Origin of the sequence: Streptomyces sp. (assembly GCF_035645055.1) — a bacterium.
Classification (GTDB): domain Bacteria; phylum Actinomycetota; class Actinomycetes; order Streptomycetales; family Streptomycetaceae; genus Streptomyces.
The window spans coordinates 168471-213648 of record NZ_DASQNH010000064.1 but is presented as its reverse complement, the minus strand read 5'-3'; the positions used below and the strand labels follow the sequence as shown (position 1 = coordinate 213648).

Below are 45178 nucleotides of genomic sequence, written 5' to 3'. Positions count from 1 at the left end.
ACGCGACGATCGGCGAGGCCGACGCTGTCTGCGGCCGCTACCGCATCAGCGGCGTCCCGGTCACCGACGAGGACGGCCGCTTGCTCGGCATCGTCACCAAACGCGACATGCGGTTCGCGACCGACGCCCGGCGGCTGGTGCGCGAGGTCATGACGCCGATGCCGCTGGTCACCGGCCATGTGGGCATCCGCCGCGACGAGGCCCTCCACCTGCTGCGCACCCACAAGATCGAGAAGTTGCCGCTGGTCGACGGGGCCGGTGTGCTGCGTGGCCTCATCACGGTCAAGGACTTCGTCAAGACGGAGCAGTTCCCGGACGCGACCAAGGACGCGGACGGCCGCCTCGTCGTCGGCGCAGCGGTCGGCGTGGGCGAGGACGTCGACTCCGGCGTCGACACCGCGCACGGCCACTCGCGCGCGGTGCTGGAGATGGTCGCCAAGCTCAAGGCCGAGACCTCGATCGACGTCATCGGGGGCAACGTCGCCACCCGCGCGGGCGCCCAGGCCCTCGTCGACGCGGGTGCCGACGCCGTCAAGGTCGGGGTGGGACCGGGATCGATCTGTACGACCCGGGTCGTCGCCGGCGTCGGCGTCCCGCAGGTCACCGCGATCTACGAGGCGGCGCAGGCGGCCCGCGCGGCCGGTGTCCCGGTCATCGGCGACGGCGGCCTGCAGTACTCCGGCGACATCGCCAAGGCCCTGGTCGCGGGCGCCGACACGGTGATGCTCGGCTCGCTGCTCGCGGGCTGCGAGGAGTCGCCGGGCGAGCTGATGTTCATCAACGGCAAGCAGTTCAAGTCGTACCGCGGCATGGGCTCGCTGGGCGCCATGCAGACCCGCGGCGACCGCAGGTCCTTCTCCAAGGACCGCTACTTCCAGGAGGGCGTCGCCTCCGACGAGCAGCTGATCCCCGAGGGCATCGAGGGCCAGGTGCCCTACCGCGGCCCGCTGTCCTCCGTCGTCCACCAGCTGGTGGGCGGTCTGCGCCAGTCGATGTTCTACGTCGGCGGCAGGACCGTGCCGGAGCTGCAGGAGAACGGCCGGTTCGTCCGGATCACCTCGGCGGGCCTCAAGGAGAGCCACCCGCACGACATCCAGATGACGGTCGAGGCGCCGAACTACAGCCGCAAGTAGTCACCAGGCTCGGTCGGGGCGGCTTCCGGGAACTCCGGGGCCGCCCTTGTCGTACCCGTCGGGGATACTGGAAGGCGCTGAAACGCATCAGGGAAAGGCCACACACGTGACTGAGATCGAGATCGGGCGCGGCAAGCGCGGCCGCCGGGCGTACGCCTTCGACGACATCGCCGTCGTCCCCAGCCGCCGTACGCGGGACCCGAAGGAGGTCTCGATCGCCTGGCAGATCGACGCCTACCGCTTCGAGCTGCCGTTCCTGGCGGCCCCCATGGACTCGGTCGTCTCGCCGGCCACGGCGATCCGGATCGGCGAGCTGGGCGGCCTCGGCGTGCTCAACCTCGAAGGCCTGTGGACGCGGTACGAGGACCCGCAGCCGCTGCTGGACGAGATCGTCGGCCTGGACGCCGAGACGGCCACCCGCCGACTCCAGGAGATCTACGCGGCTCCCATCAAGGAGGAGCTGATCGGGCAGCGCATCAAGGAGGTGCGCGACTCGGGCGTGGTCACCGCGGCCGCGCTCTCCCCGCAGCGCACGGCGCAGTTCTCCAAGGCCGTGGTGGACGCGGGCGTGGACATCTTCGTCATCCGCGGTACGACGGTGTCGGCGGAGCACGTGTCGTCCTCGCACGAGCCGCTGAACCTGAAGCAGTTCATCTACGAGCTGGACGTCCCGGTGATCGTGGGCGGCTGCGCCACGTACACCGCCGCCCTGCACCTGATGCGCACCGGCGCGGCGGGTGTGCTGGTCGGCTTCGGCGGCGGCGCCGCGCACACCACGCGCAACGTGCTGGGCATCCAGGTGCCGATGGCGACCGCGGTCGCGGACGTGGCGGCGGCCCGCCGTGACTACATGGACGAGTCCGGCGGCCGGTATGTGCACGTCATCGCGGACGGCGGCGTGGGCTGGTCCGGCGACCTGCCCAAGGCGATCGCCTGCGGTGCCGACGCGGTCATGATGGGCTCCCCGCTGGCCCGCGCGACCGACGCGCCCGGCCAGGGGCACCACTGGGGCATGGAGGCGGTGAACGAGGAGCTGCCGCGCGGCAAGAAGGTCGGCCTCGGCACGGTCGGCACCATCGAGGAGATCCTCGCCGGCCCGTCCCACACCCCGGACGGCTCCATGAACTTCTTCGGCGCCCTGCGCCGCGCCATGGCCACCACCGGCTACAGCGAGCTGAAGGAGTTCCAGCGGGTCGAGGTCACGGTCGCGGACTCCCAGCACAGCCGGTAAGCAGCCGTACGCCGACGAAGGGCCCGTCCACTTCCGGTGGACGGGCCCTTCGCGCGGATCGCTTCCCCCCCGGACGGGCTAGCGGGCCGCCTTCTTCGCGCCCGAGAACGCCACGACGCCGCCGATGGCGAGGAACAGGAAGGTCATGGCGTCGGCCGTCTCCTTCCAGGCCTCGGTGAGCAGGCTGAAGTTCTCGGTGAACATCTCGGTGGCGGAGACGCCCAGCAGGTCCGCGCTGAGCACGGCGATGCCGATGAGCTGGCCGAGGTAGACCGCGCCGAGCGAGAGGACCGCGCTGATCACCGGCAGCACGGGGTTCGAGCCGCCGATCTTGCCGGTCGCGAAGCCGACGAGGAAGCCCACACCGACCGCGGCGTAGCCGATCTCGTACTCGGTGGCGCCGACGACGGCGCCGTACACGCCGGCGGTGACCAGGGCCACGACGACGGCCGTGACCACGCCGAGGGCCACGTTGCCGCCGCGGGCCGGGGCGACCGGAGCCGGGGGAACGGCGCCCGGCTGCTGGGCGAACGGGTTGCCGTCGGTCGGCTGCGGCGGAAGTGACTGGGTCATGACAGGAATCCCCCCACGGGACGGTGTTACGAGCGGAGTCCGCGCACGGCTGTGCGACGAGGACGCCGAAGATTAACAGGCGCACCGGATCCGGCCACCAGCGAATTCCCGCGCGGGCACTCCCTCAGAGCCGGTGCGCGGCGCCCGTGGGGGTCGCGCCCCTGGTGTCCAGCAGCAGCTGCGCCTTCACGGACAGGCCCTGGAGGTCGTACGTGCGGTGCTGCTGGAGCAGGATGGTCAGGTCGGCGTCGGCGGCGGCCTCGTAGAGGGAGTCCGCGCGGGGCACCGGGCGGTCAAGGACGCTCCAGGACGGCACATAGGGGTCGTGGTAGCTGATGGACGCGCCCAGCTCCATCAGCCGTACGGCGATCTCGTGCGCGGGGGTCTCCTGCTGGTCGCCGAGGTCGGGCTTGTAGGCGACGCCGAGCAGCAGTACGCGGGCGCCGCGCGCCGACTTGCCGTGCTCGTTGAGCAGCGCGGCGGCGCGCTGGACGACGTACCGGGGCATCTGGTCGTTGACCTGCCGGGCCAGCTCCACCATGCGCAGCCCGCGTCCCGCCCGGCCGATCAGGTCCTGCGGGACGGCGTGGCCGCCGACGCCGGGGCCGGGGCGGAAGGCCTGGAAGCCGAACGGCTTGGTCTCCGCGCAGCGGATCACGTCCCACAGGTCGACGCCCAGCTCGTGGCAGAGCACGGCCATCTCGTTGACCAGGGCGATGTTGACGTGCCGGAAGTTGGTCTCCAGCAGCTGCACGGCCTCCGCCTCGCGGGTCCCGCGCGCGCGGACCACCTTGTCGGTGAGCCGGCCGTAGAAGGCGGCGGCCGACTCGGTGCAGGCGGGGGTGAGGCCGCCGATCACCTTGGGGGTGTTGGCGGGGGTGAAGGCGCGGTTGCCGGGGTCGACCCGGCTGGGGGAGTAGGCGAGGTGGAAGTCGCGTCCCGCGCGCAGCCCCGAGCCCTCCTCCAGCAGCGGGCGCAGGAACTCCTCCGTGGCGCCCGGGAGCACCGGCGACTCCAGGATGACCGTGGTGTGCGGGCGCAGCCGCGGGGCCAGGGTGCGCGCGGCCGTCTCCACCTGGCCGAGGTCGAGCCCGCCGTCCGCGGCGCGCGGGGTGGGCGCGCAGATGACCGCGGTGCGCACCCGGCCCAGCTCGGCGGGGCCGACGGCGTGCCGGAAGCCCCCCGAGAGCATCCGGCGCAGTTCGGCGGGGCTGAGGGAGCCGGGCTCCGGGCCGGTCTTGTAGCCGACGGTGGGGATGCCGGCGGCGACGGCGGCCTGAGCCAGCGGCAGGCCGAGCGGGCCGAGTCCGATGACGGCGAGATCTGCGGGCATGGCGTGGGCCCGTCCTTCCCAGTAACCGAAGCGGGACAGGTGCGCAAGCCGTGTGGACAGAACGAGCGAGCGCAATGTCAGACTAGGAGTAAATATGACCGATTTGTGGGATTGGGGGCCCGAGTTTCGGTGAGTGTTTCTGTGAGTGTTGTCCACAGGCTGGGGGCGAGTGGTGGCTGGAGTCGGGCATCGCGGTCAGAATTTGGGCAGAGGCATACGCAGAGGCATACCGAACCGGGCTCGCCCCACGGGTGCGGCCGACGCGACGCGATGAGCGGGAGGCAGCGGTGAGGACAGGGACTCTGGGGCCGGCGCAGCGCGCCGAGTCACTGGCATCGATGGCCGAGCGCGAGCTGGACCTGCTGGTCGTGGGCGCCGGCGTGGTCGGCGCGGGCACCGCGCTGGACGCCGTCACCCGCGGACTGTCCACCGGCCTGGTCGAGGCCCGTGACTGGGCGTCGGGCACGTCGAGCCGGTCCAGCAAGCTGATCCACGGCGGCCTGCGCTATCTGGAGATGCTCGACTTCGCACTCGTCCGCGAGGCGTTGAAGGAGCGCGGACTGCTGCTGGAGCGACTGGCCCCGCACCTGGTCAAACCGGTGCCCTTCCTCTATCCCCTCCAGCACAAGGGCTGGGAGCGGCTCTACGCCGGCTCCGGCGTCGCGCTCTACGACGCCATGTCGATGGCCCGCGGCCACGGCCGGGGCCTGCCGCTGCACCGGCATCTGAGCCGCCGTCACGCCCTGCGCGTGGCGCCCTGTCTGAAGAAGGACGCCCTGGTCGGCGCGTTGCAGTACTACGACGCCCAGATGGACGACGCCCGCTTCGTGGCCACCCTGGTGCGCACCGCCGTGGCGTACGGCGCGAAGGCCGCCAACCGCGCGCGGGTGACCGGCTTCCTGCGCGAGGGCGAACGGGTCGTCGGCGCGCGCGTGCAGGACGTCGAGGGCGGCGGGGAGTACGAGATCCGCGCCAAGCAGATCGTCAACGCCACCGGTGTGTGGACCGACGACACCCAGGCGATGGTGGGGGAGCGCGGCCAGTTCCACGTCCGCTCCTCCAAGGGCATCCACCTCGTCGTGCCCAAGGACCGCATCCACTCCACCACCGGGCTGATCCTGCGCACCGAGAAGTCCGTGCTCTTCGTCATCCCCTGGGGGCGGCACTGGATCGTCGGCACCACCGACACCGACTGGGACCTCGACAAGGCCCATCCCGCCGCCTCCAGCGCCGACATCGACTATCTGCTGGAGCACGTCAACTCGGTGCTCGCGGTGCCCCTCACCCGCGACGACGTGGAGGGGGTCTACGCGGGCCTGCGCCCGCTGCTGGCCGGCGAGTCCGACGCCACCAGCAAGCTCTCGCGCGAGCACACCGTCGCCCACCCGGTGCCCGGGCTGGTCGTGGTGGCGGGCGGCAAGTACACGACGTACCGGGTCATGGCCAAGGACGCGGTCGACGAGGCGGTGCACGGGCTGGACCTGAGGGTCGCCGAGTGCGTCACCGAGGACATCCCGCTGCTCGGGGCCGAGGGCTATCGCGCGCTGTGGAACGCGCGGGCGCGCATCGCCCAGCGCACCGGGCTTCATGTGGTGCGGGTGGAGCACCTGTTGAACCGTTACGGCTCCTTGGCCGAGGAGGTGTTCGACCTCATCGCCGCCGACTCCTCGCTGGGCGATCCGCTGCCGGGCGCCGAGGACTATCTCCGGGCCGAGATCGTCTACGCCGCCTCGCACGAGGGCGCCCGGCACCTGGACGACGTGCTGACCCGGCGCACCCGTATCTCCATCGAGACCTTCGACCGGGGCACCCGCTGCGCCCGCGAGGCCGCCGAACTGATGGCCCCGGTGCTGGGCTGGGACGACGACCAGACCGAACGCGAGGTCATGCACTACGAGAAGCGGGTCGAGGCCGAACGTGAGTCCCAGCGCCAGCCCGACGACCTCACGGCGGACGCGGCGCGGCTGGGCGCGCCGGACATCGTGCCGCTGTAGGCGCCGGGCTCCGCCGCCCGCTCCGGGAGTCCTTCGAATCCGCGCTGAGAACCCCTCAAATCCGTGTACTCCGGCTGTTTCCCCGGCGTGCATCGTCTGTTTCACTCGAACGAGTGCCGCAAATCGGGATCTCTGTTCGGAACCGGCTCGTTCTACGGGTGCGGGGACAGAACCCGCGGCGCGCGGGGCGGGAAGCCACCCTGGGCGTCGGGCACTTGTCGGGTGAGGGACAATGGAGGCTCTGTCAGGGCGGGTTGCATGAGGGGACGCATGTCGGAGGCGGAGCGGGCGGGAACATCTCGTCAGGAGACTCGTCAGGACAACAGCGAGCGTCTCCTCGCCGGGCGGTACCGGCTGGGAGACGTGCTCGGCCGCGGGGGCATGGGCACGGTCTGGCGGGCCGTGGACGAGACCCTGGGCCGGACGGTCGCCGTCAAGGAGCTGCGGTTCCCGTCGAACATCGACGAGGAGGAGAAGCGCCGGCTGATCACGCGCACCCTGCGCGAGGCCAAGGCCATCGCGCGGATCCGCAACACCAGCGCGGTGACGGTCTACGACGTGGTCGACGAGGACGACCGCCCGTGGATCGTGATGGAACTGGTCGAGGGCAAGTCGCTCGCCGAGGTCATCCGCGAGGACGGCCTGCTGGAGCCCCGCCGCGCCGCCGAGGTCGGCCTCGCCATCCTCGACGTGCTGCGCTCCGCCCACCGCGAGGGCATCCTGCACCGCGACGTGAAGCCGTCCAACGTGCTCATCGCCGACGACGGCCGGGTCGTGCTCACCGACTTCGGCATCGCCCAGGTCGAGGGCGACCCGTCCATCACCTCCACCGGCATGCTCGTCGGCGCCCCCTCCTACATCTCCCCGGAGCGCGCCCGCGGCCACAAGCCCGGCCCCGCGGCCGACCTGTGGTCCCTCGGCGGCCTGCTCTACGCGGCGGTGGAAGGCACCCCGCCGTACGACAAGGGGTCCGCGATCGCCACGCTCACCGCGGTGATGACGGAGCCCCTGGAGGAGCCGAAGAACGCGGGACCCCTCCGGGACGTCATCTACGGCCTGCTCTCCAAGGACCCCGCCCAGCGGCTCGACGACGCGGGCGCGCGGGCGATGCTCAAGGCCGTGATCAACGCCCCCCACCGCAAGCCGTCCGAGCCGGAGGCCCCCGACGCCACCAGGGTCGTGCCGCTGCCCGCGCAGCCGGACGCCCCGGCCACCGGCGGGAGCAGGCGCGGCGAGGAGGCGGCCGAGCGACTGCGCGGCGCGCTGCGCTCCGCGCGCAAGGCGGCCGTCGCGGCGGGCACGGCGGCGGCGACCCGCGGCGGCTCCGGCACCGGCGCGGCGACCGGTTCCGCGGCGGGCACCTCCTCCGGCAGCCCGGCCACCGCGGTCTCCGCCTCGGCGGGGAACACGCCGGGCTCCCGTGGCACGGCGAGCGGCGCGGTGAACAGCGGTGCCGCCGGCCGCGGTTCCGGCTGGCCCGTGATGACCCCGCCGGACCTGCCGCCGCGGCCCGTGCCGCGGGCGCCGCTCACCGACGTGGTGCCCCGGCGGACCCTGATCGTCATCGCGGTCGCCGTGGTCGTCGCCGTGCTCGGCGTGGTGCTGGCCCTCACCCTCGGCGGCGACGAGGGCTCCGATCAGTCCCGCACGGGTGGCGACAAGGCGGCCGCGGGCGCGAGCGCGGACGCCGGCACCAAGGAGGACCCGAGCGGCGGCGTGCACACGGACGGCGCGGCGACCGGGTCGGCCGACGCGACACCGGACGGCACGCCCAGCGCCCCGACGACCGACGGCGCGACCGGCTCCGACGCCTCCCCCGGCCAGGACCCGGGGAAGGAGTCGGGCAAGGGCTCCGGCAAGGACGACGACATCGCCGCCGACTCCACCCACCAGGGCGAGCAGGGCTACTCGATCGGCCTGCCCAAGGGCTGGAAGTACCAGTCGTCCGACGCGGCCGGTGACCGCTTCACGGGCCCCGACGGCCAGAAGCTGCTCATCGGCTGGACCACCACGCCCAAGAGCGACCCGGTCGCGGACTGGAAGAACCAGGAGCGCTACATGGTGCGCTCGCAGTACGACCGGATCCGCATCGAGAAGGTGGGCTACCGCGGCTGGAACGCGGCCGACTGGGAGTTCACCTACGTGGACGGCGGCACGAAGTACCGGTCCGTCGACCGCGGTTTCGTCGTCGACGACGACCAGGGGTACGCGCTGATGTACACGGCCAAGGCCGCCAAGTGGGGCAGCGAGTCGCGCAGGATCACCTGGCAGACACTGACGAAGACCTTCGAACCCAAGGCGTGACCGGCATCGCCGTCGGTTCGCGGGCGTGATATCTCCCATCCCCTCCGTACGGGTTGCCTCCGGCACGTATCGTGAGTGCTTGCGAACCGTGCGCATCCGGAACCGACGTGTCCGGATCGATCGGAACGGGACGCCGGGCGAACGGAACTGACAGCAGGGCGGCCGGGGGAGGCAACGTGGACGACTATGCGGGACGGGTCCTCGCCGACCGCTACCGCCTGCCACTGCCGCCGGCCGACGAGTACGAACTCGCCGAGACCCGCGCCTTCGACACCTACAGCGGGCAGGAAGTCCTGGTCCGCCAGGTGCCGTTGCCGGAGGTCGTCGAAGCGGAGGTGCTGGACGCCGAAGGGCTGCCCGAGGGCTTCACGGCACGCGACCGCGGCACCCGGCGGCCGGCCCCGGGACGCACCGGCGCGGGCGCTGTGCGGCGGCCGGCGGACCCCGCGGTGCGGCGCGCCGTGGAGGCGGCGCAGGCCGCGGCCCGCATCCCCGACCATCCGCGGCTCGACCAGGTCTTCGACGTCTTCGCCCAGGGCGGTTCGCTGTGGATAGTCAGCGAACTGGTGCCCGCCCGGCCGCTGTCGGCGCTGCTCGCCGAGCAGCCCCTGACGCCGTACCGGGCGGCCGAGGTCGCCTCCGACGTCCTCATGGCCCTGCGGGTGCTGCACGCCCACGGCTGGGTGCACCGCAACATCACCGCCCGCACGGTGCTCGTCTGCGACGACGGCCGGGTCATGCTGACCGGTCTCGCCGTCGGCGCGGCCGAGGAGGCGTTGTGCGGGTACGACCCGGTGCCGCCCGAGGAGACCCCGGAGGGCGACGGCCCGGCGGACGGGCCCTGGAGCGGTGAGCACGGGCGGACCGGCGGCCCCGCGATCCCGGCGCCGGGCGGCGGCCAGGCCGGGCGCGGTGCGCTCCCCGGCCCGGCCGGCGGCTCACCCGCCCCCGGCCCCGACCCCGAGGCCGCGCGCCGGGCCGCGATCGAGGCCCGAACGGCCGGCGGACTGCCGGGCGCGGACCCGGCCAACCGCACCGGCACGCCCGGCGGATCGGCGCTGCCGGCCCGCAGGGCACCGGAGAGCGGCGAGGACGTCAGGGCCGCGCGGGCCGGGGCGATCGCCGCCTACCGCGCGGGGGCCCGCGCCGCCGCCCGGGTCCAGGAGGCCCAGCAGAGCGACCGCGCGGCCCTGCCCGGCGCCCGCCGCGCCTCCGGCCCCGGAACCCCGGCCCAGGGGACCGGTGTCCCGGGCGCTCCCCGCACACCCGGTGACGCCACCACCCCGCCGGGCCAGATCGCCGACCCCTACGGCGTCCGTCCGGCCCCGTGGCACGGCGCGTCCCCCCGCCCGGACCGGCCCCAGGGTCACGCCCACGGGCCCGGCATCCACCAGACATCCCCTCCGTACGGCCGTACGGGCCTTCCGCCGGGCGGCGAAGACGGGCCGGCCGGCGGCCGTTGGGACGAGCCGGTGGCCGCCGAGCCCCCGCGTCGCGGTCCGGACACCGCGCTCGCCGCCGAGCGGGCCCGGCAGGCGCGGATGGCCGTGGTGGGGCCGGTCACGGAGCGCTGGGCGCCCGAGCAGGCCGGGCCGGTGCACGAGAACTGGCAGCTGGCGCCGCCCATCGGCCCCGCCACCGATCTGTGGGCCCTGGGCGCGCTGCTCTTCCGCGCGGTCCAGGGGCACGCCCCGTATCCCGAGGAGTCGACGGCCGAGCTGGTGCAGCTGGTGTGCTCCGAGCCGCCCGCCTTCGCCGAGGAGTGCGGTCCGCTGCGCCCGGTGGTCGAGTCGCTGCTGCGGCAGGACCCCACCGAGCGGCTGGACTTCGAGGAGCTGCGCGGCTGGCTGCGCTCCCTGGTGCGCTCGGCGCCCGAGCCGGAGGCCGGGGTGCACGTCGTCGCCGCACCGCCCGTCGGCACCGGCCGGCTGCCGGTCGTACGCCGCCGGGGCGAGCTGGTGCGCAGGCGGCGTGCCGGGCTTCCCGTGCACCACGGGCGGCACAAGCGGGGCAGGGACAAGGGGCGTTCGCCGCGCAGTCTCGGCCGTGCCCTCCTTCTGCTGGTGCTGCTCGGCCTGGGCGCGGCGATCGCGTACGCGATGCTGTTCATGCCGAAGGCCGAGGAGAGCGGCGGGGCGGACGGGGCCGAGCGCACCGGTGCGGCCGGGCAGGTGAGCGAGGCGCCCGGTCGGACGGCCGACGCGAGCGGCGGGGCCGGCTCCGGCCAGGGCGCTCCCGCCGCCGGGGATCCGTCCGCCGGCGAGCCGGCCGGCAACGCCCCGTCCGGATCCGCCGGTTCGACCCACACCCAGACCACCGGCCCGGAGGTCGCGGACGGCTTCACCCTGCGCACCGACCAGGAGGGCTTCCGGGTCGCCGTCGCCGAGGGCTGGCAGCGCAGCCCGAAGAACGGCAGCGGCCAGGTCCTGTACACCAAGGGAGACTTCGAGCTGATCGTCGTCCCCGGGCGGGACGCCGCCGACGAGTACGGCGACGACCCGATGGCGTACCAGCGCGAGCGCGAGCCGGAGTTGCGGCCGTACCGGGAGTCGACGTGGGCCAGCGCCACCGGCCTGAAGTCGATCCAGGTCGGCGGACGGACCATGGCCGAGGGGCAGTACACCTGGACCGGTGAGGACGGCGAGGAACTGTTCGTGCGCAACCTCGCCATTCTGGTCGGCGGCCGTTATCACGTGCTGCAACTGCGCGGCCCGGAAGCGGAGCGCGACGAGGTGTCCCGGCTGTACGAACAGGCGGCGGCGACCTACCAGGTCACCGGCTGAACACCCAGTCGAGGGGCGGCGTTGGCCCTGGTGTCACCGGGATCGGCCGAACGGTTCCCGTCCGTCACCGAAAGCGACAACCGTCACAGTGCGGTCTCCGTGGCGCCCCCGTGGTTCCCCGGAGGGTGGCCGCTCCTTACGCTGACCCTGTCAAGAGCATTGCGGGGAAACGTGAATCAGATGCAGGGCCTGCTCCTCGGGGGCCGCTACCGGCTCGACGGCGCCATCGGCAGCGGCGGCATGGGCCGGGTGTGGCGCGCCCATGACGAGGTGCTGCACCGGTCCGTCGCCATCAAGGAGCTGACCGCGGCGCTCTACGTCTCCGAGAGCGACCGGACCGTCCTGCTGGCCCGCACCCGCGCCGAGGCGCGCGCGGCGGCCCGGATCAACCACTCAGCGGTCGTCACCGTGCACGACGTGCTCGAACACGACGGCCGCCCGTGGATCGTGATGGAACTGGTCGAGGGCCGCTCGCTCGCCGACGCCGTCAAGGCGGACGGCCGGGTCGAACCCGCCGAGGCCGCCCGGATCGGCCTGTGGGTGCTGCGCGCCCTGCGCGCCGCCCACACCGCCGGGGTGCTGCACCGCGATGTCAAACCGGGCAACGTCCTGCTCGCCCACGACCGCCGGGTGCTGCTCACCGACTTCGGCATCGCGCAGATCGAGGGCGACACCACCATCACCCGCACCGGCGAGGTCGTCGGCTCGGTCGACTACCTCGCCCCCGAGCGCATCCGCGGCCACGACCCCGGCCCCGCCTCCGACCTCTGGGCGCTCGGCGCGACCCTGTACACGGCGGTCGAGGGCACCTCGCCGTTCCGCCGCACCTCCCCGCTGTCCACCATGCAGGCCATCGTCGAGGAGGAACTCGCCGAGGCCCGGCAGGCCGGTCCGCTCACGCCCGTCATCGCCGCGCTGCTGCGCAAGGACCCCGCCGCCCGGCCCGACTCGACGCAGGCCGAACGGCTGCTCGCCGAGGCCGCCGAGGGGCGTCGCCCGCAGGTGGCGGCGTACGAGGTGACCCGCCCGGTGGGGCCCCGTCCGACGGTGGCCGACACGCGCGCCCACACCCGGCCGGACGCCACCGCGCCCGCGGTGCCCGGGACCCGGCGCCGCCGGCTGCGGACGCTGGCGCTCGTCGTCGCCTTCGCCGCGATCGTCGGCGGCGGCACCGCGGCGGCGTGGCAGACCTGGGGCGGCGGCACCCGGGCCGGCACCTCCGCCTCGCCGCACCCCACCCCCACCGGCAGCGGCTCCACGGCGGCCCTGCCCGACGGCTGGGTCCGGGTCGACGACCCGGTGGGTTTCGGCCTCTCCCTGCCGGGCGAGGACTGGGAGCGCAGTGTGTACGGCGACGACGGCCAGCTGACCCAGGTCGACTACTCGCCCGACGGCGGAGTGCATCTGCTGCGTGTCGCGGTCGACCTCTCGCCGGACTTCGACAACGCGTACGACCATCAGGTGGACCTGGAGCAGCAGGTCCGGCGGCTCGCCGGATACCGGCGGGTCGGGCTGGCGGACAAGCTCTACCGGGACCGTGAGGGCTCCCTGTGGGAGTACACCTGGACCGCGCTGGAGAAGGACCCCGGGACATACGTCGGCCCGCGCCGCGCCGTCGACCTGATGTACCTCAGCCGCGACGGCGTCGAGTACGCGATCTACATGTCCGGACCGGCGACCGACTGGGACACCACCCGGCAGCAGTTCGACACGGTGCTGCGCGGCTGGCGGCCCGGCCACAGCTGACCGGGCGGCCGTGCCCCGGCCCCCATGGCCGAACGTCGCTGACGGACCGTCGGTTGTCGGCCAACCTGCGTCTTTCGCCCCGGAGGCGGCGCCTCCGGCTGGGGCATCATGGGCGCATGAGCACCGAGCGGACGGACGGCCGGGTGATCGCGGGGCGATACCGGCTGGAGGCGTTGCTCGGACGCGGCGGCATGGGCCTCGTCTGGCGGGCCACGGATCAGCTGCTCCGGCGCCGGGTGGCGGTCAAGGAGATCGCCCAGGACGCGTCCCTCTCCCCCGAGGAGGCGCGGCGCCAGTGCGACCGCATCCTGCGGGAGGCCCGCGCGGTGGCCCGGCTGAGCCATCCGCACGTCATCGTCGTGCACGACGTCGTGGTGCACGACGAACGCCCCTACATCGTCATGGAATTGATCAGCGGCGGTTCCCTCGCCGACCGCATCGTCACCCAGGGACCCGTCGACGCGTACGAGGCGGCGCGGATCGGGGTCCATCTCCTCGGCGCGCTGCGCACCGCACACGCGGCCGGGGTGCTGCACCGCGATCTCAAGCCGGCCAACGTGCTGATCGAGTCCGGCACCGGCCGGGTCGTCCTCACCGACTTCGGGGTCGCCCACGTCCCGGGCGCCACCACGCTCACCGAGTCCGGCTCCTTCGTCGGCTCGCCCGAGTACACCGCGCCGGAGCGGATGTCCGGGGCCGGCGCCGGACCGGCCTCCGACCTGTGGTCGCTGGGCGTCCTGCTGTGCACGGCGCTCAGCGGCCGGTCGCCGTTCCACCGGGACACCCTGGGCGGCATCCTGCACGCGGTGGTGGACGACGAGATCCGGCCACCTGAGCAGGCGGCGCCGCTCCTGCCCGTCGTGGCGGGGCTGTTGGAGCGCGACCCGGAGCGGCGGCTGGACGCGGCACAGGCCGAGCGGATGCTGCGGGCGTTCCGCGAGACGGGGCGGATGCCCCCGCCGGGCGGGGCGAGCGGGCGCACCCCGCGCGACCGGCTGGTGACCGCGCTGCTGGTCGCCGCGATGGCGGCGGCGGGGGTGTCGGCCGCGGCGCTGCTGATGACCGGCGGGGGCGGCAGAGGCGGTGACCCGCCGGCGAGTCCGACGCCGAGTGTGACGCCGGGTGTGACGGTGACGGAGACCGTCACGTCGTCGGTCTCCGCCGGCATCCGGGTAAACGGGAGATAAGCCGCACCGCGGGTCACGGCTCTGTGACCGCCCGCCCTCCCCGGTGGATGCGTAAGCGCTTGGCGCGATATGCATGAACTCATGAGCAACAACGGGGGAGCCCGCCAGGGGGCCGACGAGCCGACCAGTTTCGGGCTGCAACCGCCGCATCCGCATCCGCACCCGCAGCAGCCGCCCGTCGGCGTGCCGCACTCGGCCGTGCCGCAGCCTGCCGTGCCGCACCCCGGCAACCCGTACGCCGCGCCGGTTCAGGCCGCCCCGCAGCAGCCCCGGAAGCCTGCCCGGCAGGCCGACGCCGACCCCGACCCCGGTACCGGGCGTCTGATCGCCGGCCGCTACCGGCTGCTGGCCAAGCTGGGGCACGGCGGCATGGGCACGGTCTGGCGGGCCAAGGACGAGACGGTGGACCGCGAGGTCGCCGTGAAGGAGCCGCGCGTCCCGGACCACCTTCCCGAGCGGGAACGCGCCAACGCCTTCGAGCGGATGCGCCGCGAGGCGCGCGCCGCGGCCCGGCTGGACCACCCGGCGGTGGTGAACGTGCACGACGTGGCCGTGGTCGACGGCCGGCCGTGGATCGTGATGGAGCTGGTGCAGGGACGTTCCCTCGGTGATGTCCTGCGGGAGGGCACCCTGGGCGCGCGCGAGGCGGCCAGGATCGGCCTGGAGGTGCTCGGCGCGCTGGAGGCCGCGCACGCCGCCGGGATCCTGCACCGCGACGTCAAGCCGGACAACGTGCTGCTCGGCCGGCACGACCGGGTCGTGCTCACCGACTTCGGCATCGCCCAGATCGAGGGCGAGACCAACCTGACCGACACCGGCGGCTTCGTCGGCTCGCCCGAGTACATCGCCCCGGAGCGGGTGCTCGGCCAGCGCCCCGGCCCGGCGGCGGACCTCTGGTCGCTCGGTGTCGTGCTGTACGCGGCGACCGAGGGCGTCTCCCCGTTCCGCCGCAGCAACACCCCGGCCACCCTCCAGTCCGTCCTCAACGCCACCCCCGCGCCGCCCGCCTCCGCGCAGGGCCCGCTCGCCGAGGTCATCAACGGCCTGCTCCGGAAGGATCCGGCACACCGGCCGGGCGCCGCCCAGGTCCGTGCCCTGCTGGAGGCGGCGGCGAACCCGCCCGCGCCCGCGCCGACGCAGGTCGTGACCGTCACCGGCGACTCCGGCTCCCGGGGCGGCGTCCGGCTCGGCCGCAAGACGCTGATCGGACTGGGCGCGGCGGTCGTCGCGGCGGCGGTGGCGGCGTATCTGGTGATCGCCGAGCCGTTCGCCGGGCCGCTGCCGGACGGCTGGAAGACGCGGCAGGTGAAGTCGCTGGGCGCCACGCTGGCGGTGCCGGAGGCCTATCTCCCCGCCACGCCGGAGGAGACCGACGAAGGCCACTGGGTGACGTACTGGGACCCGAGCGACAGCATCTGGATCCACCTCAGCCTCGACAAGAAGTCGGAGGACAGGACCGGCGAGATCGCGGGCTCCGCCGAGGCCGAGATGTACGAGGACGAGGCCACCTTCGAGGAGAGCGGCGACTACGAGGTCGACATGCCGAAGGGTCCCAGGACCGCGCCGGTCGACGACGCCACGTTCAAGGGCCGCCCCGCGGCCGAGAACACGGTCGTCTACGACACCGACGACACGGAGAACCCCCTTCCCCGCGAGATGCGGATCTTCTACTACAAGACCAGGGCCGGCGACATGTACAAGCTCACCATCAGTTACCCGGGCAAGGGCGACTTCACGGAGCGGGGACGCGAGGTGGCCAGGACGGCCATCGCGAACCTGGAGATCGACAACCTCTGAGCCGCGTCGGCGACAGGGCGGTGTACGAGGGCGGGCACGAGGCATGGGTGACGGTGGCGGCGACGGGGGCGGACAGCGGCGTGACGGGCGGGTGGTCGGCGGGCGCTACCGGCTGATCCAGCGGATCGGCTCCGGCGGGATGGGCACCGTCTGGCGGGCCCACGACGAACTGGTGAGCCGCGAGGTCGCCGTCAAACAGCCCCGCCTGCCCGGCGATCCCGAGGACGAGGCGTACCGCCGGGCAGCCCACCGCCTCTATCGCGAGGCTCGCGCCGCCGCCCGCGTCGACCACCCGTCCGCCGTCGCCGTCCACGACGTCGTCGAGGAGGACGGTCTGCCGTGGATCGTCATGGAGCTGGTGCGCGGTGAGTCCCTGTACGAGACGCTCCGGCGCGGGCCGCTGGAGCCCGCCGAGGCCGCCCGCATCGGCCTCGCGGTCCTCGGCGCGCTGCGCGCCGCGCACGTCGTCGGGATCGTCCACCGCGATGTGAAGCCCGCCAACGTGCTGCTCGGCCGGCACGGCCGGGTCGTCCTCACCGACTTCGGCATCGCCCACGTCCAGGGCGAGGACTCCCTCACCGCCAGCGGGGAGTTCGTGGGCTCGCTGGAGTTCGTCGCACCCGAGCGGATGTCCGGTCGCGGCGCGGGTCCCTCCTCCGACCTGTGGTCCCTCGGCGTCCTGCTGTACGCCGCCGTGGAGGGCTGGTCCCCGTTCCGCCGTACGGCGCCGGCGTCGACGCTCGCCGCGATCCTGACCGCGGACCTGCCCGAGCCGAAGCGGGCCGGACCCCTCGGTCCGCTCCTGGTCCGGCTGCTGGAGAAGGACCCCGCTCTGCGTCCGGACGCGGAGGAGATCGCGGCGGCCCTGGAGGCGGCGGCGGGCGAGGCGGAACCGGGGGAACCGCCGGGGGAGCGGACGGAGGGCCAGCCGGAGGAACGGCCACCGGGGTGGCCGACGCCGTCGCGGGGCCCCGCTCTCCAGGACGCCTCCGCGCTGGCGGAGTTCGGGGACGACATCAGGACGATCCCACTGGGGGCAGCTCCCGGACCGGTAGCCGTCACAGGACCCGAGCCCGTCCGGCGCCCTACCGTCCGGCCTCCCCTCGTCCGGCGCCCTACCGTCCGGCGTCCCCTCGTCCGGCGCCTCCTCCGCCGTCGCGCCGTCCTCGTCGTCCTCCTCGGCGGTCTCCTGGCCGGCGCCCTACGGCTCGGCGTCCCGCTGTTCACCGGCCTGGACGGCGGCGCGGCCAGGGACCACGCGAAGGGCGCCACGACCGGCCGCCCGGCCGGCTCCCCCTCGCCGACGCCCAGCCCCACCGGCGGGTCCACCCTCGGCGGCTGGACCCCTCACCGCGAGAAGCAGATGGGCGCGACCTTCGCCCTCCCTCCCGGCTACGAGGAGTTCGCCCGCCAGGGCAGCGCGGCTTTCCAGCCCCGCGTGGTGGAGTACGCCGCCGCCGACGGTGCCGTCCAGGTCCGCCTGACCAAGTGGGACAAGGCGCCCGGAACCCTCATGAGTCAGGCGGAACAGCACGCGGCGACCTTCGAGTTCTTCGGCAACGCGAGGACGCGGAACACGCCCACCACCTTCCAGGGCTGGGAGGCACTGCGGTCCGACAGCACCTTCGGAGACGAGGGCCTCCGGAAGCGTGTCGTCGAGCTGTTCGTCCGCACGGACGACGGCGGGCTGTACGAGCTGCGCGTCGAGATGCCCGAGGGCGCGGCGGAGGAGAAGGAGGGCATGGCGGTGTTCGCGGGCGTCCGTGACCGCCTCGACCTCGCAACCTCGTCATCGACCGCACAACGCCCCTGATCAGTGGGTTTTTGCCAGTAATCGCTGGCGGCATGTGTGCGGTCGGTGAATCCGCATTACCGACGGGTACACAAAGCGTGCGGCGCGGCATACCCTGCGCCTCATGACCGACGCGCAGGCTCTTGAGAAGGCCGGTACCGGCACCAACCCCGTCGCCCCCGCCCCGCCCGGCGTGCGCACCGCCGCCGACGTGGTCACCCCCGAGCTGGTGGCCCAGCTCGCCAAGGGCGTGGTCGGCTCGGGACGGACCGCGAACCACACGCCGTTCACCGGCGAGAAGCTGGCCGACCTGCCCGAGTCGTCGCCCGAGGACGTGGAGAAGGCGTTCCAGGCCGCCCGCGCCGCGCAGCCGGTCTGGGAGCGGACACCGGTCCGCGACCGCGCCGCCGCCCTGCTCCGCTTCCACGATCTGCTGCTGGAGCGCCAGGCCGAGGTGCTGGACCTGATCCAGCTGGAGACCGGCAAGGCCCGGCTGCACGCCCACGAGGAGGTGCAGGCCGTCGCGGTCGCCGCCCGCCACTACGGCCGCCGGGCCGCCGCCTATCTGAAGCCAAAGCGGCACGCGGGCGCCGTGCCGACCCTGACGAAGGTCGTCGAACTGCGCCACCCGCGCGGTGTGGTCGGCCAGATCGCCCCCTGGAACTACCCGCTGGAGCTGTCCGTCGGCGACGCGCTCCCCGCGTTCGCCGCGGGCAACGCCGTGGTGATGAAACCGGACACGGAGACCTGCCTGACCGCCCTGTGGGCCCGTGACCTGCTCATCGAGGCCGGACTGCCCGCCGAGGTCTTCCAGGTCGTCCTCGGCGACGGCCCGGTCGTCGGCCCGGAGGTCGTCAAGCACGCCGACTACGTCTCGTTCACCGGCTCCACCCGCACCGGCCGCGAGGTCGCCCAGGGCGCCGCGGCCCGGCTGGTCGGCGTCTCCCTCGAACTCGGCGGCAAGAACGCCATGCTGGTCCTGGAAGACGCCGACATCGAGAAGGCGGCGGCGGGCGCGGTCCGCGCCTGCTTCTCCTCCGCCGGCCAGCTGTGCATCTCCATCGAGCGGCTGTACGTCCACGAGTCGATCGCCGACGCCTTCGCCGAGCGCTTCGCCGCCCGCACCAGGGCCATGCGGCTGGGCACGTCACTGGCGTACGGGGCCGACATGGGCTCCCTGGTCGGCGAACGCCAGCTGGAGACGGTCCAGCGGCATGTCGAGGACGCCGTGGCCAAGGGCGCGAGAGTGCTGGCGGGCGGGGTGGCCCGCCCGGACGTCGGGCCGTACTTCTACGAGCCGACCATCCTCGACGGCGTGACCGAGCCGATGACGGTGTGCACCGAGGAGACCTTCGGCCCGGTCGTCTCCCTCTACCGCTTCCGGACCGAGGACGAGGCGATCGAGCACGCCAACGCCACGCCGTACGGCCTGAACTCATCGGTGTGGACGAAGGACGCCCGCCGCGGCCGGGCCGTCGCCGCCCGGCTGCGCACCGGCACGGTCAACGTCAACGAGGGCTACGCGCCCGCGTACGGCAGCGCCCAGGCCCCGATGGGCGGCATGAAGGACTCCGGCCTGGGCCGCCGCCACGGCGCCGAGGGCATCCTCAAGTACACGGAGGCCCAGACGATCGCGCACCAGCGGCTGCTGCCGATGGCGCCGTCGCTGGGCATGGACGACGAGAAGTACGCGGCCTTCATGAGCCGCAGCCTCCGTCTGATGAAGGCGTTCCGCTTCCGCTAGAGCCCGGCCACCGGGGCCCGGCCCGCCGCGCCGGGCCCCTCACCGGCAGTTCTCAACGAGGAGAGCACGTGCCATACGACTACGACGTCATCGTCGTCGGTTCCGGCTTCGGCGGATCCGTCACCGCCCTGCGCCTGACCGAGAAGGGCTATCGGGTCGGCGTCCTGGAGGCCGGCCGCCGCTTCACCCGCGACACCCTGCCGAAGAACTCGTGGGACCTGAAGAACTACCTCTGGGCGCCGAAGTTCGGCATGTACGGCATCCAGCGCATCCATCTGCTCGGGAATGTCATGGTCCTGGCGGGCGCGGGCGTGGGCGGCGGCTCCCTGAACTACGCCAACACCCTCTACGTTCCGCCGAAACCCTTCTTCGACGACCCCCAGTGGCGGCACATCACCGACTGGCACGAAGAACTCGGGCCGTACTACGACCAGGCCAAGCGCATGCTCGGCGTACGGATCAACCCGACGATGACCCCCTCCGACGTCCATCTCAAGGACGCCGCACGGCGCATGGGCGTCGGCGACACCTTCCACCCGGCGCCCGTCGCGGTGTTCTTCGGCGACGGCAAGGACGCCGACGGCAGCGTGCGGGCGCGGCCCGGCGAGGAGGTCGCCGACCCGTACTTCGGCGGCGCGGGACCGGCCCGCAGGGCCTGCGCCGAGTGCGGCGAGTGCATGACCGGCTGCCGCCACGGCGCCAAGAACACCCTCAACGAGAACTACCTCCACCTCGCCGAGAAGGCGGGCGCGGTCGTCCACCCCATGACGACGGTCGTGTCCGTCACCGAGGACTCCCGGGGCGGCTACGCGGTCGCCACCCTGCCCACCGACGACAGGAAGAAGGGCAAGGGCCGTGTCTTCACGGCCGAGAAGGTGGTCCTCGCCGCCGGCACCTACGGCACCCAGACCCTGCTGCACCGGATGAAGGCCGACGGCCGGCTGCCGCGCATATCCGACCGGCTCGGCATGCTCACCCGCACCAACTCCGAGGCCCTGGTCGGCGCCCAGACCACCGATCGGCGCTACCGCAAGGTCAGCGGCGGGCAGAAGCCCGACTTCACCCGCGGCGTCGCCATCACGTCCTCCATCCACCCGGACGAGAACACCCACATCGAACCGGTGCGCTACGGCAAGGGCTCCAACTCGATGGGCAGTCTGTCCATCCTCCAGGTCCCCTACGCCGAGGGCTCCTCCCGCGTCCTGGCCTGGCTGGGCCACGCCGTCCGCCATCCGGTGCTCGCGCTGCGCTCGCTGTCCAACCACCGCTGGTCGGAGAAGACGATCATCGGCCTGGTGATGCAGTCGCTGGACAACTCCCTGACGACGTATCTGAAGCCGTCCGGCGTCGGCAAGGGCCTGCTCACCGCCCGCCAGGGCCACGGCGCCCCCAATCCCAAGCAGATCAAGGCCGCCGCGGAGGGCGCCTCGGCACTCGCCGCCTCCATCAACGGCTTCGCCGGGTCGAACGTCGGCGAGCTGATGGGCACTCCGCTCACCGCGCACTTCCTCGGCGGCTGCCCGATCGGCGACTCCCCCGAGACCGGGGTCATCGACCCGTACCACCGGCTCTACGGCCACCCGGGCATCTCGGTCGTCGACGGCGCCGCGGTCTCCGCCAACCTCGGCGTCAACCCGTCGCTGACGATCACCGCGCAGGCCGAGCGGGCGATGGCGTACTGGCCGAACAAGGGCGAGGCCGACCCGCGTCCGGAGCCGGGAGCGGCATACGAGCGGCTGACGCCGGTGGAGCCGAGGCGACCGGCCGTGCCCGCGGACGCGTTCGGCGCGCTGCGACTGCCGTTCCTGGGAATGCCGGCGGTGCCGCCCAGGAAGCAGGAACCGGTGGTGGAGGGGCAGGAACTGCTGACGGAGGAGGCGGCCCCGAAAGAGCCTGAGCCGCCGATGGAGCCTGAGCCGCCGATGATGCAGGGGGTCTGAGCCCCGCCGGACATGAAGAGGGACCTGCGCCCCCCTCCGAGCGCAGGTCCCTCTTGGCCGGTACGGCCGCTGCGGCTTACGCCCCGGCCTTCTTGCGGCGCACCGCGTACACCGCGCCCGCACCGGCGACGACGGCGAAACCGCCCACCAGGCCGATCAGCGGCAGCGCGGAGCTGGAACCGGTCTCGGCGAGGCTGCCGGTGGCCTGGACCGAGTTGACCTCGTCGAGGTCGGCCATGCCACCGGTCTGCGGCTCGGCGTCGCCCGGGTCCCCGGCGTCGGAGCCGGCGGCGAGGATGTCGAAGAAGTAGATCCAGCCGTTCGGGTCGTCGGCGATCCAGCAGCCCTCGTCGTCCGCGTACTGCGCGAACCCGCCGGTCAGACCGAGCGCGTCCGGCACCTCACCGCTGACGCTCAGCCGCATCTGGAACGAGACGGACTGGCCCGCGCCCAGCGAGAACGCCGGGAACGTGCCGCCCTCGCCGCCGGTGTTCGCGATGGTCTGCCAGGAGCCGCTGGCCTTGTCGCGGACCTGGACCGTGATGTCACCGGAGTAGTCCTCCTCGTCCCAGCCGACCGCGGCGACGCCGATCAGCGGCACGATGTTCTGGATCTCCTCGTCCCCGCGGTTGGAGACGTCGAAGGAGAAGTCCTCCCAGCCGCTGCCCGCGACGATCGTCTCGGCCAGGCCGGACAGACCGCTGCGCAGGTCCTCGCTGAGGCCGACGGAGTCGTTGTCCGGGCCGGCGCAGAGCTCGGGGTCCGCCGGGCCGGCGGACTCGCTCGCCGACGGCGAGGGGGAGACCGACGTGGAGCCGGACGGGGACGGCGACGGGGACTGCGAGGACTGGCCGGCGGTCGCCGAGGCGGAGGCGGACCCGGTCGGCGCCGGGGCCGATCCGCTCGCCGTCCCGGTGACGGAACCGCTCGGCGCGGGCTCGGTCTCGGTGGCCGAGGCGGAGGCCGTGGGCGACGGGGACCCGGACACCGTCTCCGTCGCGGACGCGCTCGCGGTCGGGGACGTCGTGCCCCCGGTGGCGAACGCGGCCGGCGCCGAGAGCAGCGCGAGCGGGGCTATCGCTCCCGTCGCGGCTGCTGCGACCAGGGCGCGGCGAAGCTTCATGAAGACCTCGAGATGTCCGGTGCTGCGACGACGCAGCATGCGTGGGGTGGGTCCGCGTGTGGGGCGCGACGGTGTGACCCTTGGTTCGGCAGGTTTGATCCGTGAGTCCTGTGAATGGTTGTCCTCGGATTCACAGAATTCTTATGTGGCCTGGATCACATGTGGATGCCTGCCGGGTTACCCGCGGGTTGCCCGCGATGTGCCCCCCGGAGTTGGGCTCCGCCGCTGCTTCACAGCTCGGCGAGAGCGTGCGGGGACGGCTCCCGCGGGGTGTGAGGGGATTCCCGCGGGGTGCTGAGGGGATTCTCGCGGGGGTTTCTGCCCGGACGGAACGAAGGGCCCCGCGGGACGGAGCCCCGGGGCCCTTCATCGGCCGGCACCGGCGTCAGGGCCGTGCCGGTGCCTGGAACGCGGCGCCGGGGGGTGCGCCGCACGTGTGAGGTGACGCGGAGTTCGCGGGTTCGCGAGGTCTGCGGGGCCTGTGGGATGCGGGGCCCGGGCCGCTCGGGGACGGGGCTGCTCGATTCCGCCGGCCGGCCCCGGGCGTCCCCGGAGCCGGCCGTCTCTTGGGTGACCGGGCTGCTGTCCCCTGCCGTCCGGTCACTTCCCTGGAGCGAGGTCCCACGACATACGGCACGATCCGTACGCCTCATCGCTCCAGCGAGCCACGCGTGGTTCTTTCGGGCCCGCCCCTGGCTGGCACGGACACCGGGACCAACGAAGCGGCCCGCGTGACGGTCACGCGCCGTACGGGTGAGAACCGATGCGTACGTACGTACACGGAACGGGGATTCAGATCTTGCCCCGGCACAGCTCCAGCAGCGTCATCGCGAGCGCCGTGCCCGGCTTGCCCAGCGCGTCCCGGTAGTGGCCGAGGATCTCCATCTCGCGCGAGAGGTTCACCCGCCGGCCGCCGGAGCGGATCCGCGCCTGCTGGATGACGGCCGAGACGGCCATCCGTTCCTGGATCAGACCGATGATCCGGTCGTCCAGGGAATCGATGCGCTCACGGGCGCCGGTGATCACATCGGCGGCCTCGACGGTGCGCGCGCCGGTCTTCTCCGCTGCGGTGGCGGTCATGTGGGGCTCCTCATCACGATGGGCGGGCGTGGGACGGGGTGCCCGGAGCCGACAGGAACCGGAGAAACGCCAGGCGCCCCGGACCTTGTCGGCCCGGGGCGCCTGGGAAGTCGCTTGTCAGTAGCTCAAGCAGCACGACCATGGCAGCCGGCGGGCCGGTTGCCATAGGTAAAGAGGAAGGTCGGGTGCGTGAGCATGGCGCCCAGTATGCAGGGGCGCCGGGCGCACTTCCAAGCGGCGTTCGTCACACCCGCCCGGCCGTGGCCGTGATCGGAGCATGCGACGGGGCGTCGTCCATGGCCGTCTCGGTAGAATCGACAAGCACAAGGACCAGCCCAACCGCCGGAAGGCACCCCGTGTCATCAGCGACTCCCGCTGCCGCCGCCCCCGACACCGTCCTGGTCGTCGACTTCGGTGCGCAGTACGCCCAGCTCATCGCCCGTCGAGTCCGCGAGGCCCGGGTCTACAGCGAGATCGTCCCGAGCACCATGCCCGTCGACGAGATCCTCGCCAAGAACCCGGCGGCGATCATCCTCTCCGGCGGCCCTTCGTCGGTGTACGAGGAGGGCGCTCCGCGGCTCGACCGTCAGCTCTTCGAGTCCGGTGTCCCCGTCTTCGGTATGTGCTACGGCTTCCAGCTGATGGCGCAGACCCTCGGCGGCACCGTCGACAACACCGGCGCCCGTGAGTACGGCCGCACCGACCTGCACGTCTCCCGCTCGTCCTCCACCCTCTTCGAGGGCACCCCGGAGGAGCAGGCGGTGTGGATGTCGCACGGTGACGCCTGCTCCGCCGCCCCCGACGGCTTCACCGTCACGGCCTCCACGGACGTCGTCCCGGTCGCCGCCTTCGAGAACGACGAGAAGAAGCTCTACGGCGTCCAGTACCACCCCGAGGTCATGCACTCCACGCACGGACAGCAGGTGCTGGAGCACTTCCTGTACCGCGGCGCCGGCCTGAAGCCGAACTGGACGACCGGCAACGTCATCGAGGAGCAGGTCGAGGCGATCCGCGAGCTGGTCGGCGACAAGCGCGCGATCTGCGGCCTGTCCGGCGGCGTCGACTCCGCCGTGGCCGCCGCCCTGGTCCAGAAGGCCATCGGCTCCCAGCTGACCTGCGTCTACGTCGACCACGGCCTGATGCGCAAGGGCGAGACCGAGCAGGTCGAGAAGGACTTCGTGGCCGCGACCGGCGTCCAGCTGAAGGTCGTCGACGCCGAGAAGCGGTTCCTCGACGCCCTCAAGGGGGTCACCGACCCCGAGGAGAAGCGGAAGATCATCGGCCGCGAGTTCATCCGCGTCTTCGAGCAGGCGCAGGCCGAGATCATCGCCGACGAGGGTCCGGCCGTCGAGTTCCTGGTCCAGGGCACCCTGTACCCGGACGTCGTCGAGTCCGGCGGCGGCACCGGCACCGCCAACATCAAGTCCCACCACAACGTCGGCGGCCTGCCCGAGGACCTCGAGTTCAAGCTCATCGAGCCGCTGCGCAAGCTGTTCAAGGACGAGGTCCGGATGGTCGGCCAGGAGCTGGGCCTGCCGGACGAGATCGTCCAGCGCCAGCCCTTCCCGGGCCCCGGCCTCGGCATCCGGATCGTCGGCGAGGTCACCAAGGAGCGGCTGGACCTGCTCCGCGAGGCCGACGCCATCGCCCGCGAGGAGCTGACCGCGGCCGGTCTCGACCGCGACATCTGGCAGTGCCCGGTGGTCCTGCTCGCGGACGTCCGCTCCGTCGGCGTCCAGGGCGACGGCCGCACCTACGGCCACCCCATCGTCCTGCGCCCGGTCTCCTCCGAGGACGCCATGACCGCCGACTGGTCGCGGCTGCCGTACGACGTCCTCGCGAAGATCTCCACCCGGATCACCAACGAGGTCCGGGACGTCAACCGGGTCGTCCTCGACGTCACCTCCAAGCCGCCGGGGACGATCGAGTGGGAGTGACTCCCGCGTGCGCGTGACCCCTACGTGCGCTTGATCGTGCGCAGGGGAGCGCCGGGCTTCCAGACCTGGAGGACGAGGTACTCGTCGTCCTCCACGTAGGTCCGTGTGACCTCCGTCAGCTCGGTGCGGAAGAGGTGGAACGGCTCCGGCGGTTCCACCTCTTTCGTGTACGCGGCCTTCGCCTCCGGGTCCGTCACCTCGAACGCCCGCCCGCTGATCCGCACGTCACCCCCGCCCATCCCGGTGCCCTCGCCGGGATTCGCCTGGAGCGCGAACCGCGGGTCGCGGCGCAGATCCAGCGCCTTGAGCGAGCCCGGCATCATCCCGAGCCACAGCTCACCGCCGCCGAAACCCACCTCCAGACCGCTGGTGCGGGGCGAGCCGTCCTTGCGGAGCGTCGCGAGGATGTGATGGGTGAAGGCGCCGAAGCGCTCCTCGACGGTCCTCGCGAGTTCGGGTTCGGCGCGGGAGAAGGCTCCCCAGTTCTCGATTCCTGCCATACGACGAGTGTGGCGTCGAAATCCGACATCTTCTGTCCGGTTTCCACTGTGACGCGCGCGTGTCGGACAAGGCCTGGCCACGTGCGCTGAACCGACGGTACCTTCCGCCCCGTACCGCAACCCGGCAACCACCCAGCGCTGGAGGACGTATGCACGGGACGCCCCGGCCCACTCCGCCCCCGCCCCTGCCCACCGACCGGCTCCGGTTCGCCATGCCGCCGATGCACGACTCGGTGGAGGACGAACGCCGGCACCGCAAGGAACGGCTGGCTGGCGCCCTGCGGATCTTCGGGCGGCTTGGCTTCGAGGACGGCGTCTCCGGCCACATCACGGCACGCGACCCGGAGTTCAGCGACTGCTTCTGGGTCAACCCCTTCGGCCTGCCGTTCAAGCACGTCACCGTCAGCGACCTGGTGTTGGCCAACGCCGACGGACAGGTCGTCGAGGGCCGCTACCACGTCAACCAGGCCGCCTTCACCGTCCACTCCCAGGTGCACGCCGCCCGCCCGGACGTCGTCGCCGTCGCCCACTGCCACTCCGTGCACGGCCGCGCCCTGGCCGCCCTCGGTGGCCTGCTCGACCCGATCACCCAGGAGAGCTGCGCCTTCTACGAGGACCACGCCCTCTACGACGCCTACACGGGTGTCTCCGTCGACACCGAGGAGGGCCGCCGGATCGCCACCGCGCTCGGCTCCCGCAAGGCCCTGGTGCTGCGCAACCACGGACTGCTGACCGTCGGCGACTCGGTCGACGCGGCGGCCTGGTGGTTCCTGACGATGGAGCGGTCCTGCCAGGTGCAGCTGACCGCACAGGCGGCGGGCCGGCCGGTGCTGATCGACCACAGGGCGGCGGTGGTGACCCGTGAACAGCTGGGCGGCGACCTGGTGGCCTGGATCAACTACCAGCCGCTGTGGCAGGACATCAGCCGCCGCGAACCCGACCTGCTGACCTGAGACCCGCCCGGCCCCTGGACGATCTCGGCCATACCGAAAGCCTCCCCGCCGGGTCAACGCGATGGTCACGATTTCACCCGCCCTGACCAGACGTGCCGGACGTGGACGCCCTGGTGTAGGGCACAATTCGCTGTCGTCGCGGAGGAGTTGTACGGCGGCGCCGTACGGGCGTCGCAGGGTGGTGGCAGGGAAGGGCGGGCGTCGGGCGTGGCGGTGCAGGAGGCGAGACAGGGTGCGGAGCCCGGAACGTACGGGGGCGTCGTCCACGCGGGCGGCTGCACCTGCGGGGACTGCCCGCACGGGGCACGCGAGGGGCATCGGCGGGCCGTCGCCGCGTTCCTGCTGAGACGCGACGAGTTCGCGGCCGGACAGGGGCTGCCCGCGGCGGTCGCGCACTCCCCGTCGGCGACCCGGCAGTGGGTCTCCGACGAACTGACGCAGTCCGCCCAGCTCGTCGCCGAGCGGAGCCGCGCCGAGGGCGGGGCCTGGCTGGCCCGGCTGTGGCGGCGTACGGCGATCACGGCGTGGGCGCTGGTCCTGGTGTTGCTGCTGGTGCAGGCGCTCACCGCGATCGGCGCGGGCTGGACGGCGGCCCGCACCGCCGGGCTGCTCGCCGCGCTGGTGGTGGCCGCGGCGCTGACGGCGGCCTCCTTCTTCCACCGGGCCCGCGGCGGGGCGCTGGCGCCGGTGATCGGCGAGGACAACCGGCTGTCCACGTCGCGCGCCGTGGCCGCTGCCTGGGTGCTGTTCCTGGCCTACGCGGTGCTGGTCCTGGCCGGGCAGCTGGCGGCCGCCTCGGACCACGACGAGCGTGACGAGCTGATCGCCGGACTCGAACTCGCCCGCGGCGCCGGCGTGGTGACGGTACTCGCCGTCGTGTGCACGATCGCCGTGCTGGTGCGGCGGGTGGTGGGGCTGCGGGTGCTCGCCCAGCGGCTGCAGAAGATCCGCGCGGACCGTCCCCGGGCCGCCGATCTGCTCACCGACGACGCCGGCCGGGGCAGCTTCGCCGACCTCCAGTACGTCGTGATCAGCGCCGTCGCCCTCGTTTTCGGCGCGGTGCGGCTGGCCCGCCGCCCGGACCAACTGCCCGACCTGCCCTGGGGTCTCGCGGCAGTCGTCCTGATCTCGGCCGCGACCTACCTCGCCGGCAAATACTCCGAGGGCGGACGTCCCGTCATCCTCTCCGTCGTCCGTGCCCGGGAGGCGGGCGACCTCGACGCGCCGATCCGCACCGGCGAGGACATCGAGATCCGCGGCGCCGGTTTCGTCCCGCCGGGCGCGCAGGGCGCCGACCGGCTGTCGCGGATGGCCGTACGGATCGGGGCGGTGCACGTCCATGTGCCACTCGTGCCCGTGACCGGCGGGTTCAGCAACCCCACCGACACCCTGCTCACCGTGCCCGTACCGGTCGACGTCGAGCCGGGCCGCGTGACCGTGCAGGTCGTGACCGCCGCGGGCGTGGAGACGAATCCGTACGTGATCGAGGTGACGGAGTAGGCGCAGGGGACCGGGCAGAGGACGGGAGCGGAGTCGGTCGACGCGACGGAGGACCACGGGGCGTAGGCGGGCCGCGGCTTCGGGAACCGGCCGGAACATGAGTGAACGGGGCCTCTCCTTCGTACGTATCGTCTGATGAGGGGTCACGGCAGGGCGGGCGAGAGGCGACGATCGGCGATGACTCACGGTATGCGTCCGGGCACCCGCACTTCGTCCGCACGTGGCGTCACCTGGCGGGACACCGCCACCCACTACGCCCTGTTCCCCCTGCGCGTCTTCCTCGGCGTCACCTTCGTCTACGCCGGCCTGGACAAACTCACCGACGGCGCCTTCCTGCGGGACGGCGGTTCCGGATCGGTCGGCGACATGATGCGCACCGTGCGCGACTCCTCGGCTCTCCCGGCCCTGGTCGACCTCGCCCTGAAGAGCCCCGTCGGCTTCGGCTACGCCATCGCCATCGGTGAACTCGCCGTCGGCATCGGCACCCTCCTCGGCCTCTTCGCCCGCCTCGCCGCCCTCGGTGGCGCGCTGATCTCGCTCAGCCTGTGGCTGACCGTGAGCTGGGCGTCCGACCCGTACTACTACGGCAACGACCTCGCCTACCTCATGGCCTGGACCCCCCTGGTTCTCGCCGGCGCCCCCTACCTCTCGCTGGACGCCGCCCGACGCGCACGGCGACGAGAGCGGGCGGGGGATCACCCGTAGCCGGCGGGAGGTCTCGGGAGGGAAGCCGGGGCAAACCGGCACGGAGAGCGGACCCCACCCGTCTGCCCCGGCTCGGAGGACCGGGCCGGCCGTCAGACCCGAGGCGTCGACCGGGGCTCGCGCGGCCGTCGCCGGGCCCTGCCCCGGCGACGTATGGAGTGGCCCAGGGCGCCCGCCGCGCCGGCCAGGCAGAGCCCGCCCACCACGAGGGGGAACATCACGAACCACGGTGCCTCCCAGGCCTCGCCCGCGTCCCCCGCGTAGACGACGCCCGCGACGGCGAGGAAGAACCCGGCGACGAGCCTCCCCGGCTGGAACTCATGACGCAGCACGGCTGACCTCCACCTGTCCCATCCCGACCCGAAGGTCGAGATCGATCGTGCCGACGCTCTCCGTGCCGGCCTTCGGCTTCAGCGTCACCTGCTGGTGCTTGCCCGGTGCCACATCCACGTCCTGCGCCTTGTCGCCCGGCAACTGGATGTCGCCCACTCCCACATCGATGTCCGCCTTCACCGTCACATCCGGCGGCACGATCACCCGCAGCCGTCCCACGCCCACTTCGGCCGACGTGATCAGTGTCTGTCCCTCGGCCGGGTCCAGCCGGGACAGGTCCAGGGTGCCGACGCCCGTGCCGAGGTCGTACCTCTCCCGTATCTCCGCCGCCGCGACCGGCTGCCAGGTCGTCCGTGTCCACTGCGTGCCGATGTCCTTGGGCAGTGCTGCCGAGCCGGCGAGCAGCGCCGCCGTGACGACCGCCAGGAACACCGACCCCGCTCCCGTCCGCCCGAGGAACGCGCTGACCGCGATGCCGAGACCGAAGACGGCGAGCGCGCAGGACAAGCCGGTCTGCAGGCTGGTGCCCAGCGGGTGCCGGTCCCAGGTGAGCCCGGTGCCGAGGCCGCCGGCGACGAGGGCGAGCAGGAAGACCCAGCCGCCGATCCAGCGCGGGCCGCGCGGCTTGGGCGGATCCTCGCGCGGGACGCCCCGCGCCTCGCGGCCGTGCGGGTACTCGTCGAGGCTGAGGCTCACGGTCATCGCGATGTCGTCGCCGCGCGAGTCGCCCGGGCCCCACAGATAGCCGGTGCCGCCGACGTGGGTGCCGTCCTTGACGATGGGGTCCCGCCACCAGGAGTAGGAGGCGGGCGCGGGCGGCGCCTGGGCCTCCGGCGGGGCGTCGGCGACGGCCTGCACGGCCAGCGGATCGGGGTCGGGAGCGCCGCGCAGCTGCGACCAGTACCCCGCGCCCGCGAGGAGCAGGGAGAGGACGACGGCGAAGGTCAGCACACCGCCGTTGTTCAGCATCGACAGGAAGACCCCGCACCCCACCAGCGCGAACAGCACGGCCGCCAGCGCCTGGCCGTCCACCCGGCCGGTGAGCAGCTTGCGGACCTCGTTCTCGTCCTCGTCGTCGTACGGGACGAAGAGCCAGGCGAAGCCGTAGAAGATGAGGCCGATGCCGCCGGTGGCCGACAGCACGGCCAGCGTGATGCGGAAGATCACCGGATCCATGTCGCACTGGCGGCCCAGCCCCGCACAGACCCCGGCGAACATCTTGTGCCGCCGGTCCCGCCGGAAGCTCCGCAGGCCCTCGGACGGCCGCGTCTCCTCCGTCTCCTCCGGCTCCCCGGCTCCCCGCGGGCCACGGGCGCCCGCGGCACCCGGCGGGTCCGTGTGTCCGGACGCGCCGGTTTCCGTGGCCGTGCCCCGCTGCGCGGTGCGGGCCGATGTCTCGGCCCCGCCGGCCGGCGTCTCCCCGTTCACCTTCGCCTCTCCGGCCCGGCCCGACCCGTCGGACGGGCCCGGCTGTCCGCTCGTGTCCAGCCGCGCCGCCGCCTCCTTTTGATCGCGCGCGCCCGTCCGCCCGTGCGTGTCCGCGCGCTCGTGCGCGCGCGCATCCGCACCCGCGGAGGCCGTGGTCGCCGGGTCGGACGCGGAGCCCGCGTCGGGCCCGGCGTCCGCGGCGTGCTGGTGATCAGTCATGTGTCCATGGTGACGGCCGGGCGGCCGCAGCGGCAGTCGGAACGACCCTGGCCGGACCCTGATATCGCCCCTGACGCACGGCGGGGGATCCGTGCGACGGTCCGCCCGTTCGAAGATCAGGGGAGTCTCGGGGATGGACCCTGATGCCCGGGCCCGCCCACCGTGTGACCATCGATGGCATGCCGGAAGCCGCAACCGCAGCAGCGCCACTCACCGAACCGCGGCCGCCGCGCAAGCTCTACCGCAGCAGTGACGGACGCTGGCTCGGTGGCGTGGCGCGGGGGCTCGCCGGACATCTCGGGCTGCCCGTGGTCTGGGTCCGTCTGGTCTTCGTCGGCCTGTTCATGGCCGACGGGCTCGGCGCGCTGCTGTATGCCGCGTTCTGGTTCTTCGTGCCGCTCGGCGTCGGCGGCGTCGACGCGGACCGGCCGCCGGCCTTCGTCGCCGCCGAGCCCTCGCCCGACGGCCGGCGCAGACTCGTCACCCGCAAACCCGACAAGGGCCAGATCGTCGCGCTGCTTCTCATGGTCGTCGTCGCCATGGTCTTCGTCAGCAGCGTGAATCTGGCCGGCGGCGCCAAGGCCTACTTGCTGCCCGCCGTCCTCGTGGGCGCCGGCGTGGCCCTGGTCTGGCGCCAGGCGGACAACGCCCGCCGGGCCCGCTGGGTCGAGGTCGGCCGCCGTCGGCGCACCCTCACCCTGCTGCGTGCCGGGGCGGGCGTGCTGCTGGTCACGGCCGGTGTCTCCGGCATCTTCGTCCTGCAGGGCTCCGCCGCCCACCTCGGCTCGGTGCTGCAGGCCGCCCTCGCCGTGCTCGTCGGCATCACCCTGCTCGCCGGCCCGTATCTGGTGCGGATGACCCAGGACCTCTCCGAGGAACGCCTGATGCGCATCCGGGCCCAGGAGCGTGCCGAAGTCGCCGCCCATGTCCACGACTCGGTGCTGCACACCCTGACACTGATACAGCGCAACGCGGAGAACGCGAGCGAGGTGCGACGCCTCGCCCGCGCCCAGGAGCGCGACCTGCGCACGTGGCTCTACAAACCGGAGGGCACCGGCAAGGACGAGGAGGACGAGCCCAGCACCCTGGGCGAGGCGGTGCGGCGCAACGCCGCCGAGGTCGAGGACAAGCACGGCGTCCCCATCGAGGTCGTGGTCGTCGGCGACTGCCCACTCGACGAGCGGACCGGCGCGCAGATGCAGGCCGCGCGCGAGGCGATGGTGAACGCCGCCAAGTACGGTGGCGAGGGCGGCGCCGTCCAGGTCTACGCCGAAGTCGAGGGCAGAACGGTCTTCGTGTCCGTCCGTGACCGCGGCCCCGGCTTCGACCTCGACGCGATACCCGCCGACCGCATGGGCGTCAGAGAATCGATCATCGGGCGTATGGAGCGCAACGGCGGCACGGCCCGGCTGCGGGCGGTGCCCGGCGGCGGCACGGAGGTCGAGCTGGAGATGGAGAGGGCGGAGAAGACGTCATGAGTGATCCGATCGAGGCGAACGGGACAGCGGGAGCGGCGGACCCGGCCGGGGAGCCGGCCGGCCAGGGCGCCGGTGACCGGAGGGCGCGGGTCGTCCTCGTCGACGACCACCGGATGTTCCGCACGGGCGTGCAGGCCGAGATCGGCCAGACCGAGCAGACCGGTGTCGAGGTCGTCGGCGAGGCCGCCGACGTCGACCAGGCGGTCACCGTCATCACCGCGACCCGGCCCGAGGTCGTCCTCCTCGACGTCCACCTGCCGGGCGGCGGCGGTGTCGAAGTGCTGCGGCGCTGCGCCCCGTTGATGGCCGATGCCGAGCGGCCCGTTCGCTTCCTCGCCCTGTCGGTCTCCGACGCCGCGGAGGACGTGATCGGTGTCATCCGGGGCGGCGCGCGGGGTTATGTGACGAAGACGATCACCGGCTCGGACCTCATCGACTCGATCTTCCGGGTCCAGGAGGGGGACGCGGTCTTCTCCCCGCGTCTGGCCGGCTTCGTCCTCGACGCCTTCGCCTCCACCGACGCCCCGCCGGTCGACGAGGACCTCGACCGCCTCACCCAGCGTGAGCGCGAGGTGCTGCGGCTGATCGCGCGGGGGTACGCGTACAAGGAGATCGCCAAGCAGCTGTTCATCTCCGTGAAGACGGTCGAGTCCCATGTCTCCGCCGTCCTCCGCAAGCTCCAGCTCTCCAACCGGCACGAGCTGACCAGATGGGCGACGGCACGGCGCCTGGTGTGACGGACGCCGGGGCGAGCCCCGGCGAGGGCAGGGCGCGGGGGCCTCAGCGGTGCCCGGGCCGTGCCGCCGGGTCCAGGGCCCGCAGCGCCCACCGGTAGTGCCGTACGGCCTTCACCATGCCGATCAGGCCCGTCAGCCAGAGAATCATGCCGATTCCCATGCCCAGGACGACGTCGGCGTGGGCCGACGGTCCGGGTTCCGCCTGCGCCGCCGTGGCGAAGGACGCCCACAGACCGATGGCGCCGACCAGCAGGGAGGAGAGCATCCAGAAGAGGCTGAGGCCGGGGGAGCGCAGGCGGGTGTCGACGGGCGGATGGGTGTCCAGGGCCAGCCAGGCGTCGATGAGTTCCCGTATCCGGCGGTCGCGGCGGACGGCGAAGACGACCGCGATGACGGACGGGGCGAGGGAGGCCAGACCGAGCAACGCGAAGATCGGGCCGAGGATGAACCCGAGAGGGTCTTTCTCCTCGATCTGCTGGAGCGGCAGTACGAGCAGCGACCAGCCGACGATCGCCGCGAGTGCCAGGAGCCACAGCAGGAGGATCCGGTGCACGCCGAGACTGCGCCGCCGCAGTTCCTCGAGCGCTCGGCCCCGGTCGGCCAGCAGCGCCGTTCGGTCCGGCCAGGTCCGGACGTGGGGCGGAGGCGGCGGCGGGGGCAGCGGGGAGCGGGGCATCGGGACCTTCTGAAGGGACGGAACTGCGGGGACCTGCGAAGCGGTGCTGCACCGCCTCGCCGCCCGACGCTACCGTGCCGTCGTGCCCATGCCATGTCCGTCACGAGTCGCGCGGCCCCCTCACACCACGCGCGTGGCCCCCGCGAAGGGCATCTCGTCGATCGGCGCCACCCGGACGGGAGCGGAGGGGTTGGGGGCGTGGACCATCTGCCCGTTGCCCACATAGATGCCGACGTGGCTGATGCCGGAGTAGAAGAACACCAGGTCGCCGGGGAGGAGTTCGGAGCGGGCGACACGGCGGCCGGCGTCGATCTGGGCGTAGGTCGTCCGGGGCAGGGAGACACCGGCGGAGCGGTACGCCGCCTGGACCAGGCCCGAGCAGTCGAAGGCGTCGGGGCCGGTGGCGCCCCAGACGTAAGGGCTGCCGAGCTTGGAGTAGGCGTAGGAAACGGCCGCGGACGCCCGGGAGTCGGGTGCCGCGACCGAGGTGCCCGGTGCCGCGAGGCCGTCCCGGGGGCCCGACGCGGCTCGTGAGGCGCGGGGCGTGCCCGTGCCCTGTGCCGTGAGCCGGGCCCGTTCCTCGGCCGTGAGCCGGGACAGCAGGTGCCGGGCCGTGGCCAGCTTGCCGGTGATCGTCTTCTTGTGCCGCTTCAGTTCGGCCTGACGGGAGGTCAGCGAGACCAGTTCGACGCGTGCGGCTCCGCGCAGCTGCTCGATCTCCCGCAGCTGCTTGCGGACGCGGGACACGGTGGCCGCCTGCCGGCTGCCGGCCCGTTCGGCGAGCGCGGCGCCGTCGAGGTACTGGTCGGGGTCGTCGGAGAGCGCGAGTCGCAGGGCGGGGGAGAGGCCGCCGCTGCGGTACTGCGCCGCGGCGACGGAGCCGAGGGCGTCCCGCTCCGCGTTGAGCCGTTCCTCCTTGCGGGCCGCCTCGTCCTGCAGGGCCGCCAGCCGCCGCTGGGCCGCGTCGGTCTTCTCCTGGGCGCCGTTGTACTTCTCGGTGGCCACCTCGGCCTCCTGGTACAGCTTGTCCACCTTGGCCTTGACCTGCGCCGGTGTCAGCTCCGGTTCGGCGTGCCCCGTCCCGTCGAAGGCCGTCGCGGTCGCCGCGCCCGCGAGCGCGATGGTCGCCGCGGTACGGGCTCGATGGCCGCCGGCCGAGCGACGCCGGGGCTTGCGGTGGGCTGCCACGTGGACTGCACGTCCTTTCCTGCGACCGGGAGACAACCGGCAGACGGCCGGGGGGTCCGGCGGCCCGGCGGCGGGCCCGGCACAGGGAATCGGGCCCGCCGCCGGACCTTCTCGGCGGAGACATCCGGCTGCCGCCCCTGGCCCGGGCGGCGGTGGGGAGCCGGACGTCTGGTGGAGGACGCTAGGCCCAGGTGTGCCGGAGCGGTAACAGGATGTACGGAAGTGGCGTGAGCGGACTGCCGGGTGACCGCATATGACCGTGTCCCGTGTCAGGAGCCGTCGGGATCACGCAGTGCGCTGACCGAAGTGACGATTCTGTGACCCCTGTGAGCGGCGGGGTGCTATGGCGCGCATATATCTGCCCGCCGTGTCTGCGTGGCCTCCAGAGGCGGCCCGGTGTCGGGCGGCGCAAGGGAAGCTGGCTAGGCTCCGGCCTCATGGACGTACTCATCCATCTCTTCGTCGGCCTGCACATCATCGGCATCGCCGCGCTGCTCGGCGGCTTCCTCACCCAGATGAAGGCGATGGGCCAGGGAACCGCCCGCTTCGTCCCCGCCATGCTGCACGGCGCCCTGACGATGCTGGTCACCGGCGTGGTCCTGGTCGGCCTCAACCAGGCCGACGACCAGACGGTCAACAACATCAAGATCGGCGTGAAGCTGGCCCTGCTGATCGTGATCCTCGGCCTCGTCTATGTGAAGCGGGACGAGGAGAGGGCGGACAAGGGGCTGTTCGGTTTGGTGGGCCTGCTGACCACGGCGAACATCTTCATCGCGGTGCTCTGGACCTAGGCTCCGGCCGCCGGTGCCGCGACGTGGAGGGCCGTACGGCGGCGCGGGCGGCGGCGGCCGCGCGGGCGGCGACCGCGACCCAGGCGGCCACCGCGATCCACAGCAGCACCTCACCCGGCCCGGAGAGCGAGGGCAGACCGGCGGCGGAGGCGACCGACAGCATCGCCGCCGCCGTCATCCCCATCGGGAACACCGTCGCCCAGCGGCGCACGTCGTGACGCGGCCGCGGCCGGACCACCTCGGCCGCGAGCAGGACGGCGTACCAGCACAGATCGAGCACCAGCAGCGCCAGGGTCATGAAGCGCAGCACGCCCCGGTCGTCGGCGTTCCACAGATACAGCGCCGGACCGTCGGCGGCGAGCAGCTTGGACCCCGCCAGCGCGGAGATCGCGAGCGCGCCGCCCGCCACCCAGTGGTCCCCGCCGCCCTCGAGCACCTGGCGTGGATCGAAACGGGCCAGCGCGAGTCCGTAGACGACGATCCCCAGCCAGAACAGCACCAGCGCCGTGTGCGCGAGCCACGCCGCGGACTCCGCCTCGGCCAGGGCCGCCCCGAGCACCGCCAGCCCCTGCGTCGCCACGCACGCCAGGAACACCGCCCCCGCCATCCGCCGCCGCCAGTGCTTCACGAGCAGCGCGAGCAGCACCGGCCACAGCACGGCGGCCAGCGCCAGCAGCGCCTCCGCCACGAGCTGCCGGTCCAGCGCGGAGAAACGCGCCCCCAGCACCGTCGTCGCCGCCACGGCGGTCAGCGCGGCGGGCGTGCCCGCCTCGGCCAGCCACCGTTGCCGCTGCCACAGCAGCCGTACGACGAAGTCCGCGGCCAGCGCGACCCAGGCGGCGCAGGCGAGCGCGAGCAGGACGAGAGAGAGCACCTCGTGGCCCGACAGGCCGAGGCCGATGGAGACGACGCCGGTCGCCATCACGGCGGCCCCGGCCGCCGGCGGGCGCTGCGCCCACCAGGCGCGGAGGGGGGAGGTGCCGGGCATGGGCCGATGCTAAGGAGCCCTGAGCGCCGTGCGAGCGGGGCACGCGCGCGGGCGCGCCGGAAACCACGCGAAACCACGCGGGCGCGGGCCCGCAGGTCCGCTTCCGGGGCTTCGCGCGTGCCCCGTCTCGCCCCGGCCTCGCCTCAGGCCGGGCGCACCACGCTGTGGATCGACGACTCGCCGTCGTAGTAGATCGACTCCTCGCGGACGTACGCCCCGGGCTTCGGCGCGTGGATCATCATGCCGTTGCCGATGTAGACGCCGACGTGGGTGACGTCGTCGTAGAAGAAGACCAGGTCACCGGGCTGGGCGGCGGCGAGGGAGACCGTGGTGCCGCTGGCCACCTGGTCGTAGGTGGTGCGCGGGAGGGTGACGCCGGCGGCCTTCCAGGCGGCCTGGGTGAGGCCGGAGCAGTCGTAGGAGCCGGGCCCGGTGGCGCCCCATACGTAGGGCTTGCCGATCTGGGCGCGGGCGAAGGCGATCGCTTTCCCGGCCTTGGCGGCGTACGCGGAGCCGGTCGAGGCGGAGGTCTCGCCGGTGCCGTTCGAGGAGGTCGACGAGCCGCTGTCGGCCTCGCCCCGCGCGGTCTCCCGACCGGCCGCCGCCACTGCCGCCGCCTCCTCCTGCTTGCGCCGCTCCTCGGCCTCGGCCTGCTGCCGGGCCAGCTCCGCGGCCCGGCGCGCCGCCTCCTCCTGCTTGCGCTTCTCGATCGCCGCGAGCCGCGCCTTCTCCTCGGCGGTCAGCTGCGACAGCAACTCGCGCGCGGTGGCGAGCTTCTTCTGGACGGTCGCCTTGGCCGCCTGCAGTTCGGTCTGCGACTCGGTGAGCGTCTCCAGGCTCTCGGAGGCCTCCCGGCGCTTCTTCATCGTCTCGGACTGCTGGGCGAAGTAGTCGTCGACCGCGCCCTTCTGGCGGCTGGTGAGCCGGTCCATCAGGTGGGTGCGGTCGAAGTAGTCCTGCGGGGAGTCCGCGAGCAGCAGGGTCGTGGTGTCGGGGGCGGCGACACCGGTGCGGTACTGGGCGGCGGCGTACGACCCCAGCTCCTCGCGCGCCTCGTTGAGCTTCTGCGCGCGCCGGGCGACGTCGTCCAGGAGCGTGTCGACGCGCTTGCGCTGCTTGGTGGCCCGCTCCTTGGCCGCGTTGTACTTCTCGGTCGCCGACTCCGCCTGGCGGTAGAGATCGCCGACCTTCTTCTCGACCTCCTCCAGGCTCGGCTTCCCGTCGGCCGAGGGAGCGGCGTCGGCGGTCTGCGAGAGCAGGGCCACGGAGGTGAGGGCCGCGGTGGCGAGGGCGGGGGTGCGTATCCCGGCCACGCGCGGGCTGGGACGCGACTTGCGGTGCGACGCCAAGGGAGGCGACTCCTTCCATCGGCCGCCTGCCGGGTCAGCGGTGGGGTCCCTCCAGGCCGTTCGGGCACTGGGGGAGGGTTCGGGCGGGGGTTCGGAAGGGTTGCCCTACGGTCCTCCCGCGAGGGGAGGGGCCGATTCACCCCAGAGTCGGTCGGGTACCCGGCTCCGGCCGCCGTGGGGGCGCCGGACTCGGCGGAGGCCGCGCGGCCCGGCGACGTTCGCCGGTGGGGGCCGTGCGGCCTGCCCGGAACGGTAGCCAACTCGTGTGGCTCGTGTGAAGGTTGGTGGGTGATATGCCCGATACATTTTCGTGACCTTCCGAGCGGTGTCGCTCGCCGTCGCCGAACCTGAGCGGGGCGTGGCCGACCTGCGGTGGAACCGGACGGCCGGCCTGCGGTGGAACCGGACGGCCGGCCTGCGGTGCGACCGCACGGGCGCGGCCGGTGACGGGCCCGGTGCGTGAGGCCCACGGAACCGTGGCGACTGTGATGTTCTCCGGGCGGCCCTCGGTTGTCAGTGGGGCGCCCTAGACTCGGAGAGCGATGAGCAGCCTCTTTGACGACAGCTTCCTGGCGGACCTCCAGGCCCCGCGGGCCCATGCGGAGGAGCCCCCGCCACCGCCCGAGGACGAGCACGTACCGGAGCCGTTTCCGGACGATCTGTTCGGCGGGAAGTTCGACGTGCCCCCGGACCGGGACCAGTACTACCGTGACGGCGCACCCCGCCCTGCGGTGGACTCGGCCGCGCTTCTGGAGGGGCTGAACGACAACCAGCGCGCCGCCGTCGTCCACTCCGGCTCCCCCCTGCTCATCGTGGCCGGCGCCGGCTCCGGCAAGACCCGCGTGCTCACCCACCGCATCGCCTACCTGCTGGCCGAGCGGAGCGTGCACCCGGGCCAGATCCTCGCGATCACCTTCACCAACAAGGCCGCGGGCGAGATGAAGGAGCGCGTGGAGCAGCTGGTGGGCCCGCGCGCGAACGCGATGTGGGTGATGACCTTCCACAGCGCGTGCGTGCGTATCCTGCGCCGTGAGTCCAAGAAGCTCGGCTTCACCTCGTCGTTCTCGATCTACGACGCCGCCGACTCCAAGCGTCTGATGGCCCTGGTCTGCCGCGATCTGGACCTGGACCCCAAGCGCTTCCCGCCCAAGTCCTTCAGCGCCAAGATCAGCAACCTGAAGAACGAGCTGATCGACGAGGAGGACTTCGCCGCCCAGGCCTCCGACGGCTTCGAGAAGACCCTCGCCCAGGCCTACGCCCTCTACCAGTCGCGGCTGCGCGAGGCGAACGCCCTCGACTTCGACGACCTGATCATGACGACGGTCAACCTGCTGCGCGCCTTCCCGGACGTGGCCGAGCACTACCGCCGCCGCTTCCGCCACGTCCTGGTCGACGAGTACCAGGACACCAACCACGCGCAGTACGCCCTGGTCCGCGAGCTGGTCGGCACCGGCGAGCACGACGAGGACGTGCCGCCGAGCGAGGCCGACCTCCCGTCCGCCGAGCTGTGCGTGGTGGGTGACGCCGACCAGTCGATCTACGCCTTCCGCGGCGCGACCATCCGCAACATCCTCCAGTTCGAGGAGGACTACCCGGACGCGACGACGATCCTGCTGGAGCAGAACTACCGCTCCACCCAGACGATCCTCTCCGCCGCCAACGCGGTCATCGAGCGCAACGAGTCCCGCCGCCCCAAGAACCTGTGGACCAACGCCGGCCAGGGCGCCCGGATCACCGGCTATGTCGCCGACACCGAGCACGACGAGGCCCAGTTCGTCGCCGACGAGATAGACCGCCTGACGGACGCGGGCGAGGCGAAGGCCGGCGACGTCGCCGTCTTCTACCGGACGAACGCCCAGTCCCGTGTCTTCGAAGAGATCTTCATCCGCGTCGGCCTGCCCTACAAGGTCGTCGGCGGCGTCCGCTTCTACGAGCGCAAGGAGGTCCGGGACGTCCTGGCCTACCTGCGGGTCCTGGCCAACCCCGAGGACTCGGTCCCGCTGCGCCGCATCCTGAACGTGCCCAAGCGCGGCATCGGCGACCGCGCGGAGGCGATGATCGACGCGCTCTCCCAGCGCGAGAAGATCAGCTTCCCGCAGGCACTCAAGCGCGTCGACGAGGCGTACGGCATGGCCGCGCGGTCCACCAACGCGGTCAAGCGGTTCAACGCGCTGATGGAAGAGCTGCGCACGATCGTCGAGTCCGGTGCCGGACCGGCGACGATTCTGGAGGCGGTGCTGGAACGCACCGGCTATCTCGCCGAGTTGCAGGCCTCGACCGACCCGCAGGACGAGACCCGCATCGAGAACCTCCAGGAACTCGCCGCGGTCGCCCTGGAGTTCGAGCAGGAGCGCGGCGAGGGCGAGACCGGCACACTTTCGGACTTCCTGGAGCAGGTCGCGCTCGTCGCCGACTCCGACCAGATCCCCGACGAGGAGGACGGCGACGGCGTCATCACGCTGATGACCCTGCACACCGCCAAGGGCCTGGAGTTCCCGGTCGTCTTCCTCACGGGCATGGAGGACGGCGTCTTCCCGCACATGCGTGCCCTCGGCCAGACCAAGGAGCTGGAGGAGGAGCGCCGCCTCGCCTACGTCGGCATCACGCGCGCGCGGGAACGGCTGTATCTCACCCGGTCCTCGATGCGCAGCGCCTGGGGGCAGCCGCAGTACAACCCGCCGTCCCGCTTCCTGGAGGAGATCCCGCCGACGTACGTGGACTGGAAGCGCACGGGGGCCGTCGCCGCTCCGGCGGGCCCGGTCTCGGGTGTGGCGGCCTCGCTGTCGTCGTCCCGCTCGCGCTCCTCGGCGTCCGGGGCCTCCGGGTTCGCCACCCGCCGCACCGCGGAGAAGCCCGTGGTGTCCCTGGCCGTCGGTGACCGGGTCACGCACGACCAGTTCGGGCTCGGCACCGTGGTCGCGGTGAAGGGCACGGGCGCCAACGGGGAGGCGACGATCGACTTCGGCGACGCCAAGCCGAAGCGGCTGCTGCTGCGGTACGCGCCGGTGGAGAAGCTGTAGCCGGAGCCGGAGCCGGAGCCGGTGCCGGTGCCGGTGTCGTGAGAAAGCCCCCGCCGGACAGGGCGGGGGCTCTCACTGGAAGCTCCGGATCCGCAGCAGGGATTACGTCGGGTCCAGACCGTGGCTGCGCAGCCACGCCAGCGGGTCGATGGCCGAGCCGCCGCCCGGACGGACCTCGAAGTGCAGGTGAGGACCGGTGGAGTTGCCGGAGTTCCCGGAGTACGCGATCGGATCGCCGGCCTTGACGGTCGTACCGGAGGCGACGGTGTAGCTGGAGAGGTGGCAGTACCAGGTCTCCGTGCCGTCCATGGCGGTCACGATCATCATGTTGCCGTAGGCGCTGTTCCACTCCGTGCGGACGGTACCGTCGGTCGCGGCCATCACGGTCGAGCCGTACGAGACCGGGAAGTCGATGCCGGTGTGCTGCGACATCCAGTTGATGCCGGCCTGGCCGTAGTACGCGCTGAGGCCGTGCTGGGCGACCGGGAGGGCGAACTTGGGGCGGAGCCGCTCCTTGCGGGCCGCCTCCTCGGCGGCCCGCTTGCGCTCGGCCTCCTGCTGCGCCTTGAGGTCGATGCGTTCCTGGGTACGGCTGACCCGGTCACCGAAGTCGTCCGCCTCGGCGGACAGGCTCTCCAGCTGGGTGTCCAGCTTGTTGTTGGCGGTGGACGGTTTCACCGGCTGGGCGTCGGCCGCGGTCGTCGAGGACTCCTGGGGATCCTCCGAGAAGGTCCCGACGGAGGCGGCGGCGATGCCCGCCACGCCCATCACACACGCCGAGGGCACCGCGACGGTCAGCAGCGCGGAGCGCTTGGCGGGCGTACGGCGGCGGGAGCGGGACCCGCGGGGGGCCGTGCGCGGGGCCGGGGCGGAGCTGGTCTCCTCCTGGCCGTCGAGGAGGTCGGTGACGGCGGGCAGTTCACCGGTGTCGGCCAGGCCGTCCTCCGGCGGAACGGTTTGCCCGGACTCCTCCAAGGAGGTGCCGCCGTCGTAATCGACGTCCTCGTAGGACGGGGCGTCTTCGTAGGACGGGGCGTCTTCGTAGGCCGAGTGGTTCTCGTAGGCGTCCTGCGCGACCTGCTCGAAGGTGGCGGTCGCCTGCTGCTCGGCGTCGCCGCCGGCGGTGTTCCACTGGGTGGCGTCGTACGCCCCGGTGTCGAAGGCCTGAGTGCCCCATTCCCACTGCTGGGTCTGGTCGGCCGGGCCGCCGGACTGGTCCGGCTGGAGCCAGGCGCTCGCGTCCCACTGGCCGCTGGTGTCGGGGGCCGTGGACTGCTGCGGGAGACCGCCGAGTTGCTGGTAGCCGGCCGACCAGGTGGTGGTGTCGTAGGCGCCGGTGTCGTAGGCGGCGTGGTGCTGGGCCGCGTACGGGTCCTGGTTCAGGGTGTGGTGGCTGCCGGTGGACCACTGGCCGCTGTCGTACGCCCCGGTGTCGTGGCCGCTGTTCAGGTCGCCGAAGAGGGGATCGGCCTGGAACGTCGTGGTGGCGGAGGCGGCGGGATGGCCGCCGGTTTCAAAACCACTGGCCGGGTACTCGCCGTATGTGGTGAAGTCGCCGTAGTGGGCTTCCTCGGTGCCGTACGGCGCGTAGTGCGCCGAGGCGGCGTCGGAAGCCGGAGCCGGGGTGGTCATGCTCCCCGACGGGTGACGGTCGTTCACCAACTTCTCTTTCGCCTCGACAACAGGGGCTGCCAGAGCAGTGCGGCGACTGTACCCGGCGGTACGCGGGCACGACAATCTTCAGCAGGTTTCGTGCCCGAGGGAAACGGGCATTCGGCCGTGTTTCGGGGGAGGGCGGGCACGACTTTGGCTTTGTGTTCGAAGAGTGTTCGATGTCGGACGGCTGTGCGGCGTCACTGAATCGGCTGTTTCGCCAGGCGTCGGGTGTGACCGAGGCGCACCCTGGCTCAGGCCACGGTCATGTCCTCGGTGCGCGAGGCGGTGTCGGTTTCCCCCTGTCCTTGACCTCGACCCTGGCCCGGATCCTGACCCGCGAGGTCCAGGGCCTGTCGTATCCCTGACGCGACGGCCGGATGGACGGGCAGGGCGAGATGCCCGATGCCGGTCACGCGCACGTTCCGCGCGGACAGGTCCGGATGGTCGATGCGGGCGGCCTCCGGCGGGTCCATCACATGGTCCAGGTCGCTCCAGAAGCTGACGAAGTGTGTGCGGCAGCCGGGCGCGGGTGCCGCCAGTTCCTCGATCACCTCGGAGCCCGGGCGCATCTGCCGCACGATCGGGTGGGCGCCGGCCAGCCGCGCGACCCGGGTGCCGGAGTGCGGGGTGCCGAGCGTGACCAGCGTGCGCACGCGCCGGTCACCGCCGAGCCGCTGGACGTAGTAGCGCGCGATCAGGCCGCCGAGACTGTGGCCGACGATGTCGGCCCGTTCGCTGCCCGTGCGCTCGCAGATCTCCTCGACGTGCCGGCCCAGCAGTGCGGCGGCGGCGCGGATGTCGCAGGTCAGCGGTGAGTAGTTGAGCGATTCGACCCGCTGTCCGCCGTGCCGGGCCAGGGTGCGGCGCAGCAGGACGAAGACCGAGCGGTTGTCTATGAAGCCGTGCAGCAGGACGACCGGCGGGCGGGCGGGTGCGGGGAGCCGGGGCGCCGGCCGCGGGCCGGGTGACGGAGTGGCGGGGCGTCGCCGCTCCTGGGTGATGCCGGACGGATAGAGCAGGAGGTGCCCCGCGAGGATCGCGACCTCCAGGGCTGTCGCCTTCAGGAGGGCCAGGGAGAGTCCGGTCGGAGCGCTCGGGAGGAGACGTCGGCTGAGCGGGGGGAGGGGCAGTGGGGAGAGGGGCGGCAGCGCCCTGATGAGCGGTAAGACCTTCATGGCCGGTCTCCTGTCGGCACGCGGGAGGGCGGCTCCGTCCCCCGTGTGCTGGTGAGGGAGGCCGCGGCGGAGGGGGCGACGGCGGGGCGAGCGTGGGCGGCCTCGCCCGGCACGCGTGCTCTTCGTCCGTAGATCGACGGGCCGCACCACCGGGCCGCGCGGCATGCGGCGCGAGGGTGCGGTGTCCTCGTGACGGCTTCCGTCGCGCAGGGTTCCGGCCCGGCCCGTGGGCCCTCGGCTGCTGCGGCGGGTGGGCCGCGACGGCTTGGAACGGTGCGCTGCGAATGTGTCCCACGTGTGATTTCCCCCTCGCTCTCCACCGCGAAACTGCCGGGTGCGGGATGCTGGCGATAACGTTCGTTCACTTCCCCGGTCGGTGCGGGACGGGGGTGTCCGTGCCGTGGTGGCGCCCCCGGACGGTGGGCGGCGGACCGCGCGGTACGCGCGCAACGAATATGTGATATGCGCCACATGTACGGCATATGTGATGTGTGCGGTACTTGTCGGTACGGATGGATGTAGTCGCTTCATGGAGGCAGTGATGGGTGTGGCAGCCGGTCCGATCCGCGTGGTGGTCGCCAAGCCGGGGCTCGACGGCCACGATCGGGGAGCCAAGGTGATCGCGCGAGCGCTGCGCGACGCCGGTATGGAGGTCATCTACACCGGGCTCCATCAGACTCCCGAGCAGATCGTCGACACCGCGATCCAGGAGGACGCCGACGCGATCGGCCTGTCCATCCTCTCCGGCGCGCACAACACGCTCTTCGCGGCGGTGATCGAGCTGC

34 protein-coding genes (1 of these 34 running past the window's edge) are annotated in these 45178 nt (G+C 72.7%); 21 read left to right on the top strand and 13 right to left on the bottom strand.

Annotation, left to right across the window (positions count from 1 at the left end; translation table 11 throughout):
* Both guaB and VE614_RS21690 read left to right on the top strand, forming a co-directional pair.
* Positions 1-1133, top strand: a 1133-nt coding sequence (gene guaB, locus VE614_RS21695) for an IMP dehydrogenase (protein WP_324939558.1), incomplete at its 5' end; no start/stop codon positions are given.
* 106 nt (positions 1134-1239) lie between these two features.
* Positions 1240-2364, top strand: a complete 1125-nt coding sequence (locus VE614_RS21690; RefSeq protein WP_324939555.1) for a GuaB3 family IMP dehydrogenase-related protein — start codon at positions 1240-1242, stop codon at positions 2362-2364.
* A gap of 78 nt (positions 2365-2442) precedes the next feature.
* Here the strand turns inward: VE614_RS21690 and VE614_RS21685 are convergent, their stop codons facing one another.
* Positions 2443-2937, bottom strand: a complete 495-nt coding sequence (locus VE614_RS21685) for a hypothetical protein (RefSeq protein WP_324939552.1) — start codon at positions 2935-2937, stop codon at positions 2443-2445.
* Positions 2938-3061: 124 nt separating this feature from the next.
* A complete protein-coding gene (locus VE614_RS21680) occupies positions 3062-4270 on the bottom strand; it encodes a nucleotide sugar dehydrogenase (RefSeq protein WP_324939549.1) in 1209 nt (402 codons plus the stop codon).
* A 287-nt stretch (positions 4271-4557) separates the two neighbouring features.
* On the opposite strand from VE614_RS21680, the gene VE614_RS21675 reads away from it, so the two are divergent.
* The 9 genes from VE614_RS21675 (at position 4558) to VE614_RS21635 (ending at position 21557) form a co-directional block, all read left to right on the top strand.
* On the top strand, positions 4558-6264 hold the full coding sequence (locus VE614_RS21675; RefSeq protein ID WP_324939546.1) for a glycerol-3-phosphate dehydrogenase/oxidase: 1707 nt from the start codon (positions 4558-4560) through the stop codon (positions 6262-6264).
* A 270-nt stretch (positions 6265-6534) separates the two neighbouring features.
* Complete coding sequence (locus VE614_RS21670; protein ID WP_324939543.1) at positions 6535-8568, top strand: serine/threonine-protein kinase; 2034 nt, start codon at positions 6535-6537, stop codon at positions 8566-8568.
* A gap of 176 nt (positions 8569-8744) precedes the next feature.
* Positions 8745-11351, top strand: coding sequence for a protein kinase (locus VE614_RS21665; RefSeq protein WP_324939540.1), 2607 nt, complete (start codon positions 8745-8747; stop codon positions 11349-11351).
* A 180-nt stretch (positions 11352-11531) separates the two neighbouring features.
* Positions 11532-13097: a serine/threonine-protein kinase gene (locus VE614_RS21660; RefSeq protein ID WP_324939588.1), complete on the top strand. Its 1566-nt coding sequence runs from the start codon at positions 11532-11534 to the stop codon at positions 13095-13097.
* Between the two features lie 116 nt (positions 13098-13213).
* The gene (locus tag VE614_RS21655; protein WP_324939538.1) at positions 13214-14284 is read left to right on the top strand and encodes a serine/threonine-protein kinase; all 1071 of its coding nucleotides are present in this window, start codon (positions 13214-13216) and stop codon (positions 14282-14284) included.
* An 81-nt stretch (positions 14285-14365) separates the two neighbouring features.
* Positions 14366-16081 carry a serine/threonine-protein kinase gene (locus tag VE614_RS21650; protein WP_324939535.1) on the top strand — a complete coding sequence of 572 codons (1716 nt, stop codon included), beginning with the start codon at positions 14366-14368 and terminating at the stop codon, positions 16079-16081.
* Positions 16082-16124: 43 nt separating this feature from the next.
* On the top strand, positions 16125-17894 hold the full coding sequence (locus VE614_RS21645) for a serine/threonine-protein kinase (RefSeq protein ID WP_324939531.1): 1770 nt from the start codon (positions 16125-16127) through the stop codon (positions 17892-17894).
* A 103-nt stretch (positions 17895-17997) separates the two neighbouring features.
* Positions 17998-19617, top strand: a complete 1620-nt coding sequence (locus tag VE614_RS21640; protein ID WP_324939528.1) for a succinic semialdehyde dehydrogenase — start codon at positions 17998-18000, stop codon at positions 19615-19617.
* Positions 19618-19685: 68 nt separating this feature from the next.
* Positions 19686-21557, top strand: coding sequence for a GMC family oxidoreductase (locus VE614_RS21635; protein ID WP_324939526.1), 1872 nt, complete (start codon positions 19686-19688; stop codon positions 21555-21557).
* A 76-nt stretch (positions 21558-21633) separates the two neighbouring features.
* On the opposite strand, the gene VE614_RS21630 is transcribed toward VE614_RS21635, so the two are convergent.
* The gene (locus VE614_RS21630) at positions 21634-22680 is read right to left on the bottom strand and encodes an LPXTG cell wall anchor domain-containing protein (RefSeq protein WP_324939523.1); all 1047 of its coding nucleotides are present in this window, start codon (positions 22678-22680) and stop codon (positions 21634-21636) included.
* 792 nt (positions 22681-23472) lie between these two features.
* Complete coding sequence (locus VE614_RS21625; protein ID WP_324939520.1) at positions 23473-23760, bottom strand: chorismate mutase; 288 nt, start codon at positions 23758-23760, stop codon at positions 23473-23475.
* 356 nt (positions 23761-24116) lie between these two features.
* On the opposite strand from VE614_RS21625, the gene guaA reads away from it, so the two are divergent.
* The gene (gene guaA, locus VE614_RS21620) at positions 24117-25697 is read left to right on the top strand and encodes a glutamine-hydrolyzing GMP synthase (protein WP_324939517.1); all 1581 of its coding nucleotides are present in this window, start codon (positions 24117-24119) and stop codon (positions 25695-25697) included.
* 20 nt (positions 25698-25717) lie between these two features.
* Here the strand turns inward: guaA and VE614_RS21615 are convergent, their stop codons facing one another.
* Positions 25718-26197 carry a pyridoxamine 5'-phosphate oxidase family protein gene (locus VE614_RS21615; protein WP_324939515.1) on the bottom strand — a complete coding sequence of 160 codons (480 nt, stop codon included), beginning with the start codon at positions 26195-26197 and terminating at the stop codon, positions 25718-25720.
* A 149-nt stretch (positions 26198-26346) separates the two neighbouring features.
* Between VE614_RS21615 and VE614_RS21610 the strand changes: the two genes are divergently transcribed.
* The 3 genes from VE614_RS21610 (at position 26347) to VE614_RS21600 (ending at position 29355) form a co-directional block, all read left to right on the top strand.
* Positions 26347-27150 (top strand): class II aldolase/adducin family protein, encoded by an 804-nt coding sequence (locus VE614_RS21610; RefSeq protein ID WP_324939512.1) that lies wholly within the window; start codon positions 26347-26349, stop codon positions 27148-27150.
* 207 nt (positions 27151-27357) lie between these two features.
* The gene (locus tag VE614_RS21605) at positions 27358-28650 is read left to right on the top strand and encodes a hypothetical protein (RefSeq protein ID WP_324939509.1); all 1293 of its coding nucleotides are present in this window, start codon (positions 27358-27360) and stop codon (positions 28648-28650) included.
* Positions 28651-28827: 177 nt separating this feature from the next.
* Entirely contained in the window at positions 28828-29355 is a 528-nt protein-coding gene (locus VE614_RS21600) for a DoxX family protein (RefSeq protein WP_324939506.1), read from the top strand.
* Positions 29356-29447: 92 nt separating this feature from the next.
* Here VE614_RS21600 and VE614_RS21595 read toward each other — a convergent pair whose 3' ends face one another.
* Both VE614_RS21595 and VE614_RS21590 read right to left on the bottom strand, forming a co-directional pair.
* Positions 29448-29687, bottom strand: coding sequence for a hypothetical protein (locus tag VE614_RS21595; RefSeq protein WP_324939503.1), 240 nt, complete (start codon positions 29685-29687; stop codon positions 29448-29450).
* On the bottom strand, positions 29674-31335 hold the full coding sequence (locus VE614_RS21590; RefSeq protein WP_324939499.1) for a PspC domain-containing protein: 1662 nt from the start codon (positions 31333-31335) through the stop codon (positions 29674-29676). The genes VE614_RS21595 and VE614_RS21590 overlap by 14 nt, the downstream gene beginning before the upstream one ends.
* A 143-nt stretch (positions 31336-31478) precedes the next feature.
* On the opposite strand from VE614_RS21590, the gene VE614_RS21585 reads away from it, so the two are divergent.
* Positions 31479-32813, top strand: a complete 1335-nt coding sequence (locus tag VE614_RS21585; protein WP_324939496.1) for a PspC domain-containing protein — start codon at positions 31479-31481, stop codon at positions 32811-32813.
* Entirely contained in the window at positions 32810-33550 is a 741-nt protein-coding gene (locus tag VE614_RS21580; RefSeq protein ID WP_324939494.1) for a response regulator transcription factor, read from the top strand. The genes VE614_RS21585 and VE614_RS21580 overlap by 4 nt, the downstream gene beginning before the upstream one ends.
* A gap of 43 nt (positions 33551-33593) precedes the next feature.
* Here VE614_RS21580 and VE614_RS21575 read toward each other — a convergent pair whose 3' ends face one another.
* Together VE614_RS21575 and VE614_RS21570 are read right to left on the bottom strand one after the other, a co-directional pair.
* The gene (locus VE614_RS21575; protein WP_324939491.1) at positions 33594-34226 is read right to left on the bottom strand and encodes a hypothetical protein; all 633 of its coding nucleotides are present in this window, start codon (positions 34224-34226) and stop codon (positions 33594-33596) included.
* Positions 34227-34346: 120 nt separating this feature from the next.
* Positions 34347-35414, bottom strand: a complete 1068-nt coding sequence (locus tag VE614_RS21570) for a C40 family peptidase (RefSeq protein WP_324939488.1) — start codon at positions 35412-35414, stop codon at positions 34347-34349.
* A 437-nt stretch (positions 35415-35851) separates the two neighbouring features.
* Between VE614_RS21570 and VE614_RS21565 the strand changes: the two genes are divergently transcribed.
* A complete protein-coding gene (locus VE614_RS21565) occupies positions 35852-36205 on the top strand; it encodes a hypothetical protein (RefSeq protein WP_324939484.1) in 354 nt (117 codons plus the stop codon).
* Here the strand turns inward: VE614_RS21565 and VE614_RS21560 are convergent.
* Both VE614_RS21560 and VE614_RS21555 read right to left on the bottom strand, forming a co-directional pair.
* A complete protein-coding gene (locus tag VE614_RS21560; RefSeq protein ID WP_324939482.1) occupies positions 36183-37193 on the bottom strand; it encodes a tellurite resistance/C4-dicarboxylate transporter family protein in 1011 nt (336 codons plus the stop codon). The genes VE614_RS21565 and VE614_RS21560 overlap by 23 nt on opposite strands.
* Positions 37194-37336: 143 nt before the next feature.
* Entirely contained in the window at positions 37337-38542 is a 1206-nt protein-coding gene (locus VE614_RS21555; protein ID WP_324939479.1) for a C40 family peptidase, read from the bottom strand.
* A 310-nt stretch (positions 38543-38852) separates the two neighbouring features.
* On the opposite strand from VE614_RS21555, the gene VE614_RS21550 reads away from it, so the two are divergent.
* Together VE614_RS21550 and pcrA are read left to right on the top strand one after the other, a co-directional pair.
* Positions 38853-39005: a hypothetical protein gene (locus VE614_RS21550; RefSeq protein WP_324939476.1), complete on the top strand. Its 153-nt coding sequence runs from the start codon at positions 38853-38855 to the stop codon at positions 39003-39005.
* A gap of 79 nt (positions 39006-39084) precedes the next feature.
* Positions 39085-41562: a DNA helicase PcrA gene (pcrA, locus tag VE614_RS21545; RefSeq protein ID WP_324939473.1), complete on the top strand. Its 2478-nt coding sequence runs from the start codon at positions 39085-39087 to the stop codon at positions 41560-41562.
* Between the two features lie 102 nt (positions 41563-41664).
* On the opposite strand, the gene VE614_RS21540 is transcribed toward pcrA, so the two are convergent.
* Together VE614_RS21540 and VE614_RS21535 are read right to left on the bottom strand one after the other, a co-directional pair.
* Positions 41665-43221 (bottom strand): peptidoglycan DD-metalloendopeptidase family protein, encoded by a 1557-nt coding sequence (locus VE614_RS21540; protein WP_324939470.1) that lies wholly within the window; start codon positions 43219-43221, stop codon positions 41665-41667.
* Between the two features lie 248 nt (positions 43222-43469).
* Positions 43470-44393: an esterase/lipase family protein gene (locus VE614_RS21535; protein WP_324939467.1), complete on the bottom strand. Its 924-nt coding sequence runs from the start codon at positions 44391-44393 to the stop codon at positions 43470-43472.
* A 541-nt stretch (positions 44394-44934) separates the two neighbouring features.
* On the opposite strand from VE614_RS21535, the gene VE614_RS21530 reads away from it, so the two are divergent.
* Positions 44935-45178, top strand: partial view of a cobalamin B12-binding domain-containing protein gene (locus VE614_RS21530; RefSeq protein WP_043503454.1) — the 5' portion only. Its footprint extends 173 nt past the window's final position; the window shows 244 of its 417 coding nt (coding positions 1-244); the start codon lies at positions 44935-44937; its stop codon lies beyond the right edge, outside the window.

Excerpts from the sequence above, each read along its gene's own strand:
- VE614_RS21575 (WP_324939491.1), bottom strand. The coding sequence starts at position 34,226 with ATGCCCCGCTCCCCGCTGCCCCCGCCGCCGCCTCCGCCCCACGTCCGG.
- VE614_RS21630 (WP_324939523.1), bottom strand. The coding sequence starts at position 22,680 with ATGAAGCTTCGCCGCGCCCTGGTCGCAGCAGCCGCGACGGGAGCGATA.
- VE614_RS21535 (WP_324939467.1), bottom strand. The coding sequence starts at position 44,393 with ATGAAGGTCTTACCGCTCATCAGGGCGCTGCCGCCCCTCTCCCCACTG.
- VE614_RS21610 (WP_324939512.1), top strand. The coding sequence starts at position 26,347 with ATGCACGGGACGCCCCGGCCCACTCCGCCCCCGCCCCTGCCCACCGAC.
- VE614_RS21615 (WP_324939515.1), bottom strand. The coding sequence starts at position 26,197 with ATGGCAGGAATCGAGAACTGGGGAGCCTTCTCCCGCGCCGAACCCGAA.
- VE614_RS21655 (WP_324939538.1), top strand. The coding sequence starts at position 13,214 with ATGAGCACCGAGCGGACGGACGGCCGGGTGATCGCGGGGCGATACCGG.
- VE614_RS21560 (WP_324939482.1), bottom strand. The coding sequence starts at position 37,193 with ATGCCCGGCACCTCCCCCCTCCGCGCCTGGTGGGCGCAGCGCCCGCCG.
- VE614_RS21585 (WP_324939496.1), top strand. The coding sequence starts at position 31,479 with ATGCCCGGGCCCGCCCACCGTGTGACCATCGATGGCATGCCGGAAGCC.
- VE614_RS21640 (WP_324939528.1), top strand. The coding sequence starts at position 17,998 with ATGACCGACGCGCAGGCTCTTGAGAAGGCCGGTACCGGCACCAACCCC.
- VE614_RS21600 (WP_324939506.1), top strand. The coding sequence starts at position 28,828 with ATGACTCACGGTATGCGTCCGGGCACCCGCACTTCGTCCGCACGTGGC.
- VE614_RS21650 (WP_324939535.1), top strand. The coding sequence starts at position 14,366 with ATGAGCAACAACGGGGGAGCCCGCCAGGGGGCCGACGAGCCGACCAGT.
- VE614_RS21660 (WP_324939588.1), top strand. The coding sequence starts at position 11,532 with ATGCAGGGCCTGCTCCTCGGGGGCCGCTACCGGCTCGACGGCGCCATC.
- VE614_RS21565 (WP_324939484.1), top strand. The coding sequence starts at position 35,852 with ATGGACGTACTCATCCATCTCTTCGTCGGCCTGCACATCATCGGCATC.
- VE614_RS21685 (WP_324939552.1), bottom strand. The coding sequence starts at position 2,937 with ATGACCCAGTCACTTCCGCCGCAGCCGACCGACGGCAACCCGTTCGCC.
- pcrA (WP_324939473.1), top strand. The coding sequence starts at position 39,085 with ATGAGCAGCCTCTTTGACGACAGCTTCCTGGCGGACCTCCAGGCCCCG.
- VE614_RS21590 (WP_324939499.1), bottom strand. The coding sequence starts at position 31,335 with ATGACTGATCACCAGCACGCCGCGGACGCCGGGCCCGACGCGGGCTCC.
- VE614_RS21670 (WP_324939543.1), top strand. The coding sequence starts at position 6,535 with ATGTCGGAGGCGGAGCGGGCGGGAACATCTCGTCAGGAGACTCGTCAG.
- VE614_RS21580 (WP_324939494.1), top strand. The coding sequence starts at position 32,810 with ATGAGTGATCCGATCGAGGCGAACGGGACAGCGGGAGCGGCGGACCCG.
- VE614_RS21645 (WP_324939531.1), top strand. The coding sequence starts at position 16,125 with ATGGGTGACGGTGGCGGCGACGGGGGCGGACAGCGGCGTGACGGGCGG.
- VE614_RS21680 (WP_324939549.1), bottom strand. The coding sequence starts at position 4,270 with ATGCCCGCAGATCTCGCCGTCATCGGACTCGGCCCGCTCGGCCTGCCG.
- VE614_RS21625 (WP_324939520.1), bottom strand. The coding sequence starts at position 23,760 with ATGACCGCCACCGCAGCGGAGAAGACCGGCGCGCGCACCGTCGAGGCC.